This window comes from Streptomyces incarnatus, assembly GCF_001027185.1.
GTDB lineage: Bacteria > Actinomycetota > Actinomycetes > Streptomycetales > Streptomycetaceae > Streptomyces > Streptomyces puniciscabiei.
Genome location: NZ_CP011497.1, coordinates 1,896,790 through 1,954,460, shown reverse-complemented (window position 1 = coordinate 1,954,460; position 57,671 = coordinate 1,896,790). Strand labels below are relative to the sequence as shown.

Genomic DNA, 57,671 nt, shown 5'->3' with positions numbered 1-57,671 from the left:
TCGCCGCCCGCCCGGACACCGTCGTCGTGGAGATGGGCCTGCCGCAGGCCGCCCCGCGCGGCGCCCTGCACATCGCCACCTACGGCGCCGCCCGGGTCTGCGGTGCGGCGGCGGCGGAGGCCGTCGTCGCGGGCTGAGCCACCCGCTCCACCGGCCGCCCGCCGTCCGCGCGGGCGGCCCGCTCAATCCTGTCGTCTTCCCGGATCTCACCTGCGCACGTCGTACAGAGGAACCGCATGCTGACGCCCCACCCCCACCTCCACCGAGCGGCCTCGGCCCGCCCCTATTTCAGCGCCGACGGCGAGACGTACCTCGCCCCGACCCCACTGCGCCACATCGAGAAGTCCCAGCCCCTGAGGGTGCTGTCCGAAGCGGACCTCGCCTTCTGGCAGACCTACGGCTACGTCGTCGTCCGCGAGGCCATCACCCCCGGCGAGGCCAAGCAACTCCTCGACTTCGCCTGGGAGTTCCAGGGCCTCGACCCCGACCGCCCCGACACCTGGTACACGGAACCGCCGTTCCGCTCGGAACTCGACCGGCACCTGTTCATCTACGGCTTCGTCGAGGCCTACCACCACCAGCTCATCTGGGACAGCCGCCAGACGCAGCGCGTGTACGACGCGTTCGTGGACGTCTGGGACTGCCCGGAGCTGTGGGTCACCCTGGACCGGCTGAACCTCAACCCGCCCAACATACGCACCCGTTCGCGCTCCCTGATCGAACCCGCTGACGAGGGCTTCGACATCGAACTGCACTGGGACGTCGACACCACCCTCGCCGTCCTCCCGCAGCGCGTCCAGGGCATCATCGCCCTGAACGACACCCGGCCCGAACTCGGCGGCTTCCAGTGCGCGCCCGAGCTCTTCCGCCGTTTCGAGGAGTGGCGCGTGGCCCAGCCGCCCGGCCGCGACCCGGTCCGGCCCGGCACCGACCGCGCCGAGTTCCCGGTGGTCCGCCCCGACCTCCAGGCCGGCGACCTGCTGATCTTCAACGGGCTGCTGGCGCACGGCGTGGCACCGAACCTCTCCGACAACGGTGTCCGGGCCGTCCAGTACCTGTCGATGATGCCGGCCCTGGAGGAGCACACGGCACTGCGCGACTCCCGTATCGACTCCTGGCGCACCCTGGCCACCCCCGACTGGAACGCCACCCTCCTCGGCGACGCCCGCACGCCGGAGGCCGACCGCTACGGCCCCGCCACGCTCACCCCGCTCGGCAGAAGACTGCTCGGCCTGGACTCCTGGGCCGCGACGGCGGAAGAGGCACAGTGAACCACCGGATCTGCCTCTGCCTGCCCACCAACCGTGCCTGCCCGGCCACCGTCACCGCCCTGCACGACGAGGCCGCCCACGCCGCCCGCCGCCACGGCGCCGACGTCCAGCTGCTGATCCTCGACTCCGCCGCCGACCGCACCCGCGCCGAGCACGCCCGGGTCGTCGCCGGACTCCACCCGGTACCGGGCGTCACGGTCCACCACCTGGACGAGGAGACCCAGCGCGCCTTCCTGCGCCGGACGATCGAGCGGGCCGGGTCGCGGCACCCCCACCGCCTCCTGCACCTGATGCTCCCGCCCGCCGTCTCCTACGGCGCCTGCACCAACCGCGCCTTCCTGCTGGCCACCGCCCTCGGCTGCGACTCGCTGCACCGCAGGGACTCCGACAGCACCTACCAACTCCACGCGGGACAGCCGGTGTTCCCCGTCCACCACGAGCTGCCCTGGCTGGGCGCCCCCGCCGCCGAGGCCACGGCCTCCGTCACCCGCACCGACCTCGCCCCGGCGCAGCTGGCCCGACCGGTGTCACTGGTGGGGGCCTCCTTCATCGGCGCACTCTCGGTCGACATCGGCGAGATACGGCGCCTGGACGAGGGTGTGTACCACGACGTCGTCAGCCTCTGGGCCCCCGGCGACTGGCCCGAGGAACGCAAACGGCACCTGGTCGAGGAGTCCTTCACCGGCGCCGGCACGGCACCCTTCACCGCCGACCGGGCGACCCTCACCGTGGTCGACCCCATGCGCGTCGACATGTGCAACATCGCCTTCGACCGCGCCGTGTACGAACGGATCCCCCTCCCGCCCGCCACCGACACCATCGGCAGCGACTACTTCCTCCTCCACCTGGTCCACGACGCGGGCCTGCCCGGCATCCTCCACAACCGCCACATCGAGAACTTCCACACCCCCGAACGCCGCACCGACACCGGCTTCCCGGCCTACCAGCGGCGGTTCGTCAAGTTCCTGCTCTCGATGCTCCACTTCCACCACGTCTACGACCGCATGGCCGCCGAAGGCGCCGCTCTGCTGGACGAGCGGCATCGCGTCCGGGCCGACCGGGTCGTGGAGTTCCTGCACGAGAGCACGGACCTGGACCGCACGGAGAACGTCTGGCGCCTGGACCGGGTGGACACGGCGTACCGCAAGCTGGGCGGGCGGTACGCGAGATTCGCCGACCAACTCGCAGGCGAGAGGGGCCGGTTACTGGAGGAGGCGGAGTCGGACATCGAAGACTTCGCGTACCTGGTCGAGGCATGGCCGGCACTGATAGAAGCGGCCCGCACATGAGCGCCCCAAAGGGGCGCGGGGCCCTGTCTGATATGCGGCTACCGCCGCGTGGACGCGATCAACCACGGTGGACCCGCACGCGCGCGACGACACTTCCCGGCACATCGGTAGGCGCACTGTCCGAATCCCTCGCCGCAGCCGAATCCGACCGCATCATCTACGACCTCACCGGCATAGAGCACCAATACGACGCCCTGCTCGACGAGTTGCCCGGCACCCACATCCGCTTCGCCCTCAAGGCCTGCCCCGTCGACGAGGTCCTGCACACCCTCGCGGCCCGCGGCGCCGGATTCGACGCGGCGAGCCCGGCCGAGATCACCCAGGCCCTCCGCGCCGGCGCGCAGCCGGACCACATCCACTACGGCAACACCATCAAGTCCGACCGGGACATCGCCGAGGCCCACCGCCTGGGTGTCCGAACCTTCGCCACCGACAGCGTCGAGGACGTCACCGCCATCGCCGCGCACGCGCCCCGCGCCCGGGTGTTCTGCCGCCTGACCACCGGAGGCACCGGCGCCCTGTGGGGCCTGAACCGCAAGTTCGGCTGCGCCCCCGACGACGCCGTCCACGTGCTGGAGACGGCCCGCGAGTCCGGACTCATCCCGGCCGGACTGTCCGTGCACGTCGGCTCCCAGCAGATGACCTGCGAGGCCTGGCAGCAGGCCCTCGACACCCTCGCCGGGACGCTGACGGCGCTGGCCGGGCGGGGGATCGTACCCGACCACGTCAACCTCGGCGGCGGCCTGCCCGCGCTCGGCTACCGGGACCGCCACGGCGATCCCCTCGACCCGCCCCTGGACAAGATCTTCACCGTGCTCCGCGAGGGCATGGACCGGCTGCGCGCGCTCACCTCCGCCCCGCTCGACTTCGTCATGGAGCCGGGCCGCCACCTGGTCGCCGACCACGGCGCCGTCCGCGCCCACGTCTCCCGGCTGACCCGCCGCCGGCAGCCGGACGGGACCGACGCCCACTGGCTCTACCTGAGCTGCGGCAAGTTCAACGGTCTGTACGAGATGGACCAGTTGACGCACCGGATGGTGTTCCCCGGCCACCTCGACGCGGCGGAGCACGTCTCCGCGATCGTCGCGGGCCCCACCTGCGACAGCGACGACGCCTACGGCGGGGGCCGGCACCCGGTGCGCGTGCCGGCGTCCGTCACCTCCGGCGACCCGGTCTGGATCCTCTCCGCCGGCGCCTACGCCACCAGTTACATGACCCAGGGGTTCAACGGCATCCGCCCGCTGCCCTGCGTGTGCGTCCGGGGTCGGGAAGGACACCACTGACATGACCCACCTGATACGCCGGATCACCGAGGCCGACTGGCCCGGGGTCGTGGCCCTGGAAGCGGAGGCGTACGCCGGCACGGGGCTCTCGGAGGGGGAGGCCGCGCTGCGCTCCCGGGCCGCGGCGGGCACCTGCCTCGTCCTGGACCTCGACGGCCGGATCGCGGGCTACGCACTGGCCCTGCCCTACCCGCGATTCCGCTACCCCGACCTGACCCGGCCCGAACAGACCCCCCACTGCTCCGCCAACCTGCACCTGCACGACCTCGTCATCACCGCGCCCCTGCGGCGCAGAGGGCTCGGCAGCCGGATGGCCCGCCACCTGACGGACGTGGCCCGCACCCGCGGGTTCCGGACCATGTCCCTGATCGCGGTCGCCGGCAAGGAACCCTTCTGGCGGGCCAACGGCTACCGCGCCCACCCCGAGGCGCGCCTCCCCGCCGCCTACGGCCCCGGCGCGGTGTACATGTCGGCGCGACTGGCCGCCGTACGGGAGGCGAGCTGATGCCCTCCCCGTCCTTTCCCCGCGCCAAGTGGTCGATCGCGGCGCTGTTCTGCTTCCTGGGCCTCCAGTACGGCACCTGGGTCTCCCGGCTGCCCGCCCTGAAGACCCGGCTGGACCTGGGCGCCGGGGAGGTGGGGCTGCTGCTGATGGTCTGCGGGGCGGGCGCGGCGGCCTCCTTCCCGCTGGTCGCCGTGCTGATGCGGCGCCTCGGCTCGCGGCGGCTGGCCCTGGTCTCCGCGCTGTGCCTGGTGGCCGTACTGGCCGCGCTGTCCGCCGTACCGGACTACCCGCTCGCCCTGCTGGCCGTGTGCGCCGACGGAGTCGCGGTCGGCTGCCTCAACGTCGCCATGAACGCGCAGGGTGCCGCGCTGGAGAAGGTCCACGGCCGCACGGTCATGTCCCAGCTGCATGCCACGTTCAGCGCCGGTCTGCTCGCCGGTGCCCTGCTGACCTCGGGCGTGACCACGCTGACCGGGTCGGTGCCGGCGCACTTCGCCGTGGCCGGGGCCCTGTTGCTGCTCCTGCTCGCGGGCGCCCGTTCCGGGCTGCTGAACCACACGGAACCGGGGGCGCCGGGCGGGCCGCAGCGCAGCCGCCGCCGGGCCCTGCCCTCCTGGACGACCCTGCTGATGGGCTGTGCCATGGCCTTCGGCACGATCACCGAGGGCGCGATGAACGATTGGTCGACGCTCTACCTGAAGGACGTCGTCGGGGCCTCGGCGTCCGTGGCGCCGCTGGGCATCGCGGTCGTCTCGGTGATGATGCTGCTGGCCCGCCTGCGTGCGGACCGCTGGCGCAGCCGCTGGGGCGACGGCCGGGTGGTGCGGGCCGGCAGCGCGGTGGCCGCCACCGGACTGGCCCTCGCCCTGCTCACCGGCGGGCTCGTCCCGGCCCTCCTGGGCTTCGCCTGCGTCGGCCTCGGCGCGGCCGCCGTCACCCCGTGCGTCTATGTCGCGGCCGCCGGCCACGGCTCCGGCGCCCTGGCGCTGGTCGCCGCGATGGGCACCACGGGCCTGCTGGCGGGGCCGGCCCTGATCGGCTTCGTCGCGAGCACCACGAGCCTCACCCTCGGCATGACCACGGTCGCGGCCTCGGCCCTGATCGTCACCCTGACGGCCGTCCGGATCCCCTGGCCCGACCGCTTCCCGACGGCCGCTCCCGGCACGTCCGTTCCGGCGCACGAGCGCGCGTGACGTCCGTCGCCCGGCGGTCGGCCACGGGGACGTCGAGCCGCCGGCAGACCCGGCAGCCGGCCCACGGCGCCCCGGCTCTTCACCGCGGGGAGCCGGGGCGCCGGTGTGTGCTCAGCCGGCGGAGTGGCGGAAGCGGCTCCGGTACTCCGTCGGCGTGGTGTCGAGCCTGCGGCGGAACGCGCGGATCAGGGTGTCGACGGTGTTGAAGCCGGAGGCGGTGGCCACCCGCTCCAGGGTGTCGTCCGTGGTCTCCAGGCGGTTCCGGGCCACTTCTACCCGGGCGGATTCGACGTAGGCGGCCGGCGTCGTGCCCAGCTCCTCCTTGAACATGCGGGTGATGTGGCGTTCGCTGACATGGGCGAACCCGGCCAGGGTGGCGATGGTGTGGCGCGCGGTGATGTTCTCGGTGATGTGGTGGCGGATGTCGTCCATGCGCCGGGTGGCGGAGGCGATCCCGGCCGGCACGCTGAACTGGCTCTGACCGCCGGGGCGTTTGAGGTACATCACCAGCTGCCGGGCGACCGCCGTCGCGGCCTTCTCGCCGTGGTCCTCGGCGACCAGGGCCAGGGACAGATCCAGGCAGGCGGTGATCCCGGCTCCGGTCCACACCCCGCCGTCACGGATGAAGATCGGATCGGCGTCGACCTCGACCGACGGGTGGTCGGCGGCGAGCTGCTGCGCGGTGGACCAGTGGGTGGTGGCCCGTTTCCCGTCCAGCAGGCCGGCCGCGGCGAGGAGATGCGCCCCGACGCAGACCGAGGCGATCCGCCGGGTGCGGCCGGCGAGGGTCCTCACCCAGGCGACCACGCCGGGATCGGCGAGGGCCCGTACCCGGCGTTCGGTGTCGACCTCCACGGAGCCGGGCACGATCAGGGTGTTGATCTGCCTGCGGGCGACGTCCGTGAACGTCAGGTCGGGCAGTACCCGGACACCGGCCGCCGTGGTGACCGGGTCCATGGTCTCGGCGGCCAGGACCACGTGATAGCCGGTCTCGCCGTCCACCTCCCGGTCGAGGAGAGCGAACACCTCGGGCGGTCCCGTGACATCGAGCAGGTCGACGCCCTCGAAGAGCATGATGACGACAAACCGTCTGATACGGCTCACTTCTTCCCCTGCGTGGCATGTCCAGATCTGCAAACTTCGTGTCATTGCCGCGCCATTTGGAGGATCGTAGCGTGATTTCCGGCCACCGCGGACGGCTCGAAACTCTCGTGAACATCCCAAGAAGGGGCAGTTGTGCCTTCGAAAACCCTGCGTGACCTCAGCGGCCTCGACCAGACCCCGGCGTCGCTCGCGGACTCGACGGTCGTCCTGATCGACCTCCAGAACACCTACACCCAGGGCGTGATGGAGCTGGACGGCTGGGAGGGCGCCCTCGACGCCGCCGCGGATCTGCTGGCCAGGGCCCGCGAGGCGGGTGCCAAGATCATCCATGTCCAGCACGACGGCGGCGAGGGCAGCCCGTACGACCTCGACGCCGAAGTGGGCCGGATCCACAAGAAGGTCGCCCCGGCCGACGGCGAGCCGGTCGTCACCAAGCAGGCGCCCAACGCCTTCCACGGCACCGACCTCGGGGACCTGGTGGACGAGGCCGGGAACGAGAACCTGGTCCTGGCCGGCTTCATGACCCACATGTGCGTCGCCTTCACCGCCCAGGGCGCGTTCCTGCGCGGCAACCGGCCGACGGTGGTCGCCGACGCCACCGCCACCCGCTCGCTGAGGACGGACGTCGCCGAGGTGTCCGCCGAGCAGCTGCACCACGGCGCGCTCGCGACGATCGCGGACCTGTACGGCGTCGTCGTTCCGTCCGCCGCGTCCCTCGGCTGACCGGCCGGCGCGGGGACACCGCTGCGGAGAACGACCCACGCCACCCCCCGGCGACCCGTTCTCCGCAGCGCCACGGAACCACTCCGTGGCGCGACAGCACATCGGCCGTACGGCCGGTCGGGGGATCACAGTCATCCGCGCGGATTGGGGAATCCGCGTGTTCTTCCCAGAGGGGACAAAGGAAGTGCCGACCCGTAGAACAGTTCTCGGCGCCACCGCCGCCGCCGCTCTGAACGGTGACTGACGGCCCGGCCTAGATGTCCCGGAAGATCTCGATCTGCGCCCCGATGGTGTTCAGGCGCTCGGCGAGATCCTCGTAACCCCGGTTGATGACGTACACGTTGCGCAGCACCGACGTGCCCTCGGCCGCCATCATGGCCAGCAGGACGACGACGGCGGGGCGCAGGGCCGGCGGGCACATCATCTCGGCGGCGCGCCAGCGGGTGGGGCCCTCGACCAGGACCCGGTGCGGGTCCAGCAACTGCAGGCGTCCGCCCAGGCGGTTGAGGTCGGTGAGGTAGATCGCGCGGTTGTCGTAGACCCAGTCGTGGATGAGGGTCTTGCCCTGCGCGACGGCCGCGATCGCCGCGAAGAACGGGACGTTGTCGATGTTCAGGCCCGGGAAGGGCATGGGGTGGATCTTGTCGATCGGCGCTTCGAGCTTGGAGGGGCGGACGGTGAGGTCCACCAGCCGCGTACGGCCGTTGTCCGCGAAGTACTCGGGGCTGCGGTCGTGGTCGAGGCCCATCTCCTCCAGGACCGCCAGCTCGATCTCCAGGAACTCGATGGGGACGCGCCGCACGGTCAGTTCGGACTCCGTCACCACGGCGGCGGCCAGCAGGCTCATCGCCTCGACCGGGTCCTCGGAGGGGGAGTAGTCCACGTCGACGTCGATGTTCGGCACACCGTGCACGGTCAGCGTGGTGGTCCCGATGCCCTCCACCCGGACGCCGAGGGCCTCCAGGAAGAAGCACAGGTCCTGGACCATGTAGTTGGAGGAGGCGTTGCGGATGACCGTCACGCCGTCGTGCCGGGCGGCGGCCAGCAGCGCGTTCTCGGTCACGGTGTCGCCGCGCTCGGTCAGCACGATCGGCCGGTCGGGGCGGACCGAGCGGTCGACCCGCGCGTGGTACTGGCCCTCGGTGGCCGCGATGTCGAGACCGAACCGGCGCAACGCGATCATGTGCGGCTCGATGGTCCGCGTGCCGAGGTCACAGCCGCCGGCGTACGGCAACTTGAAGTGGTCCATACGGTGCAGCAGCGGGCCGAAGAACATGATGATCGAGCGGGTGCGTACGGCGGCCTCCGCGTCGATCGCCGCCATCTCCAGCTCGGCCGGCGGCACCAGTTCCAGGTCGACGCCGTCGTTGATCCAGCGGGTGCGCACGCCGATGGAGTTGAGCACCTCCAGCAGGCGGTACACCTCCTCGATCCGTGCCACCCGGCGCAGCACCGTGCGCCCCTTGTTGAGCAGCGAGGCGCACAGCAGTGCGACGCACGCGTTCTTGCTCGTCTTCACATCGATGGCACCGGACAGACGGCGACCGCCGACCACGCGCAGATGCATCGGTCCCGCGTACCCCAGCGACACGATCTCACTGTCCAGGGCCTCACCGATGCGGGCGATCATCTCAAGGCTGATGTTCTGGTTCCCGCGCTCGATGCGATTGACCGCGCTCTGACTGGTGCCGAGCGCCTCGGCGAGCTGCGTCTGTGTCCAGCCCCGGTGTTGCCGGGCGTCACGGATGAGCTTGCCGATGCGTACGAGGTAGTCGTCTGCCATGAGGTTGAGGTTATCTCAGATATGAGATGGCGCCCGACCGGGGGGTCCATTCGGGTGACGGCGCGTCAGTCGACCAGCGGCGATACCGGTTTGTCCGGTATGTCGACGACGGACGGGCTCTCCGTCCGATTACCCCCGTTTGGCGCACTGATGACCGGAGAAGGCGGACTTCTCGAAGAGGGGTGGCCGCGCCCGGGGTGGTTCGGGCATGACCATCCAGCGGTCATGTACTAGAGTTATCTCGACATCGAGATATCTGCCAGGCGCACCGCAGCCGCCACCCCACTAAGGGTTACCTAACTTAGCCTTACCTTAGCGGATCGGCCAGACCGGCGTGGCGGCAGGATTGACGGTGGTACGCGCACATCAATGAAGGAGACTGTCGTGTCGGCGAACAGCTTCGACGCCCGCAGCACGCTGCAGGTGGGCGACGAGTCGTACGAGATCTTCCGGCTGGACAAGGTGGAAGGCTCGGCTCGCCTTCCGTACAGCCTGAAGGTGCTGCTGGAGAACCTGCTCCGCACGGAGGACGGCGCGAACATCACCGCCGACCACATCCGCGCCCTCGGCAACTGGGACTCGCAGGCCCAGCCCAGCCAGGAGATCCAGTTCACGCCGGCCCGCGTGATCATGCAGGACTTCACCGGCGTGCCCTGTGTCGTGGACCTCGCGACCATGCGTGAGGCCGTGAAGGAGCTCGGCGGCGACCCGGCGAAGATCAACCCGCTGGCCCCGGCCGAGCTGGTCATCGACCACTCCGTCATCGCCGACAAGTTCGGCACCAACGACGCTTTCAAGCAGAACGTCGAGCTGGAGTACGGCCGCAACAAGGAGCGCTACCAGTTCCTGCGCTGGGGCCAGACCGCCTTCGACGAGTTCAAGGTCGTACCCCCGGGCACCGGCATCGTCCACCAGGTCAACATCGAGCACCTGGCCCGCGTGGTCATGGTCCGCGACGGCAAGGCCTACCCGGACACCCTGGTCGGCACCGACTCGCACACCACGATGGTCAACGGCCTCGGCGTCCTCGGCTGGGGCGTCGGCGGCATCGAGGCCGAGGCCGCCATGCTCGGCCAGCCGGTCTCCATGCTCATCCCGCGCGTCGTCGGCTTCAAGCTCACCGGTGAGCTGCAGCCGGGCACGACCGCCACGGACCTCGTGCTCACCATCACCGAGATGCTGCGCAAGCACGGTGTGGTCGGCAAGTTCGTCGAGTTCTACGGCGAGGGTGTGGCGGCCACGAGCCTCGCCAACCGCGCCACCATCGGCAACATGTCGCCGGAGTTCGGCTCCACCGCCGCGATCTTCCCGATCGACGACGAGACCCTGAACTACCTGCGCCTGACCGGCCGCAGCGACCAGCAGGTCGCCCTGGTCGAGGCCTACGCCAAGCAGCAGGGCCTGTGGCTGGACCCGAAGGCCGAGCCGGACTTCTCCGAGAAGCTCGAGCTGGACCTGTCCACGGTCGTCCCGTCCATCGCCGGCCCGAAGCGCCCGCAGGACCGCATCGTCCTCGCGAACGCCGCCGAGCAGTTCAAGCTGGACGTCCGCAACTACGTGGACGACATCGACGAGGCGGGCAAGGAGTCCTTCCCGGCCTCCGACGCCCCGGCCGTCCACCCCAACGGCTTCCCGTCCAACCCGGTTCCGGTCACCGCCCCCGACGGCACGACCTACGAGCTGGACCACGGTGCGGTGACGGTCGCGGCCATCACCTCCTGCACCAACACCTCCAACCCGTACGTCATGATCGGCGCCGCCCTGGTCGCCAAGAAGGCGGTCGAGAAGGGCCTGACCCGCAAGCCGTGGGTCAAGTCCACCCTCGCCCCGGGCTCGAAGGTCGTCACCGACTACTTCGAGAAGGCCGGCCTCACCCCGTACCTGGACAAGCTGGGCTTCAACCTCGTCGGTTACGGCTGCACCACCTGCATCGGCAACTCCGGCCCGCTGCCGGAGGAGGTCTCCAAGGCCGTCAACGACCACGACCTCGCGGTCACCTCGGTCCTGTCCGGCAACCGGAACTTCGAGGGCCGCATCAACCCCGACGTCAAGATGAACTACCTGGCGTCCCCGCCGCTGGTCGTCGCCTACGCCATCGCGGGCTCCATGAAGGTGGACATCACCCGTGACGCCCTGGGCACCGACCAGGACGGCAACCCGGTCTACCTGAAGGACATCTGGCCGACCGAGGCCGAGGTCAACGACGTCGTCGCGAGCGCCATCGGCGAGGACATGTTCGCCAAGTCCTACCAGGACGTCTTCGCCGGTGACGCCCAGTGGCAGTCGCTCCCGGTCCCGACCGGCAACACCTTCGAGTGGGACGCCGAGTCCACCTACGTCCGCAAGCCCCCGTACTTCGAGGGCATGGGCATGGAGCCGGCCCCGGTCGAGGACATCACCGGCGCCCGCGTGCTCGCCAAGCTCGGCGACTCGGTCACCACCGACCACATCTCCCCGGCCGGTGCGATCAAGGCCGACACCCCGGCCGGCCAGTACCTCACGGAGCACGGCGTCGAGCGCCGCGACTTCAACAGCTACGGCTCCCGCCGCGGCAACCACGAGGTCATGATCCGCGGTACGTTCGCCAACATCCGCCTGCGCAACCAGATCGCGCCGGGCACCGAGGGCGGCTACACGCGTGACTTCACGCAGGAGGGCGGCCCGGTCTCCTTCATCTACGACGCCTCCCGCAACTACATCGAGCAGGGCATCCCGCTGGTCGTCCTGGCCGGCAAGGAGTACGGCTCCGGTTCGTCCCGCGACTGGGCGGCCAAGGGCACCGCGCTGCTCGGTGTGAAGGCCGTCATCGCCGAGTCGTACGAGCGCATCCACCGCTCCAACCTCATCGGCATGGGCGTGCTGCCGCTGCAGTTCCCGGAGGGCGCCTCGGCCGCCTCCCTCGGCCTGACCGGCGAGGAGACCTTCTCCATCTCCGGCGTGACCGAGCTGAACGACGGCACCACGCCTCGCACGGTCAAGGTCACCACCGACACCGGTGTCGAGTTCGACGCGGTCGTCCGCATCGACACGCCCGGTGAGGCCGACTACTACCGCAACGGCGGCATCATGCAGTACGTGCTGCGCAACCTGATCCGCAAGTAAGCGGCAGGACCGGCGGTTCAGGGCCGCATCCCCGTCTGCCGGGGGTGCGGCCCTTCGCCGTCCGTGCCGCGGCCAGGTCACCACCGCGGCCCGGCCGTAACACAGCCTTCCCTCAGCGGATCGGCACCGCATCGCTCGAAGTGGACCGCCCCACCGGACTCGCCCAGCTCGGCGCACCCGAAGCCGGCCCCGGCACCGAGGCCGGCCAGGGGGGCGCCGCCCCCGACCGCATGATCGACCAGGCCGAGGCCGCGCGCGCCGAACGCCGCCGCGGCGAGGAGCGGATGCGCCGTTTCATCGCCGACGCCGGTCATGAACCGCGCACCCCGCTCGCCTCCCTCGCCGGCTGTGCCGAGCCGATGAGCCGGCTCGCACCCGACGCGGTCCGGCACCGGATCACGGCCGGGTCGGCCCGGATGACGGGTCTCGTCGAGGACCTGCTCCTGCTCGCACGGCTGGACGCGGGCCGGTCCCTCCACGGCGCCGAGGTGGACCTCGCGGCGGTGGTCGCGGAGGCGGTGGCGGACCCCCGCACGCGCGGAGCGGACCACGTCCGGCGGCGCCAACTGCAAGTTGAATCAGCGGTGTTGACCGTAGGGGACCACCCGCACCTCAAGCAGGCGGTGACCGCGCCGCTCGTCAACGCCCGTGTGCACACCCCGCCCGGTACGACGGTCACCGTCGCTCTCGAGACCACGGCCGGCCGGCACACCGTCCGCGTCGCGACGACGGCCCGGGTTTCCGCACGACCTGCTCCCCGCGGTCTCCGGCCCCGTCACCCGCGCCGCTCCCTCCCGCACCTGCACGGGCCTCGGCGAGGGCGGCTCGGGACTGGGCCTCGGCGAGGGCGGCCCGGGACTGGGCCTCGCGGCGGTGGTGGCGATCACCGGGGCGCACCGGGGTCGTATCGACGTCCACAGCGCGCCGGGCCGCACCGGTTCCGTATCGGGCTCCCCGTCGCCGAGGCGCTGCCCGGAGAACCGGCCGTGCCCTACGGCAGTGCCTGCTCCGCCCAGATCACCTTGCCCTGAGGGCTGTACCGCACGCCCCAGCGCTCGGTCATCTGCGACACCAGGAACAGCCCACGGCCGCCCTCGTCGGTGGTCGCGGCGTACCGCAGGTGGGGGGAGGTGTTGCTGCCGTCGGCCACCTCGCAGATCAGCGTGCGGTCACGGATCAGCCGCACCCGGATCGGCTCGCCGCCGTAGCGGATGGCGTTGGTGATCAACTCGCTGAGCACGAGTTCCGTGGCGAAGCCCAGCTCGGTGAGGCCCCACTCGTCCAGTTTCGCGGACACGGCCAGGCGCATGTCCGCCACGGCCGCCGGGTCGGGGGGCACGTCCCACACGGCGACCCGGTCGGGGGTCAGGGCCTGGGTGCGCGCGACGAGCAGCGCCACGTCGTCCGTGGGCCGCTCGGGCAGCAGCTCGTCCAGCACCGCCTGGCAGCTCTCGTCCGGTGCCCGTCCGGGATGGCCCGCCAGGGCCTGCCGCAGCAGCTCCATGCCTTCGTCCAGGTCCCGGGCCCGGTCCTCGATGAGACCGTCGGTGTACAGCACGAGCTCGGTGCCCTCGGCCAGCTGGAGCTCCGCCGTCTGGAACGGCATGCCCCCGATGCCGAGCGGGGGCCCGGCCGGTACGTCGGCGAAGGTGGCGCTGCCGTCGGGGTGGACCAGCGCCGGTGCCAGGTGTCCCGCCCGCGCCATGGTGCAGCGGCGCGTCACCGGGTCGTAGATCGCGTACAGACAGGTCGCGCCGGCGATCCCGGCCGCGTCCGCACCGGCCTCGTCCGTGTCGATGCGGCCGACCAGGTCGTCCAGGTGGCCCAGCAGCTCGTCGGGCGGCAGGTCGAGGGCGGCGAAGTTGTGCACCGCGGTGCGCAGCCGTCCCATGGTGGCGGCCGCGTGCAGGCCGTGGCCGACCACGTCGCCGACGACCAGCGCCACCCGGCTCCCCGGCAGCGGGATCACGTCGAACCAGTCCCCGCTGACCCCCGACTGCGCGGGCAGATAGCGGTAACCGACATCCAGGGCGCTCTGCTCGGGCAGCGCCCGCGGCAGCAGACTGCGCTGCAGGGTGACCGCCAGCGCGTGCTCACGGGCGTACCGGCGGGCGTTGTCGATGCTGACCGCGGCGCGCGCCACCAGCTCCTCCGCCAGCGACAGGTCCTCCTCCTCGAAGAGCTCCCGCTTGGCGCGCCAGAAGGTCGCCGTGCCCAGCACCACACCGCGGGCCCGGATCGGGGCGACGATGAGCGACTGGATGCCGTAGTCGAGGAGCTCCCGGGCGCGCCGGGGATCCTGCGCCTGCCAGTCCCGTACGGCGGACAGGTCGGTCACCAGCTCCGAGTGGCCGGTGCCGTAGCCCCGTGCCTGGGGCGTGGACGGCAGGAAGTCGATCAGCCGGTCCTTCTCGTAGAAGGGATGGTCGTCCCGGATGCCGTGGACGGCGATGCGCCGCATGTCGGTCGCGGTGGCGGCCGGCTCCTCGCCGCGCAGCACGGCGTCGGCCAGGTCCACGGTGACGAAGTCGGCGAAGCGCGGCACGGCGATCCGCGCCAGCTCGTCCGCCGTACGGGTCACGTCGAGGCTGCTGCCGATGCCCAGACCGGCGTCGTACAGCAGCTTGAGCCGCTCCCTGGCGACGTCCGCGCGTCCGGACAGTGCCTGGAGCTCGGTGGAGTCCCGGAGGGTCACCACGGTCCCTCCGGGGCATCCGGCCCGGTCCGTGGGCCGCTGGTTGACCGCCAGCAGCCGTTCCCCGGCGAACAGCACCTCATCGGTGGCCTCGCGCCCGGAGACGAGCAGCTCCACGATCTCCGGCTCCAGGCCCGAGAGCGTGGAGACCGGCCGGCCCTCGGCCTCGGCGGGCAGGTCGAGGAGCCGCCTGGCCTCGTCGTTGACCAGCAGCAGCCGCTCGTCGGCACCGACGATGAGCACGCCTTCCCGCACCGAGTGCAGCACCGTGTCGTGGTGCTCGTACATGCGGGTCATCTCGTCCGGGGCCAGGCTGTGGGTCTGCCTCCGCAGCCGCCTGCCCACCAGCGCCGTGCCCCCGGTCGACAGCACGAGCGCCACGGCCCCCGAGGCCAGGATGAGCGGCAGCTGCCGGTGCACCTCGCTGGTGACGTTCTTGACCTTCAGCCCGGCGGAGACGAGAGCGACGACCTTGCCGCGGGTGTCGTCGATCGGAACGGTCGCCTGTTCCTCGTGGCCCAGCGGGCCGTGGACGCTCTCGGTGTACACCTTGCCGGCCAGCGACGGCCCGATCGTGCCCACGAACCGGTGGCCGATCTTGCTCGGAATCGGGTGGGTGTAGCGGATGCCGTGGGTGTCCATGACCACGATGAAGTCGACGCCCGCCGACTTGCGGGCCCTCTCCGTGAGCGGCTGGAGGATCTTGGACGGCTGCGGCGTCTTCAGCGCCTGCAGGATCCCGGGGGAGTGCGCGAAGGTCTGGGCGACGGCTATGGACCGGCGCCTGGCCTCGCTGCCGGTGTCCCGCTGCGACTGCAGGACGAGGGCGAGGACGCCGCAGACGACGAGCACCGCGACCAGCGCCACCTGCAGGACGAAGACCTGCCCGGCGACGCTTCGGGGGCTCTTGCCGATCACGGAGCGCCAGGGGAGACGTCTGCGTCGGTCAGTCATGTCCGACATGCGGCATTTGTAGCACCGGGTTCAGCGGGTGGCTATGGCCTGTCCGCGAGCCGGACACTCATTCCGCCCCGATCGGCGCACATCCTCCCTGGTCGCGAGCGCGGACGGCGGTCCCGGGGCGGGTGAGAAAAATCGGCGCGCGGGCCGCGAACAGCTCTGGGCGGACCCGGTGTTCATGTGCACCGGGTCCGCGAGCCGGGCGGGTGAGGGGGGTGTGGGTACCCGACCGGGTGAGGAGCGGTCTGTGAGGTGGACCACAATGTGCGACAACGTTGTCTTATGGTCTGCACATGACTCTACCGCCCGAACCGACAACGATGTCAACCGACTTCGGATAGCCCGACCGGGTGATCCCCGGCGCGGCCTGGCGGGCGCACGCGACCACGTGTGTTACGGCTGGGGCCCGTTGGCGCCCCTGCGGCTCGTGCGCCTGATGGTGCGCGGTCCGGGCGCGAGGGCGAGGGACCGAGAAATCGGTGGCCCAGGAGGGGTTGGATCCCTGCCGGGCCACCGCCCCACCGCCTGTCCGACCGCGGGACGACGTGGTCAGGCCAGCAGCTCCACCTCCGCCAGGGTCGACTCGCCGTCCAGGACCAGCCGGTACTTCGGGTACGTGCCCGGCGCGGCGATGGTGAACGCCCGGGTCTGGCGGTCCCAGGTGAACGACTCCCCGGAGCGGTGGTCCAGGGTCTGCCAGGTGGTGCCGTCCGTGGAGCCCTGGAGGGTCCAGCCGGTCGGCGCCCGGGTGTGGTCCGTCGAGGAGGTCAGCGTGTACTGGACCGGCCTCACCGCCCCGCCCACCGGCAGATCCACCGAGGTGACCGTGGCGTCCGTCGCCGAGGTGTCGTCGAAGAGCGGGCCGTCCCCCTTCAGGACGTCCGAGCGGGGCGCCGGCACCTTGTCGTCCCGGGTGATGGAGACGGGGGCGGCGTTCTCGCCCGTGCCCCAGGCCGACGGCTCGGCGCCCATGGAGAACTGCAGCACCCCGCCCCTGGACAGCAGCGAGTGGGGCAGCGAAGTCGACGTCCAGCGACGGCCGTTGAACGTCACGCCCTGGACGTACACGTTCCTCGCGCTGTTGCCGGGCGCCTTGATCACCAGGTCGCGGCCGTTCTCCAGGTGCACGGTGACCTTCTTGAACAACGGCGAGCCGATCGCGTACTCGCCGCTGCCCATCACCAGCGGGTAGAAGCCCAGCGCGGAGAACAGGTACCAGCCCGACTGCTCGCCGTTGTCCTCGTCGCCGTGGTAGCCCTGCCCGATCTCGCTGCCGAGGTAGAGCCGGGAGAGGATCTCCCGGACCGCCGCCTGCGTCTTCCAGGGCTCGCCGGCCGCGTCGTACATGTACGCCACGTGGTGCGCGACCTGGTTGGACTGGCCGAGCATGCCCATCCGGACGTCCCGTGCCTCGGTCATCTCGTGTATGACACCGCCGTAGGAGCCGACGTAGTCCGGGGAAGCGGTCTCCGGGGTGGAGAAGAACGCGTCCAGCTTCTCGGCGAGGCCCTGCCGGCCGCCGTAGAGGTTGGCCAGGCCCCGGCTGTCCTGCGGGACGCTGAAGGCGTAACCCCAGCCGTTCGTCTCCGTGTAGTCGTAACCCCAGACGCGCGGGTCGTACGCCGAGGAGTCCACCCGCCAGTCGCCCTTGGCGTCACGGCCCTGGAAGAAACCCCCCGCCTTGGGGTCGAAGAGGTTCACATAGTCCCGGGCGCGGTTGAGGAAGTACTGGGACTCCTCCTTGTAGTGCTTCTCGCCCGTCTTCTCGTACAGGGCCTTGCCCATCCTCGCGATGCCGTAGTCGTTGACGTAGCCCTCCATCGCCCAGGACAGGCCCTCGTCGGTCGCGGTGCTGGTGTAACCGAGGAACGGCGAGGTGCTCATGCCCTTGCGGCCCACGCCCGACATCGGCGGCACCACGGTCGCGTTCTTCAGGGCCGCGTCGTAGGCCGCCTTCGCGTCGAACTTCACGCCCTTCACATAAGCGTCGGCGAACGCCACGTCCGAGGAGGTGCCGGTCATCAGGTCGGCGTACCCCGGCGAGGACCAGCGCGAGGTCCAGCCGCCGTCCTTGTACTGCTGCACGAAGCCGTCGACCATCTCGCCCGCCTGGGACGGGGTGAGGAAGGAGTACGCCGGCCACGTGGTCCGGTAGGTGTCCCAGAAGCCGTTGTTGACGTACACCTTGCCGTCCACGATCTTCGCGCCGGTGTGGGTCGGGGTGTCCTGGCTCGGCATGGGGGAGAAGGGGGAGGCGTACTGGTCCTTGTCACCCACCTTCTCGAAGCCCGAGTTCGGGTACAGGTACAGCCGGTACATGCCGGAGTACAGCGTGGTCAGCTGGTCCGGGGTCGCCCCCTCCACCTCGACCTTGCCGAGCAGGTCGTCCCAGGTGCGCTGCGCCCGCTCCTTCACCGTGTCGAAGGAGGTGCCGTCCGGGATCTCCTGGCGCAGGTTGTCCTTCGCCTGGTCGATGCTGATCAGCGAGGTCGCCAGGCGCAGCGTGACGGTGTGGTCCGCGCCCGCGTCGAAGCGCAGGTAGCCCTTCACCCCGCTCGATCCGCCGTCCGTCACCGGCTTGTCGAACTCGCCGTACACGAAGAGGCGGGTCGCGCCGGTCGACAGCCCCGACTTCACGTCCGAGTAACCGGTGACGACCCCGTGCTCCTGGTCCAGCGTCAGCCCGGCCTGCTCGGTGACGTTGTCGAACAGCACGCTCGCGTCGTCGCCGGGGTAGGTGAAGCGCAGCACGGCCGCGTGGTCGGTCGGGGTCATCTCGGCCTTGAGACCGTTTTCGAAACGGACCCCGTAGTAGTACGGCCGCGCGGTCTCGTTCTCGTGCCGGAACGGCAGCGCGCGCGCCTCGCGCCCGGTGTCCGGGGTGCCGGACGCGGCCGACGGCATCACCTGGAAGGTCTGCCGGTCACCCATCCACGGGCTCGGCTCATGACTCGCGCTGAACGCCTGGATCGTGGGCAGGTTGTCGTCGTTGTTCGCACGTGCGTACTCGTAGAGCCAGCTCAGCGACGACGCGTTGGTCACCGGCGTCCAGAAGTTGAAGCCGTGCGGCAGGGCGGTCGCCGGGAAGTTGTTGCCGCGCGAGAAGCTGCCGCTGGAGTTGGTGCCGCGCGTGGTCAGCGCGTAGTCCGACAGATGCGCCTTCGGTTTCTCCGGCGGAACCGGTTTCAGCGACACGTCGTCGATCCAGCCCCGGAACTTCGCCGGCCCCGCGGGGGAGTCGTACGCCACCAGGATCCGGTCGACCGTCCGGCCGGCCGCCACCGCACCGATCCGCGCGACCACGTTGTTCCACTGGTTGACGTACAGCGCCTTCGACCCGCCCTGCCCGCGCGGCGACAGCGGGAACCCGTGCTGGTCCAGCGCGCCCAGACCGCTCAGATACGTGCCGTCGGTGAAGGCCAGGTCCAGGGAGACGTTGGTGGCGTCGTAGTCCCGGTCGCCGTCGGCCATCTGCGGGAAGATCCGGTACGACAGCTGGGTGTCGCCGCCGACCTTCACGTTCACGTCGAAGACCTTGTTGTACGAGTACGCCCGGCCGCCCGCCGTGTGCCGCCCGGCGTAGCGCAGCGCCCTCTTGCCGGTGAACCCGACCCGTGCCTTGGCCGTCGGCGAGGCGGTCGGGCCCTTGTCGACCAGCGTCAGCATGTCCTGCGGCACCGAGCCGCCCCCGCCGCCGGTGGAGAACTGCACATCGGCGAGCTGCAGGATGCCCGAGGCGCCGTTGTTCTTCGTGACCTCCAGCCGGAAGTGCTGGTACTCGGCGGGCTCGGCCAGGTCGTAGGACTTGGTCTGGAAGCGCTCGGAGAAGGTCTCGCCCGCGCGGCTGTCGACCGTCTTCCAGTCCTTGCCGTCGGTGGAGCCGAGCAGCGCCCAGTCCCTGGGGTCGCGCTCGGCGTAGTCGTTGGCCGAGGTCAGCGCGTACGTCACCAGCTTGACGGGCCTGTCGAGGTCGAACTCCACCCAGCCGGTGGGCTGGAAGGTCAGCCACTTGGTGCCGGGCTCGCCGTCGGCCAGGTTCTCCTTGACCTCGCCCGCGCCCGTGTTCTCGCCGCTCGCCCGGACCTCGGTGACATGGTCGTTCACATTGCCCGGTATGCCGGTGCTGTAGCCGCCGTCGACACCCGAGGCGCGCTTGGTGCCGTCCGGTGCGGTGTCGACGGTATTCAGCCAGTCCGGAGCCGGATCACCCGGCTCGAACGAGGACGCGAACTCCCGGGCGGCGGCCGGGGCCTTGGCGGGCAGGGCCACCGCCGCGCCCTGTGCACCGGCGGCCATGACAAAGGCGGCCGTGAGGACGACCGCCGGACCCCATCTGTGCCGAGTTCTCCGCTGCATCTACGGATTCCCCTCCTGCGACCGCTCTGGACAACGTTGTCAACTTCGGTGCGCAGGAACCAGTAGTGCGTCAAGTGGCCGGTGGTGTCAAGGGTGTTGGGTGTGGCATTCAGGCACTTATGTCGCGAGTTTTTCCGCCAGGGGCTTCACAGGGGCCTCTTATTTCCGCGAGGTCTCAACTCGGAAAAGACCCATGGCGAACCTTGCATTCGATCTTGCTCCGCTGGCGGGAAGTGGACTATACCTGTCGGCGTTTCCCGCACGACCCTGCACTACCCGACCGCGGTGCCGGGGAGGATCCGGTTCACCGCCTGAGTCCTGGAGAGAGCGAGGACTTGAGCATGGGATCCACTGCGCACCACGGTGGCGAAGGTGTCGGCCGCCGCGATCTGATCAAGCGTTCGGCCGCCCTCGGCCTGGTGGCGGCCCCCGCGATGGGCCTGCTGTCCGCCTGCGCGAGCGGCGGCGGCGGCACCAACGCGGACGAGGGCAACACCAAGGGAAAGGCGACCAAGGACAACCCCTTCGGCGCCAAGAGCGGCAGCAAACTCGATGTCGTCGTCTTCAAGGGCGGATACGGCGACGACTACGCCAAGGCGTGGGAGGCCGACTTCAGCAAGAAGCTCGGCATCACCTCGACCCACACCGGCACCCAGGAGATCACCGGCAAGCTGCAGCCGCGCTTCAACGCCGGCAACCCGCCGGACGTCGTGGACGACTCCGGCGCCCAGCAGATCAAGGTCGACGTCCTCTACAAGAACGGTTCGCTGCTCGACCTCTCCGCGGTCCTGGACGCGCCCTCGGTCGACGACCCGGGCAAGAAGGTCCGGGACACCCTGATCCCCGGCACCCTCGACCCGGGCATCCAGGAGGGCAAGGTCGTCGCCCTCAACTACATCTACACGGTGTGGGGCCTGTGGTACTCCGGCAAGCTCTTCAAGCAGAAGGGCTGGACGCCGCCGAAGACCTGGGACGACTTCCTCGCCATCTGCCAGGACGCCAAGAAGCAGGGCATCGGCGGCCTCGCCCACCAGGGCAAGTACCCGTACTACATCAACGTCGCCATCATGGACATGATCGCCAAGAAGGGCGGGATCGACGCCGTCAAGGCGATCGACAACCTCGACCCGAAGGCGTTCGTCGGCTCCGACGCGGCCCAGGCGGGCATCGAGGCGATCTACGAGGTCGTCGAGAAGGGCCTGTTGATGCCCGGCACCAACGGCCTGACCCACACCGAGTCGCAGACCCGGTGGAACCAGTACAAGGCCGCGTTCATCACCTGCGGTTCCTGGCTGGAGAACGAGCAGCTGAAGCAGACGCCGACGGACTTCGACATGAAGTTCCTGCCGATGCCGCTGCTGCCCGGCAGCAAGATGCCGTTCGAGGCGATCCGGGCCGGCTCCGGTGAGCCGTTCATCATCCCGGCGAAGGCGGCCAACCTGCCCGGTGCCCAGGAGTTCATGCGGCGGATGCTGTCCAAGGAGTGGGCGACGCTGTTCGCCAAGGAGGCGAACTCGCTGACGATTCTGCAGGACGGTGTGGATCCGAGTGTGAAGCTGCGGCCCGGTACGCAGTCGACGGTGGAGGCCTCCAAGGCAGCCGGCTCCAACACCTTCCGCTATCTGTACCCCGACTGGTACAGCGAGATGGACACGGCGATCCAGAACGCGTCCAATGAGCTCATGGCGAAGCGTATTCAGCCGAAGGAATGGCTGAAGAGGTGTCAGGCGGCGGTGGACAAGCAGGCCAAGGACCCGGCGTCGAAGAAGAACCGGCACGAGTAGATTCGCCTTGGCGCCGTAGGGGTGCGGTGGTATTGCGCGTGCAGGTCCGCTGTGGCTTGTCGCGCAGTTCCCCGCGCCCCTTCCGGGGCGTTGGTGCTGACCGGAAATTTCAGGGGCAGGTATGCGCAAAGGGCAGTACCGGTTCGTCGCGGGGTTTCTCTTCGTTCCCGTGGTGCTTTATCTGATCTTCGTGATCTGGCCGTACATCCAGACGTTCGGCTATTCACTGACCGACTGGAAGGGGCAGTCGCAGACCTTCGGCTTCGTCGGTCTGGACAACTACAAGGCGCTGTTCCAGGACGATGTGTTCCTGGAGGCGATCTGGCACAACATCCTCTTCCTGATCTTCATCCCGGTGATCACGATCCTGCTCGCCCTGTTCTTCGCCTTCATGCTGAACGCGGGCGGACGCAGCAGGGCCGGCGGGGTGCAGGGCGTCGCGGGGTCGAAGTTCTACAAGATCGTGTACTTCTTCCCGCAGGTGCTGTCGCTGGCCATCCTCGCCGTGCTGTTCAACGCGGTGTACCGCAGTGACGGCGGCGGTCTGCTCAACGGCGCGCTGATCAAGATTGGCCTGGTCGACGCCGGCAACCCGATCGAATGGCTCAACGAGCCGAGCCTGGTGCTCTGGGCGCTGATGGTGGCCGTGATCTGGCAGGGCGTGGGCTTCTATCTGGTGCTGTTCTCGGCCGCCATGCAGTCCATCCCGAGGGACATCTACGAGGCCGCGCTGATCGACGGCGCGAGCCGCAACCAGTCCTTCTTCCGCATCACCCTGCCGCTGCTGTGGGACACCGTGCAGACCGCCTGGGTCTACCTCGGCATCGTCGCCATGGACATGTTCGTGCTGGTGTCCTCCATGACCCAGAGCATGGGCGCGTACGGCGGGGGCCCCGACCATCACAGCGATGTGATGGCGACCGTGATGATGCGCAACTTCCTCTACTACGGCAAGAGCGGCTACGCCTGTGCGATGGGCGTGGTCATGCTGCTGCTCACCCTGGTCCTGTCCGTGGTCACGCTGCGCGCCACCCGCCGTGAGCGCATCGAGTTCTGAGCGGGAGTAACGATGACTGCACTCAAGGAGACCGCCCCCGCTCCGGCCGAGGGGCCCGTGACGAAGGTGCCCGCGCGGCCGGGTGACCGGCGCGGCGAGGGCGTCGTACTGAACGTCTTCTCGCACGGGTTCCTCGCCCTGTGGGCGCTGCTGATCGTGCTGCCGCTGCTGTGGCTGGTGCTCAGCTCCTTCAAGACCGACGCGCAGATCGGCGGCTCCGCCTTCGGCTGGCCGCACGACTGGTCCTTCGGCGTCTTCCGGCGGGCCTGGAACAAGGGCATCGGGGACTACTTCCTGAACACCGTGATCGTCCTGGTGTTCTCCGTGCCGCTGACCATGCTGTTCGGCTCGATGGCGGCGTACGTGCTGGCCCGGTACCGGTTCTGGGGCAACCGGCTGCTGTACTACTTCTTCGTCGCCGGCGCCATGTTCCCGGTGTTCCTGGCCCTCGTCCCGCTGTTCTTCATGGTCAAGCGGCTGGACATGCTGAACACCTACCAGGGCCTGATCCTGGTCTACGTCGCCTACTCGATGCCGTTCACGGTGTTCTTCATGCACGCCTTCTTCCGGACCCTGCCCACGGCGGTCTTCGAGGCGGCGATCCTGGACGGCGCCTCGCACACCCGGACCTTCTTCCAGGTGATGCTGCCGATGGCGAAGCCGGGCCTGATCAGCGTGGGGATCTTCAACACCCTGGGCCAGTGGAACCAGTTCATCCTGCCCACGGTGCTCATGCAGCCGCAGAGCGGCTCCGACCCCGAGCGCTACGTCCTCACCCAGGGTCTGATCCAGCTGCAACAGCAGCAGGGATACGCCTCCGACCTGCCGGTTCTGTTCGCGGGTGTGACCATTGCGATGATCCCGATGCTGGTCGTCTACCTGTCCTTCCAGCGCCAGGTGCAGGCGGGCCTGACCTCGGCCACACTGAAGTAACGGGACGCTCCGCGAGCGTCCGTGCGCACACCGTTCCGGGCTTCCGGGCGGTGTGCGCACGTGTGTCCGGGCACCCGGAAACGGTTCAACCTCTTGACGTAAGACACCCCGAACGGCTCAGCTTAGAGTTCACTAGTTGGACATACGCGGGGCCTCGCCGAAGCGGCCCCGCGCTCAGGAGGTCGTCGTGGAGACTCCAGGGTCGCAGTCGTCGCTGCACCGAGCCAACCTGGAGCGGGTCGTACGGGCCGTGCGCCTTGCCGGATCCCTCACGCAGGCGGAGATCGCGCGGACGACCGGTCTGTCCGCCGCGACCGTCTCCAACATCGTGCGGGAGCTGAAGGACGGCGGAACCGTCGAGGTCACGCCCACGTCGGCGGGCGGGCGGCGGGCCCGCAGCGTCAGCCTGAGCGGGGACGCCGGGATCGTGATCGGTGTCGACTTCGGGCACACCCATCTGCGCGTCGCGATCGGGAACCTCGCCCACCAGGTGCTGGCCGAGGAGGCCGAGCCGCTGGACGTCGACGCGTCCGCGGCCCAGGGCTTCGACCGGGCGGAGGAGCTGGTCAGCCGCCTGATCGCGGCCACGGGCGTGAACCGGTCCAAGGTGGCCGGCGTGGGACTCGGCGTGCCCGGCCCGATCGACGTGGAGTCGGGCACCCTGGGGTCCACCGCGATCCTGCCCGGCTGGGGCGGCACCAAGCCCGCCGAGGAGCTGCGCGAGCGGCTCGGCGTGCCCGTGCACGTGGACAACGACGCCAACCTCGGCGCCCTCGGCGAGCTGGTCTGGGGCAGCGGCAAGGGCGTCCGGGACCTGGCGTACATCAAGGTCGCGAGCGGTGTCGGCGCCGGTCTGGTGATCGACGGGAAGATCTACCGCGGGCCGGGCGGCACGGCCGGAGAAATCGGTCATATTACACTCGACGAATCCGGCCCGGTCTGCCGTTGCGGGAACCGCGGCTGCCTGGAGACGTTCGCGGCCGCGCGCTATGTGCTCCCGCTGCTCCAGCCCAGCCACGGCCCCGACCTCACCATGGAAGGCGTCGTACGGCTGGCCAGGGACGGAGACCCGGGCTGCCGTCGGGTGATCGCCGACGTCGGCCGCCACATCGGCAGTGGAGTGGCCAATCTCTGCAATCTCCTCAACCCGAGCCGGGTGGTCCTCGGCGGTGATCTCGCCGAGGCCGGTGAGCTGGTGCTCGGGCCGATCAGGGAGTCCGTCGGCCGCTACGCCATCCCCAGCGCGGCGCGCCAACTGTCCGTTCTCCCGGGGGCACTTGGCGGTCGCGCCGAGGTGCTCGGAGCGCTCGCCCTCGCCCTCAGCGAGATGGGTGATTCGACACTTTTGGACGGTTCTCTGCCCGTGGCCGCCCCTGCCTTCACTTAGAGAACGGATGGCACCGTTGCCATCTCGTTAAGGATTTACTTCTTGACGTCGCACGTGTGGCCGAGTTGACTTCCAGCCACCTCGGCCGCAACGACGCGGCCTCGTCAGGGAGGTTTCTGAAGTGAACATGCGTATGCGTCGTGCGGCCTTCGCCGTTGCTGCTGGTGCCATGGCCGTCTCGCTCGCCGCCTGCGGCAGCGCCAAGCAGTCCGGTGGCGGCTCCTCCAAGTCGTCCGGCCCCAAGAAGGGCGACGCGATCACGGTCGGTCTGCTCCTGCCGGAGAACCAGACCGCCCGCTACGAGAAGTTCGACAAGCCCTTGATCGAGAAGAAGGTCCAGGAGCTCACGGGCGGCAAGGGCAAGGTCGTCTACGCCAACGCCAAGCAGGACGCCACGCTGCAGAACCAGCAGGTCGACACCATGATCACCAACAAGGTGGACGTGCTGATCGTCGACTCGGTGGACGCCGCGGCCATCAAGAACTCGGTGCAGAAGGCCAAGGACGCCGGCATCCCGGTCGTCGCCTACGACCGCCTGGCGCAGGGCCCGATCGACGCGTACACCTCGTTCGACAACGAGACGGTCGGCAAGACCCAGGGCGAGGCCCTGCTGAAGGCCCTGGGCTCCAAGGCCAAGTCCGGCAAGATCGTCATGATGAACGGTTCCTCCACCGACCCGAACGCCGCGCAGTTCAAGAAGGGCGCCCACGAGGTGCTCGACGGCAAGGTGAACGTCGGCAAGGAGTACGACACCAAGGAGTGGAAGCCGGAGAACGCCAACTCCAACATGGAGGGCGCCATCTCCGCTCTGGGCAAGCAGAACATCATCGGCGTCTACTCCGCCAACGACGGCATGGCCGGCGGTATCATCACCGCCCTCAAGGCCGCCGGCATCTCCAACATCCCGGTCACCGGCCAGGACGCGGAGCTCGCGGGTGTCCAGCGCATCGTCGCCGGTGAGCAGTACATGAGCGTCTACAAGCCGTACGCCCCGGAGGCAGCCGCCGCCGCCGAGATGGCCGTGGACCTCGCCCAGGGCAAGTCGCTCGACTCCGTCGCCAAGGACAAGGTCGACAGCCCGACCACCAAGCAGGTCCCCTCGGTCCTGGTGCCCGTCACCGCGCTGACCAAGGACAACATCAAGGACACCGTCATCAAGGACGGCGTCTACACGGTGGCCGACATCTGCACCGCGCAGTACAAGGCGGCCTGCGACAAGATCGGTCTGAAGTAATCAGCCGCACGCGCCTTTCCAACTAGGGGAATTCACTCTTGAATTTCCCCAGCGGGAGGAAGGCGCCCCCAAGCTCCTCCGGTGCCCCGCACACACAAACAGCCCCGCAAGCTCGGTGCGGGGCGCCGGACGGATCTACCCCCCAAACTTCTGCACAACCTCCCGCCGGGTCAGGCGGCGAAGGAGATGGTTCACGTGTCCGCTACGCCCGTGCTGGCGTTGCGCGGGGTCTCCAAGCGGTTCGGTGCCGTTCAGGCGCTCACCGACGTAGAGCTTGAGGTCCACGCCGGTGAGGTGGTCGCCCTGGTGGGCGACAACGGCGCCGGAAAGTCCACGCTGGTCAAGACGATCGCCGGCGTGCACCCCATCGATGAGGGCGTCATCGAATGGGACGGCAAGGCCGTCCAGGTCAACAAGCCGCACGACGCCCAGAACCTGGGCATCGCGACGGTGTACCAGGACCTCGCGCTGTGCGACAACATCGACGTCGTCGGCAACCTGTTCCTCGGCCGGGAGATCCGCCGCCGCGGTGTGCTGGACGAGGTCGAGATGGAGCGGCGCTCGCGCGAGCTGCTGGACCAGCTCTCCATCCGCATCCCCAGCGTCCGCATCCCGATCGCCTCCCTCTCCGGCGGTCAGCGCCAGGTCGTCGCCATCGCCCGCTCCATGCTCGGCGAGCCCAAGCTGGTCATCCTCGACGAGCCCACCGCGGCCCTCGGCGTCGAGCAGACCGCCCAGGTCCTCGACCTGGTGGAACGGCTGCGGGAGCGCGGTCACGCCGTGATCCTCATCAGCCACAACATGGCCGACGTGAAGGCCGTCGCCGACAAGGTGGCGGTGCTGCGTCTGGGCAGGAACAACGGCGTCTTCGAGGTCAAGTCGACCTCGCAGGAAGAGATCATCTCCGCCATCACCGGCGCCACGGACAACGCCGTGACCCGTCGTGCGGCGCGCAGCAATGGGGAGATCAAGAAGTGAGCATCGACAAGACCTCCACGCCCCCCGAGGACGTGCCCGTGGAGAACCCCGAGGCGGCACGCGGCTCCGACGTCGCCGTCGATCCCCGTCTGCTGGTGCGCGAGCAGGGCCTCGCGGGCTACGTCACCGAGTTCAAGCGCAAGATGAAGGCCGGCGACCTCGGCTCCATCCCGGTCGTCATCGGTCTGGCCGTCATCTGGATCATCTTCCAGAGCCTGAACTCCAACTTCCTGACCGCGGGCAACCTCTCCGACATCTCCGTCGCCATGGTCGGCACGGGCATGATCGCCGTCGGTATCGTGTTCGTCCTGCTGCTCGGCGAGATCGACCTGTCGGTCGGTTCGCTCTCCGGTGTCGCGGGCGCCACCTTCGCGGTGCTCAACGTCACCCACGGCATGAACGAGATCCTGGCCCTGGTGCTGTCGATCCTCACCGGAACGGTCGCGGGCGCGGTGCAGGGCTTCTTCTTCGCGAAGATCGGCGTGCCGGCGTTCGCGGTGACCCTGGCCGGTCTGCTGTTCTGGAACGGCCTCATGCTCAAGATCCTGGGCGACAACGGCACGATCAACCTGAACGACACCGGTGTCGTCGCCAAGCTGACCAGCTACTACTTCTCCGACGTGGCCGCCGCCTACGGCCTCGCCATCGCGGTGACGGTGCTGTTCTTCCTCAGCTCCTACTTCGGCAACAAGCGCCGCGAGGCCGCCGGTGTGCCGTCCCGCCCGCTGAGCGAGACGATCCTGCGTACCGTGCTGCTGGCCATCGTGTCCTTCGCCGCCGCGGTCGTCTTCAACCAGTACAAGGGCCTGCCGCTGGCCGTGGTGGTCTTCGTCGCCGTGCTGTTCATCACGGACTTCGTGCTGCGCCGCACCTCGTACGGCCGCAAGGTCTTCGCGCTCGGCGGCAGCGTCGAGGCGTCCCGCCGTGCCGGTATCAACGTGGACCTGGTCCGGATCTCGGTGTTCGCCATCTCCGGCACGTTCGCGGCGATCGGCGGTCTGTTCATCGCCTCCAAGATCGCGTCCGCCAACCAGGGCGCCGGTGGCGGTGACCTGCTGATGAACGCGATCGCCGCCGCGGTCATCGGTGGTACGTCACTGTTCGGCGGGCGTGGGCGCACCTGGAACGCGCTCCTCGGTGTGCTGGTGATCGTCTCGATCCAGTACGGCCTCGCGCTGCAGGGCATCGCCTCGCCGGTGCAGTACATGATCACCGGTGGTGTGCTGTTGGCCACGGTGGTGATCGACGCGGTCACGCGCAAGACGCAGAAGACGGCGGGGCGTGCGTAACGCCTGGTCTTCGTAGGTCGAACAGCGCCCGGCACCTCGAAACGTGCCGGGCGCTGTCGTGTCGTGCAAAGCATGAACATTAGACTCGGGCGAGCCCGGCGAAAGCTCGATCAGCTCTACTGCAAGGAGGCACGGGTGCCGCTGCTGACCCGCATCACGGGACCGCGCGATCTGGACCGGCTCAGCCTGGAGGAGCTGGACCAGCTGGCGGAGGAGATCCGGGGCTTCCTCGTCCAGGAGGTCTCCAAGACCGGCGGGCACCTGGGCCCCAACCTCGGTGTGGTGGAGCTGACCATCGCCCTGCACCGGGTCTTCGACTCGCCGAAGGACAAGGTGCTCTGGGACACCGGCCACCAGTCCTACGTGCACAAGCTGCTCACCGGCCGGCAGGACTTCTCCCGGCTCAAGATGAAGGGCGGCCTGTCCGGCTACCCCTCGCAGGCGGAGTCCGAGCACGACGTCATCGAGAACAGCCACGCCTCCACCGTGCTCGGCTGGGCCGACGGCATCGCCAAGGCGAACCAGCTGAAGAAGCGCGACAGCCACGTCGTGGCGGTCATCGGCGACGGGGCGCTCACCGGCGGTATGGCCTGGGAGGCGCTGAACAACATCGCCGACGCCAAGGACCGCCCCCTGGTCATCGTCGTCAACGACAACGAGCGGTCGTACGCCCCCACCATCGGCGGCCTCGCCAACCACCTGGCGACGCTGCGCACGACGGACGGCTACGAGCGGTTCCTCGCCCGGACCAAGGAACTCCTGGAGCGCACCCCGGTCGTCGGCAGGCCGCTGTACGAGACGCTGCACGGGGCGAAGAAGGGCTTCAAGGACTTCATCGCGCCCCAGGGCATGTTCGAGGACCTGGGCCTGAAGTACGTCGGCCCGATCGACGGCCACGACATCGAGGCGCTGGAGTCCGCGCTGGCCCGTGCCAAGCGGTTCGGCGGGCCGGTCATCGTGCACTGCCTCACCGAGAAGGGCCGCGGCTACCAGCCCGCCCTGCAGGACGAGGCGGACCGCTTCCACGCCGTCGGCAAGATCCACCCGGACACCGGCCTGCCCATCGCCTCCTCCGGCGCCGACTGGACCTCCGTCTTCGGGGACGAGATGGTCAGGCTGGGCGAGGAGCGGGAGGACGTCGTCGCCATCACGGCGGCCATGCTGCAGCCGGTCGGCCTGGACAGGTTCGCCAAGCGGTTCCCCGAGCGGGTGTACGACGTCGGCATCGCCGAGCAGCACGGCGCCGTCTCCGCGGCGGGCCTCGCGTACGCCGGGCTGCACCCCGTCTTCGCCGTGTACGCCACCTTCCTCAACCGCGCCTTCGACCAGGTCCTCATGGACGTGGCCCTGCACAAGTGCGGGGTGACCTTCGTGCTGGACCGGGCCGGTGTCACCGGAACGGACGGTGCCTCGCACAACGGCATGTGGGACATGTCGATCCTGCAGGTCGTGCCCGGCCTCAGGCTGGCGGCCCCGCGGGACGCCGAGCAGGTGCGGGCCCAGCTGCGGGAGGCCGTCGCGGTGGACGACGCGCCGACCGTGGTGCGCTTCTCCAAGGGCGCCGTCGGACCCGCCGTACCCGCCGTGGGCCGGATCGGCGGCATGGACGTGCTGCGCGAGCCCGGCACCGACCGGCCGGACGTGCTGCTCGTCTCCGTGGGCGCCCTCGCCCCGATGTGCCTGGAGATCGCCGGTCTGCTCGACAAGCAGGGCATCTCCACCACCGTGGTCGACCCGCGCTGGGTCAAGCCCGTCGACGAGGCCATGGCACCGCTCGCCGAGCGGCACCGGGTCGTCGTCACCGTCGAGGACAACAGCCGCGTCGGCGGTGTCGGCTCCGCCGTCGCCCAGGCCCTGCGCGACGCGGGCGTGGACGTGCCGCTGCGCGACTTCGGCATCCCGCCGCGCTTCCTGGACCACGCCTCCCGCGCCGAGGTCCTCGCCGAGATCGGCCTGACCGCCCCGGACATCGCCCGCCAGGTCACCGGTCTCGTCGCCAGGCTGGACGGCCGGTTCGACCGTACGGCCGACGAGGTGGACTCCGTCGAGCCCGCGCGCGACTGACGCGGAACGCGCCTTTCACGGGCCGGTTCCGCCACTCCTTGCGGTGGCGGAACCGGCCCGTTTGCGTGAACCTGCCTGTGCCGGGGCATACGGATCCCGACCCTCTCGATCATGACGGGCCACGGCGAGGTCCCCAAGCGTGGGAGGCAGGCACGTGAGCAGCGCGCTGTTCAGGACGAAGAACGTCGAGCAGTCCATCCAGGACACCGAGGAACCGGAGCATTCGCTCAAGAAATCCCTCTCCGCGCTCGACCTGACCGTCTTCGGCGTCGGTGTCATCATCGGCACCGGCATCTTCGTCCTCACCGGACAGGTCGCCAAGAACAACGCCGGCCCGGCGGTGTCCCTGGCCTTCGTGGTGGCCGGCGTGGTCTGCGCGCTCGCCGCCCTCTGCTACGCCGAGTTCGCGTCCACGGTGCCCGTGGCGGGCTCGGCGTACACGTTCAGTTACGCCTCCCTGGGCGAGCTGCCGGCCTGGATCATCGGCTGGGACCTGGTCCTGGAGTTCGCGCTCGGTACGGCGGTGGTGGCGGTCGGCTGGTCCGGGTACATCCGCTCCCTGATGGACAACATCGGCTGGCATCTGCCGGACTACCTGGCCAGCCGGGACACCGCCTCCGGTTTCGGCTTCGACATCCTCGCCGCCGCCCTGGTGCTGGTGCTCACCTGCATCCTCGTGCTCGGCATGAAGCTGTCGGCCCGGATCACCTCGCTCGTCGTCGCCATCAAGGTGGTCGTCGTCCTCATCGTGATCGTCGCCGGTGCCTTCTTCATCACGTCCGCGAACTACTCGCCGTTCATCCCCAAGGCCCAGCCGGTGCCGGCCGGCGGCAACCTGAAGGCCCCGCTGATCCAGCTGATGTTCGGCTGGGCGCCCGCCAACTTCGGCGTGATGGGCATCTTCACGGCCGCCTCGGTGGTGTTCTTCGCGTTCATCGGCTTCGACATCGTGGCCACGGCCGCCGAGGAGACCCGCAACCCGCAGCGCGACATGCCGCGCGGCATCCTCGGTTCGCTCCTGATCTGCACCGTGCTGTACGTGGCCGTCTCCATCGTCGTCACCGGCATGGAGAAGTACTCCAAGCTGTCCGTGGACGCCCCGCTCGCCGACGCCTTCAAGGCCATCGGGCACCCCTGGTACGCGGGTGTGATCAGCTTCGGCGCCGCCGTCGGCCTGACCACGGTCTGCATGATCCTGCTCCTCGGCCAGACCCGGGTGTTCTTCGCGATGAGCCGCGACGGACTGCTGCCGCGCTTCTTCTCCCGCGTCCACCCGCGCTTCCGCACCCCGCACCGGCCGACCATCCTGCTCGGCGTGATCATCGCCGTCGTCGCCGGTTTCACCAGCCTCAGCCAACTGGCCGAGCTGGTGAACATCGGCACGCTCTTCGCGTTCGTCGTCGTCGCGATCAGCGTGATCATCCTGCGCCGCACCCGCCCGGACCTGCCGCGCGCCTTCCGCACCCCGTGGGTGCCGGTCATCCCCATCCTGTCGGTGTGCGCGTCGCTCTGGCTGATGCTCAACCTGCCGGCCGAGACCTGGCTGCGGTTCGCCATCTGGATGGTGATCGGTTTCGCCGTCTACTTCTTCTACGGCCGCTCCCACAGCCGGCTGGCCCCGGGCGGCCGGACCCCCACCGAAGAGCCCCAGCGACCGCCCACCGGAAACGCTCCGTAACCGTGTTCACCAGGCAGCGCTGAGGTCGTACGCCGGTCCCGACCCGGTGTCGTGCGCGTGCCGGGCCCCGCCCCCGCCCCGCCCGCGCCGGTCTCAGTCCAGTACCGTCCGGGGCCCCGTGACCCGTGCCCCGTGTTCCTGTACCCGGCGGCGCAGTTCCCGGTCGGCCGTGACGACGAGGCACGGGCGGTCGCTGGCCGCCGCGGCGAGGTCCACGATGTGGTCGTCGCCGCTGCCGGGCGCGTCCTCCACGCGCACCCCGGGCACCGAGGCCACGCCCCGGGCCGCCCCCTCCACCACCAGGACCAGCTCCAGCGGCCCGGGCAGGCCGGCCACGCCGGTCCGGGCGAGGGGCGCCAGCCGGTCGCGCAGGCGCTCGGCGGCCCCCCGGCGGTCGCGCCACCAGCCGTCGGGCACCGACCCGACGACGTTCGCACCGTCGACGACGAGCAGGGGGAGAGGCTCGTGCGCGGCGTCCGAGGTGTCGGTCATGTCGGTGGCAACCGCCTTGGTTCTGCGTGCTCCTGGCGGGCTCAGTGTGCCACGGGTTGCGGGGACCCGGTCGGCTCGGGTTTCCCGGCCCACCGGCCCGTGATCGCGGCGATCGCGGCGGCGGCGCGCTCGGCGGGCCGTCCGCCCGCGCGCACCGTGGGGGCGAACTCGACGTGCAGGAACGGCACATGGTCGGCGTCGGCCACCTGGCCCTGCACGTTGGTCAGGCCCTCCAGCGGACAGGACCGAGCCCAGGCCCGGCACACCCGGAAGCCGTGTTCCCGCAGGGCGTCGGCGAGGTCGCGGCCGTCCTGCCGGCCCGCCGACCCGGCACCGGTGGAGGCGACCACGTCGTCATCGGGCGCGGCGGAGGCGGCGAAGCCGTGCAACTGGATCCCGGGCAGCCCGCGGCGGGCCAGTTCGGCGCAGATGGCGTGGAAAACGGTGTCCCGCCGGTGCGCCACGTCCGCGGAATTGCCGACCCCGGCCTTGCGATGTGCTCCCGCGATCACCAGGATCCCGCCGGGCGAGCCGCGCAGCACCCGCACGCCCAGCTGCTCGGTGCCGAGGTCGAAGCCGGGATGCGGGACCTGCACCGACCAGCTCGGGCGGTGGTCCAGATCGAGGTAGACCCGGCCCCAGCCGCGCGGGGCCACGCCGGAGTCGGTGCGGTCGGCCACCTCGGCGTAGCGGCGCCCGGAGGGCCGGTCGAAGACCGTGCGCACGGTGAAGTCCCGTTGTGAGAGCCGCTGTTCCGCCTGTGCGCGGTGACCGTCGAGCCACTGGCCGATGGCCGCGGCGATGTCCTCGCGGTCCGCCTGGCCGGGCGGCAGATAGCCCCGCCCGGGGCCGAAGCGTCCGGTGTAGTCCGCCACCTCGCGCGCGAGGTCGATCTGCGCGGCACCCTTCGGGGCGGGCCGGCCGGGGCCGTCCGCGGTGCCGTCCGCGGTGCCGTCAGGGGTGCGGAGCAGGGCGGTGAGACCGGCCGCGAGACCGGTGATCACCAGCAGGACTGCTGCGAACGTGATGACGCGTGAGCGCTGTGCTCTCATGGTCGTATCACGATATCCCGGTGACCAGGCGCCGTAGCCGGACCCTGCTGTCCCTGCTGACCTCGCTCGCCCTGCTCGCCGCCGCTCTCCGGCTGCGGGCTCCTCTCCGACGGCGCGGGAGCCCAGGGCGGCGGGCGCTCCTTCACCGTCGCGGCCGCCGGGGACATTGAACGTCCGGGACGGCGGCACCGCCGACCGCACCGACGACGGCGTACGGGACTACCACCTGCTGGACGCGCCAGCCTGCTGAACCGCGGCGCGGCCCAGGACGGGCTGAAGCCGCTCACGTCTCTGCCCGGGTAGATGCCGGAAACGCCCCCATGGGCAGGGCATTTGTCCGGCCTTGTCCGCCGGTTGCTCGATGTTGCGCAGATCACGTGGTACTTACTGCAACTTAACGCCTCTCTTGTCTGTCTCAGGTTTCCGGGCGGGCTCTTACTGTCGGCACGCCCGGAACCCGCATGCACGAGAGGACCCATCTGTGGCGTCACCGCCCCCGGCGCGGCAGCACCGAGCCCGCCGTCGAGCCGACATGTCGCTCATCGGAGGCATCCGCCCGCCGATCGCCGTCCTCTCGGCGCTGCTGCTGACGCTGTCCAGCATCACGGCACTGGTCATGGGGCGCGTCGACGGCTCCGGTGTGCCGCGGGCGGTGCTGACGTCCCAGCAGCACTTCGCGGAGGACGGCGCCATCGCGCTGCGCGCCTCCATCGACGAGTCCGTCAAGGACGTCACCCGCTCCGCCGCACTGTTCAGCGCCGGGCAGCCGGTCTCCGGCGACGCCGTCCTCGACAAGCTCGGCAGCACCTACGAGAAGTGGATGGGCACCGCCGTCGTGGAGGTCCGCACCGGCAAGCTGGTCGCGGCCCGCGGTGAGACGGTGCCGCTGACCTCCGTGGACCTGTCCTCGCTCGGCGGCCAGGACGGACTGGCCCCGCGCATGGTCCGGCAGAAGAACGGCGAGGTGCGCCTGCTGTCCTTCGGCCTGCTGACCTGGCCGGGGAAGCCGCAGCTGCTGCTCGTGGCCTCCCGGAACCTGAAGTTCCCCGGCATCAGCCTCGGCCACCTCCGCTCCATCGCCGTGGTCGACTCGGGCGGCACGATCCTCAGCAGCGACGGCATCGCCGAACCCGAGTCCGCGCGCAACAGCACCGTCCGCAACGACCTCACGGCCTCCCGCGCGCAGCTGAAGACCTTCGCCCAGCAGGCCGCCCGCCGCGCACAGCAGGATCCGCGCAGCAGCAAGGAACCCGGCAGCGGCGGCTACCAGGGCGTCAGCGGCAGCCTCCTCGGCGGCAAGCTGCGGGGCGCCCGGTCCGTCGCCGGATACGCCACCCTCGCCGCGGCCGAGCCCGGCGAGACCACCACCGCCGGCGGGCTCGGCCTCTCCGTCGTCGCCATGGTCAAGGTGACCGAGCACTCCGGCGGGACGAAGTCCCCGGTGTTCGGACTGGCGGCGGGCGCCGCCCTGCTGATCGTCGGCGCCCTGGCCGTGGGGGTGCTGCTGGGCACCGTGCAGCGCCCGCTCATCCGGCTGTTCCTGGAGTCGCGCCGGCTCACCCGCGGCGACCTGACCCGCCCCGTCACCGTCCCCGGCTACGGCGAGGCGCACCGCATCGGCGCCGCCCTGGAACGGCTGCGCCGGCAGCTGCTCGGAGAGAGCGCCGAGGCCACCGGTCGGGCCGAACGCCCGCAGGGGCTGCGCAAGGTGGGCACCAGCGCCTTCCTCGCGGTCTGCGCCGTGCTGCTGCTGGCCTGGGCCGCACCGCTGATGCTGCTGGTCAACCGGGCCGACAACACGGCCGACGTACCCCGGCAGCTCGTCAACGACCAGCGCGAACGCACCGACACGCTCAGCGACCGGGTGCGCCGCGCGCTCAACGAGGGCGACGCCGACCTGCAGTCGGTCGCCTCCCTGATCGGCGACAAGACCTCACCCGAGGCCATGGAGACGGTCCTGGAGCGCACCTACAACGAGAACAAGCGCTACCGCTCCCTCTACGTCGTCGACTCCCACGGCGCGATCCAGGTCCGCGAGGGCAAGAAGCCCAAGGTGATCCAGCGCAACCGGGTGTCCGGCAAGCCCCTGCGCCTGCTGGGCCAGGGCGGCAAGGAACCCGTGGTCGTCGCCGCCGCCGAGATACCCGGCCGGAACGGGGCCCAGCTGGTCGGCGAGTTCCGCGTGGAGTTCCTCAACGCCCTGCTGACCCGGCCCGGCCTCGGCGTGGTCCGGCTCGTGGACGAGCGGCACAAGGTCATCGCCGGCAACACCGGCTTCCTCGCCTTCCAGTCGCTGCCCGACCAGCACCTCCAGGACCTGGTCGCGGCCGGCGCCCAGCGGCTCGGCAAGAAACCGCGGCCCAACGGGGTGCTGTACCGGGACAACGGGCTGCGGATCGCCGCCGCCTCGCCGTTCTCCGGCGGCGGCTCGGCCGAGTCCCTCCACTTCAGCGTCGTCAGCTGGCAGCCCGTCGACCGGCTCGCCATCCCCGAGTACGACGCCCAGAACCGCACCATCCTCGCCGGTCTGCTCGGCGCCGCCGCGGCCGTCGCCTGCCTGGGCTGGCTGCACATCGTGGTGGCCCGGCCGCTGCGCACCCTCGCCGACCGGGCCGAGGCGCTGGCCGGGGGCGACCGCAAGAGCGTGCTCTTCCCGCAGCACCACGACGAGGTCGGCGCCGTCACCCGCTCCCTGGAACTCATCCGGCAGCAGCTGCAGGACCAGCGCCGGCAGCAGCCCCGCCGCGCCTCGCCGCCCCGGCCCCCGGCACCGCGGCAGAACCCGCCCCAGCAGTACACCAGGAACTGATCAAGGAACTGATCACCCGTGCTCTTCCTCTACTCCGTGCTGCTGGTCTGCTGCGCGATACTGCTCGCCGCGGGCGTCGTCGAGCAGCGGCGGCACTTCACCAACCTGGACCACATCCCCACCCGCGTCCTGGTCAACGGCATCCGCGGCAAGTCCTCCATCACCCGGCTGTGCGCGGGTGCCCTGCGCGGCGGCGGACTGGTCACCGTCGCCAAGACCACCGGCACCGCGGCCCGGTTCATCCACCCGGACGCCACCGAGGAGCCGGTCTACCGCAAGTTCGGCATCGCCAACGTGGTCGAGCAGATCGGCATCGTGCGGCGCGCCGCCGCGTACCAGCCGGACGCGCTGGTCATCGAGTGCATGGCGGTCATGCCCGCGCTGCAGGAGATCAACCAGTCCAAGCTGATCCGCTCCACCATCGGCGTGCTGTGCAACGTCCGCGAGGACCACCTCGCCGAGATGGGCCCCACCCTGGACGACGTGGCCCGCTCGCTGTCCCGCTCCATGCCCGAGGACGGCATCTGCGTCACCGCCGAGAAGGACCGCTTCCACATCCTCCAGGAGGAGGCGGACGCCCGTAACTGCAAGCTGGTCTACGCCGACCCGGAGACGGTGACCGACGAGGAGCTGCGCGGCTTCAGCTGGTTCACCTTCAAGGAGAACGTGGCCATCGCCCTCGCCGTCGCCGAACTCCTCGGCGTGGACCGGGAGACGGCCCTGCAGGGCATGTACGACGCCCCGCCGGACCCCGGTGTCCTCTCCGTCGAGCGCTATCTGACGCACGAGGGCAAGAAGCTGCGCTTCGCCAACGTCTTCGCCGCCAACGACCCCGAGTCGACGCTGATGAACATCAACCAGCTGCTCGACCTCGGCGCCATCCACCGCCCGCTCAACGTGGTCATCAACTGCCGCCCCGACCGCGTCGAACGCAACGGGCAGATGGGCGAGATCATCCCCGACCTCGACCCCGAGCGCGTGTTCGTCATCGGCCACCCGGCCAAGTCCGCCATCGACGCCATCCCCGCCGAGTTCCGCTCGCGCGCCGTCGACCTCGGCGGCGACAAGCGCGACCCCGAGGAGTTCATGGGTCGGATGCTGGACATGCTCGGCCCGGACTCGTCGATGGTCGCGATCGGCAACATCCACGGCCAGGGCGAGATCCTGCTGGAGCACCTCGCCGAACTCCCGGCGGACGAGAGCGCCGACGAACCGGTGGCCGCCGCGGCCCCGGCCGGCCGGACCGAGCCGGCACCCGCCGCGTTCGACTCCTCCGAGACGATGCAGCTGTACGCGCCCCGCATCGACCCCTACCAGCACTATCCGGAGGCGTACGAGGCACGCTACGCGCCCCAGCAACAGCAACAGCAACAGCAACAGCAACAGCAGCCGTACGGGTACGACACCTGGACCGAACCGCGGCCGGAGCACGGCGGCCCGCCCGTCCCCGCCCTGCCGCAGGCGCCCGACGACAGCGGCCGGGCGGCCGAACCGGCCCCGTCCCACGGGCTGTTCGAGCCCCGCCGCCCACCCCAGCCTTCCGCCGACGACAGCCAGCAGTGGCACAGCCCAGGAGAACAGCGTTGATCCCCTCCGTCCTCACCCCCGAGATCGCCGCGATCGGCATCGGTCTGGGCCTGATGTTCTCGCTCATGTGCTACCTGACGACCAACCTGTCGCCGGGCGGCATGATCACTCCGGGCTGGCTCGCGCTCACGCTCATCGAGGACCTCCAGCGCGCCGCGCTCGTCGTCGGCGTGACCGTGCTGACGTACCTCGCCACGCTGCTCATGCAGAAGTTCGTGATCCTGTACGGCAAGCGGCTCTTCGCGGCCGTCGTGCTCAGCGGTGTGCTGATCCAGGCCACCGTGATCATCGTGCTGCAGATGGAGTTCCCGCTGCTGTACGCCAACCAGACGCTCGGCTTCATCGTCCCGGGCCTGGTCGGCTACCAGCTGGTCCGCCAGCCCAAGGGCGCGACCCTTCTGTCCGTGGGCACGGTCACCCTCGCCACCTATGTGGTGCTGACCGCCGGCATCCTCCTGGGCGCCATGCCGTCCGCCTGATCCGCCCCTACCCGACGCATTCCTGGAGCCCCCACCATGCCGAAGCGCAAAGGCCGCCCCGTCGTCCACACGGTGACGGTCCTGGCGCTGCTCGCGGGCAGCGCCTACTTCACCTACGCACTGCGCCACGACCAGCAGGCGAAGCTTCCGGCCGCCCAGACCATCACCGACAACCTGCACGGCTCGGGCGGGGCGACCGGCAAGCAGACCTGGGAACGGCTGAACAACCCGGCGCGCTCGGTGCTGCGCGACGGCAAGGGCGCGGTCATCGCCACCTTCACGGACGGCGCCCGCACCGCCACCCTCAAGGGCCCGACCCGCACCTTCACCGAGCCCGCCAACACCACCACCAAGGTGGTCACCGACGACTGGGTGCGCCTGATGCCGGAGACCTGGACCAACGGCTCCGAGAAGCAGCAGTGGTTCAAGGACTGGTTCAAGCAGTACTACGGCAGTGAGGAGGACGACGTCTTCGCGTTCGCCTTCCAGTACATCGTGGGCGCGCCGGCCAAGAAGGACGACCAGGGCATCCAGTACGCGGGGCACGCCACCTACGGCCCCCTGAGGTCCGACGGCGTCGACCGCTACGAACAGACCGATTTCTACGACTACCTGGGCATCCCGTACACCTTCCGGGACGGCGTCACCAAGTACCCGCAGCCGGACCGCCTGCGCGCCGTGGACTGCTCCGGCTATCTGCGCCTGGTCTACGGCTACCGGGCCCGCTATCCGCTGATGTCGGACAACGACCACGGCGACGGGCTGCCGCGCACCGCCGACGGCATGGCCCGGGGCAAGGAGGGCGTGGACATCATCAAGATCCAGGGCCCGAGCCCCTGGTACGTGCGGCCGCAGAACATCGACGTCCTGCAGCCCGGCGATCTGCTGTTCTTCAAGATGGACCACCGCACCGGCAACCACATGGACCACTCGGCGATCTACCTCGGCCCGGACACCGAGGGCCACAAGGTCTTCATCTCCAGCCGCAAGGAGCAGAACGGTCCCACGATCGGCGACCAGGGCGGTGTCTCACGCCTCGACGGAAACGGTTTCTACGCCAAGCTGTTCCGCAGCGCGAAGCGGCTCTGACCAGGGGCGGCGAAGGAGTTGGTGCGGTCCGCGGCTAAAGTGAACCGGTGAACGGCGACTGGCTTCTGCGCGGCCGCGACGGCCGGCTCAGTGTCTACCAGCTGTCGGGCGACGCCGTGCTGTGCCGGGCGGAGCGCGAGCCCGGCGGCCCCTGGACCGCCCCGCGCACAGTCGGCGGCGACCAGAGGCTGCACCCCGTCCTCGCGATCGGTCAGGGCGCCGACGGCTATGCCCACCTGGTCTCCTGGCGGCCCACCGGCAAGGGCGAGTCGGGACTCGTCCACACCACCCACTTCCGCCCGCGCCTCGCGGCCCTGGACTGGCATCCGCTCGGCCACCCGCTGAAGAAGGGCGACCGCACGGGCACGCCCGCGGTCGCCGTCGACGCCCAGGGCCGCGCCCATGTCTTCGTGCCCGACGGCCAGGGCGGGGTGCGGCTGCTCGCGCAGAAGGAGAAGGGCGGCTGGGAAGCCTGGCGGGACCTGAAGGGGAGCGGGGTACACGACGATCTGGCGGCGGTCACGGGGGAGTCGGGCCGGGTCGAGCTGTACGCGGCCGCGCCCGACGGGATCCTCCACTGGCGCCAGGAGGAGCCGGGCGCCGAGCCGGTCCTGACCCAGACCCTGCGCACCCCGGTCCGCCCGGGCACCCTCCACGCCCTCGCCACCTCGCCCGGCAGCACGACCCTCTACTACACCGACACCGGCGGCGACCTGTGCGCCTGGCGCCCCGGCGGCAAACCGGCCGTCCTCCTGCCCTCGGCCGGTTCCGGCCCGGTCTCGGCGGTCCGCTGCGACCTCGACGGCCACGACTGCACCCTGCTCGCCCAGCGCGCGGCGAGCGGCCGCGTCGCCTTCGCCGCCTACCCCACCGAAACGGAGTCGGCGGGCGCCTGGTGGACCGAGTCGGGCCCGCCCCTGCCGGTGGACGCCCGGGTCTGCCTGACCACGGACCGGGACGGCCGGGTCGTGGCGGCAACGTTGTCCCCGTCCACCGGCGGGCTCCTGCTGACCCGCCGCAAAGCCGAGCCGGGCCTTGCCCTGGAGGCGTGGCGGCAGGTCTGAGTGCGGCATGATGGCCGGCGTGGACACCGAGACCCTGATCGACACCTGGCGCCGTCTCCTGGCCGGATCCGGCAAACCATGGGTGCTGTTCGAGCACGGCACGTGCGTGGTGCTGGAGGAGGCCGGGGAAGCGACCGCCGACCGGGCCACCGAGATCCTGCGCGCGTACGGCCCCGTGCACGTGGGCGGTCCGGCGGGCGACTTCCGTGTGCTCGAACTGAAGAACGGCGAGGGCTGGCTGGTGACGGGCCATCACCCGGACGTCGTCACCTTCGTCCCGCTGGCGGACTCCGCCGATCCCTCGCACCTGGCCGTCGGCATCCTCGGACGCTCCCGGCGCGACCGGGACGGCACGGAGCTGCACGTCGTCCACGTGGAGCACGACCGCCCGGTGGAAGCCTGAACACGCCGAGGCCTGACCACGCCGGGTCCTGAACACTCCGGCTCCTGAACACGCCGATGCCCGGCACACCCCAATGTGCCGGGCATCGTACGACCGTACGCGGTGCCTTACGCCGGGACGCTCGCCACGCCCTGCGCCAGGAACGTCTTGCCGTTCACCCGCTCGGAGACGCCCTCGCGGTCCAGGTACGGCGTGATGCCGCCCAGGTGGAAGGGCCAGCCGGCGCCGGTGATGAGGCACAGGTCGATGTCCTGGGCCTCGGCGACGACGCCCTCGTCGAGCATGAGCCCGATCTCCTGCGCCACCGCGTCCAGGACACGGGCCCGGACCTGCTCCTCCGTCAGGACCACATCGCCCTGCTTCAGCAGCGCGGCGACCTCCGGGTCCAGCTCCGGCTTGCCGCTGTCGTAGACGTAGAAGCCGCGCTTGCCCGCCTTGACGACGGCCGCGAGGTTCGGGGAGACCGTGAAGCGGTCCGGGAAGGCCCGGTTGAGGGTCTCCGAGACGTGCAGGCCGATCGCCGGGCCGACCAGCTCCAGCAGCACCAGCGGGGACATCGGCAGACCGAGCGGCTCGACGGCCTTCTCGGCGACCTCGACCGGGGTGCCCTCGTCGATGACGTTCTGGATCTCACCCATGAAGCGGGTCAGGATGCGGTTCACGACGAACGCCGGGGCGTCCTTGACCAGCACCGCGGTCTTCTTCAGCTTCTTGGCGACGGCGAACGCGGTCGCGAGCGACGCGTCGTCGGTCTTCTCACCGCGGACGATCTCCAGCAGCGGCAGCACCGCGACCGGGTTGAAGAAGTGGAAGCCGACGACCCGCTCGGGGTGCTTCAGCTTCGACGCCATCTCCGACACCGACAGCGAGGAGGTGTTGGTCGCGAGGATCGCGTGCGCCGGGGCGACCGCCTCGACCTCCGCGAACACCTGCTGCTTGACGCCGATCTCCTCGAACACGGCCTCGATGACGAAGTCCGCGTCGGAGAAGCCCTCCGCCTTGTCCAGGACACCGGTCACCAGCGCCTTGAGGCGGTTGGCCTTGTCCTGGTTGATGCGGCCCTTGCCGAGCAGCTTGTCGATCTCGGCGTGGACGTAGCCCACACCCTTGTCGACGCGCTCCTGGTCGATGTCGGTGAGCACGACCGGCACCTCCAGGCGGCGAAGGAAGAGCAGGGCGAGCTGCGAAGCCATCAGACCGGCGCCGACGACGCCGACCTTGGTGACCGGGCGGGCCAGGTTCTTGTCCGGGGCGCCGGCGGGACGCTTGCCGCGCTTCTGGACGAGGTTGAACGCGTAGATGCCCGCGCGCAGTTCGCCACCCATGATCAGGTCGGCGAGGGCCTGGTCCTCGGCGTCGTAACCCTGCTGCAGGTCGCCGTTCTTGGCGGCCGCGATGATGTCGAGGGCACGGTAGGCGGCCGGGGCCGCACCGTGCACCTTGGAGTCCGCGATGAACCGGCCCTTGGCGACGGCCTGGTCCCAGGCCTCGCCGCGGTCGATCACCGGGCGCTCGACCTGGATGTCGCCCTTAAGGACCTGCGCGGTCCAGATCAGCGACTGCTCCAGGAAGTCCGCGCCCTCGAAGAGCGCGTCGGCGATGCCGAGCTCGAAGACCTGCTTGCCCTTGAGCTGCTTGTTCTGGTTCAGCGAGTTCTCGATGACGACCGAGACGGCCTTGTCGGCGCCGATCAGGTTCGGCAGCAGGGTGCAGCCGCCCCAGCCGGGGACCAGGCCGAGGAAGACCTCGGGGAGCGAGAACGCCGGGATCGCCTTGGAGACGGTCCGGTAGGTGCAGTGCAGACCGACCTCGACGCCGCCGCCCATCGCCGCGCCGTTGTAGTAGGCGAAGGTCGGCACGGCCAGGTTCGCCAGGCGCTTGAAGACGTCGTGGCCGCCCTTGCCGATGGCCAGCGCGTGCTCGCGCTCCTTGAGGATCTCCACGCCCTTGAGGTCGGCGCCGACCGCGAAGATGAACGGCTTGCCGGTGATGCCGACGCCGACGATCTCGCCGTCCGCCGCCTCCTTCTCGACCTGGTCGATGGCGGCGTTCAGGTTCGCCAGCGAGCCGGGGCCGAAGGTGGTCGGCTTGGTGTGGTCGAAGCCGTTGTCCAGCGTGATCAGCGCGAAGCGGCCCGCGCCGGACGGCAGGTCGAAGTGGCGGACGTGCGCGCTGGTGACGACCTCGTCCGGGAACAGTTCGGAGGCCTGCTTCAGAAGCTCGGCGGTGGTGCTCACTTGTCCCCCTCGAAGTGCGGGTTCTCCCAGATGACCGTCGCGCCCATGCCGAAGCCGACGCACATGGTGGTCAGGCCGTAGCGGACGTGCGGCTGCTCCTCGAACTGGCGGGCCAGCTGCGTCATCAGGCGGACGCCGGAGGAGGCCAGCGGGTGACCGAAGGCGATGGCGCCGCCGTACTGGTTGACGCGCTCGTCGTCGTCCGCGATGCCGTAGTGGTCGAGGAAGGCCAGGACCTGGACGGCGAAGGCCTCGTTGATCTCGAACAGGCCGATGTCCGAGATGGACAGCCCCGCCTTGGCGAGCGCCTTCTCGGTCGCCGGGATCGGGCCGTAGCCCATGACCTCCGGCTCCACGCCCGCGAAGGCGTAGGAGACGAGGCGCATCTTGACCGGCAGGCCGTTCTCGCGGGCGAAGTCCTCGGAAGCGATGATCGAGGCGGTCGCGCCGTCGTTCAGACCGGCCGCGTTGCCCGCGGTGACCCGGCCGTGCACGCGGAACGGGGTCTTCAGGCCGGACAGGTTCTCCAGGGTGGTGCCCGGGCGCATCGGCTCGTCGGCGGTGACCAGGCCCCAGCCCGTCTCACCGGCCTCCGCGTTGGTGCGGCGCACCGAGATCGGCACCAGGTCCTGCTGGATCTTGCCGTTGGCGTACGCCTTGGCGGCCTTCTCCTGCGAGCGCACCGCGTACTCGTCGGCGCGCAGCTTGGTGATCTGCGGGTAGCGGTCGTGCAGGTTCTCCGCGGTCATGCCCATGAACAGGGCGGACTCGTCGACCAGCTTCTCGGAGACGAACCGCGGGTTCGGGTCCACGCCCTCGCCCATCGGGTGGCGGCCCATGTGCTCCACGCCACCGGCGATGACGGCGTCGTAGGCGCCGAACGCGATCGAACCGGCGGTGGTCGTCACGGCGGTCAGGGCGCCGGCGCACATGCGGTCGATCGAGTAACCGGGCACGGACTGCGGCAGGCCCGCGAGGATGCCGGCGGTACGGCCCAGGGTCAGACCCTGGTCACCGATCTGCGTGGTCGCGGCGATGGCGACCTCGTCGATCTTCTTCGGGTCCAGACCGGGGTTGCGGCGCAGCAGCTCCCGGATCGCCTTCACGACAAGGTCGTCGGCGCGGGTCTCGTGGTAGATGCCCTTCGGGCCCGCCTTGCCGAACGGGGTGCGGACGCCGTCGACGAAGACGACGTCCCTGACGGTACGAGGCACGATGGCTCTCCTCCTGTGCGGGATGGCACTGCTGCGTTGCGCTGAGCGCGCGCTCAGGCCCCATGCTACTTATGAGTAACGTAGCTGCACAGTCCTGCCCGGGGGAGCGGTGAACGTCACACCGCGGGTGGAGCCGTCGTACCGGATCGGCCTCGCGGCGATCCGGGCTGCCGGAAGGTGCGGGATCTTGGCGTGATCTCGACCTCCCCGGTTCAGTCCCCCTTCGCCGACAGCGCGCTCACCAGCACCGGCGCCACCAGTTCCACCTGCCACGCGCGCGCGCCGTACCCCGCGAGGGCACGCTCCACGGACCCGGTGTCCACCACCTTCGGCGGCTCCCAGCAGATGCGTCGCACGGTGTCCGGGGACACCACGTTCTCCTGGGGCATGTTGAGCCGCTCGGCGAGCGCGGTGACCCCCGCCCGTGCCGCGGACAGCCGTGCCGCGGCGGCGGGATCCTTGTCGGCCCAGGCCCGCGGCGGCGGAGGCCCCGTCACCGGCTGACCCGGCTGCGGCAGCGCGGACTCCGGCAGGGCCTTGGCCCGGTCGACCGCCGCCTGCCACTGCTCCAGCTGCCGCCGCCCCATCCGGTGCCCGAACCCGTTCAGCGCGGCGAGCGCGTGGACGCCGGCCGGAAGAGCGAGCGCCGCCTCCACGATGGCGGCGTCACTGAGGACCTTGCCCGGTGACACGTCCCGCTTCCGCGCGATCCGGTCCCGCGTCTCCCACAGCTCCCGCACGACACCGAGCTGCCGGCGCCTGCGCACCTTGTGCATCCCGGACGTACGACGCCACGGGTCCTTCCTCGGCTCGGCCGGCGGCGCCGCCGCGATCGCGTCGAACTCCTGCAGGGCCCACTCCAGCTTGCCCTGCCGGTCCAGCTCCTTCTCCAGGGCGTCGCGCAGGTCGACGAGGAGTTCCACGTCGAGCGCGGCGTACCGGAGCCACGGCTCGGGGAGCGGCCGGGTCGACCAGTCGACGGCGGAGTGGCCCTTCTCCAGGACGAAGCCGAGCACGTTCTCGACCATGGCGCCGAGGCCGACCCGGGGGAACCCGGCGAGCCGGCCGGCCAGCTCGGTGTCGAACAGCCGGGTCGGCACCATGCCTATTTCGCGCAGGCAGGGCAGGTCCTGGGTGGCGGCGTGCAGTACCCACTCGACGCCGGAGAGCACATCGCCGAGCTTGGACAGGTCGGGGCAGGCCACGGGGTCGATCAGCGCGGTTCCGGCGCCCTCGCGGCGCAGCTGCACGAGGTAGGCGCGCTGGCCGTAGCGGTAGCCGGAGGCGCGCTCGGCGTCGACGGCGACCGGGCCGGAGCCCGCGGCGAAGGCGGCGACCACCTCGGCGAGCCCGCCGACGTCGGCGACGACGGGCGGAATGCCCTCGCGGGGTTCGAGCAGCGGTGTCGGCGCCCCCAGTACAGAAGATCCGGCGTCGTCCGGAGGGGTGCCTCCGGAGCTGCGCCGGGTGCTGTCTGCTGCGGTGTCTTGGGCGTCGGTCACCTGTCAAGGGTATCCGTGTGTCGACGGCGCCCGTCGACGGAACGTTCCGTCGACGGGCGCCGGAGGGTCGTAAACCAGTCAGGCCGGTGAAAGGTGCCGTTCACGTGAGTGAACCGTGGGCTGCTCCGTCCGCTCAGTGGATGATCCCGGTGCGCAGGGCCACGGCCACCATGCCGGCCCGGTCGCCCGTGCCCAGCTTGCGCGCGATGCGGGCGAGGTGGCTCTTGACGGTCAGGGCGGACAGGCCCATGGAGACGCCGATCGCCTTGTTCGACTGACCCTCCGCGACCAGCCGCAGCACCTCGACCTCGCGGCCGGACAGCTCGCGGTAGCCGCCCGGGTGGCTCGGGGCACCCGGGGGGCGGCGGTGCATCCGAGCGGCGCCGAGGGGAGCGGCGCCGGGCCGGGTGGGCAGGCCGAGGTTGGTGCGGGTGCCGGTGACGACGTACCCCTTGACCCCGCCGGCCAGGGCGTTGCGCACCGCGCCGATGTCGTCGGCGGCGGACAGCGCCAGCCCGTTGGGCCAGCCCGCGGCACGGGTCTCGGACAGCAGGGTCAGGCCCGAGCCGTCGGGCAGGTGGACGTCGGCGACGCAGATGTCGCGCGGGTTGCCGATGCGGGGACGAGCCTCCGCGATGGACGAGGCTTCGATGACATCGCGCACTCCGAGCGCCCACAGATGGCGGGTGACGGTGGAACGGACGCGCGGGTCGGCCACGACCACCATGGCGGTCGGCTTGTTCGGGCGGTAGGCGACCAGGCTTGCGGGCTGCTCGAGGAGAACGGACACCAGGCCTCCTGGGTGGGGGGACGGGGCCGGCTTTGGGGAGGAAGCCGGGACGAACCGTGCTTTCAAGGTCACAGTCGTCTTCGGCAGCAAACTCGTCCGCCTTTAGAGAATGATCACGATCTAGTGAGTAACAATCTGTGCAATTCGGACACGCGATCGATCATCCGAAGATCGAATCGGTTCGAGCGGGTGTCATTCGGGGTCGGAAAGTGGCCGTATCGACAAAGAGATGGTCAATAAGGCGCCCATGCGGATGAAACGGCCGGTATGACCGCCTCGGTCACCGTGACTGCGGACCCCTGCGCTGCGGCAGCGTCACCACCGAGGCATCGCCCGGACCGGCCGGCGGCAGCCCCGCGACCTGGGCCAGCAGATCGCACCAGGAGGCCAGGTGGGAGGCCGTGTCCGGCACTCCGCCGAGACCCTCGCGGGGCGTCCACGACGCCCGGATCTCGATCTGTGAGGCCGCCGGCCGCTCGGCCAGCCCACCGAAGTAGTGCGAACTCGCCCGTGTGATCGTCCCGCTCGGCTCGCCGTAGCCGAGCCCGCGCGCCTGCAGCGCCCCGGTCAGCCACGACCAGCACACCTCGGGCAGCAGCGGATCGGTGGCCATCTCCGCCTCCAGCTCCGCGCGCACCAGCGTCACCAGCCGGAAGGTCCCCTGCCAGGCGTCGTGGCCCGCCGGATCGTGCAGCAGCACCAGTCGCCCGTCGGCCAGCTCCTGTTCGCCGTCGACCACCACGGCCTCCAGCGCGTACGCGTACGGAGCGAGCCGCTGCGGGGCCGGCGTGGGCTCCACCTCGACCTGCGGCCGCAGCCGGCTGCTGCGCAGGGCGTCGACCGCGGCCCGGAACGCCGGCGGGCCCGGAGCACCGGAGTGCCGGTCCGCCTCCTCGGTGTCCTTCACGTCGTCCATTCCGTCAGCGCTGTCCGACATTCGTCCGTGAGCCGCAGCCATGCCGGGAAGAGTAAGGGGAAGCGCGGCTTCGTGCAGGGCAAGACACAGCAGGTGGACGCGGGCAGTCGCGCCGTGCGCGGGCGCCCGTGGACCCGCCGCGACCGCGCCGGCACCGGCCCGGCCCCACGGCGACCGTGACTCCGGGCGAGGCCCGATCCCGCGGCATGCGAAACTTGCCCCGTGACCGCCAACACCAGCATGCAGCCGACAGCGACGTACGACAGCGCCTTCCTCAAGGCGTGCAGGCGCGAACCCGTGCCGCACACCCCGGTGTGGTTCATGCGCCAGGCCGGCCGCTCGCTGCCCGAGTACCTCAAGGTGCGCGAGGGCATCCCCATGCTGGAGTCCTGCACGCGGCCCGAGCTGGTCACCGAGATCACGCTGCAGCCGGTGCGCCGGCACCAGGTGGACGCGGCGATCTACTACAGCGACATCGTCGTCCCGCTGAAGGCCATCGGCCTCGGCCTCGACATCAAGCCGGGCGTCGGCCCGGTCGTCGACGACCCCATCCGCACCCGTGCCGACCTGGCCCGGCTGCGCGACCTCACCCCCGAGGACGTCCCCTACGTCACCGAGGCGATCGGCCTGCTCACCAAGGAGCTGGGCGCGACCCCGCTGATCGGTTTCGCCGGCGCGCCTTTCACCCTCGCGAGCTACCTGGTCGAGGGCGGTCCCTCGCGCACGTTCGAGAACGCCAAGGCGATGATGTACGGCGACCCCGAGCTCTGGGCCGAGCTGCTGGACCGCCTCGCCGACATCACGGCCGCCTTCCTGAAGGTGCAGATCGAGGCCGGCGCGAGCGCGGTCCAGCTGTTCGACTCCTGGGTCGGCGCCCTCGCCCCGGCGGACTACCGGCGCTCGGTCATGCCCGCCTCCGCGAAGGTCTTCGAGGCCGTCTCCGGCTACGGCGTCCCGCGCATCCACTTCGGTGTCGGCTCCGGTGAGCTGCTGAAGCTCATGGGCGAGGCCGGCGCGGACGTCGTCGGTGTCGACTGGCGCGTCCCGCTGGACGAGGCGCAGCGCCGCGTCGGCCCCGGCAAGGCGCTCCAGGGCAACCTCGACCCGACGGTCCTGTTCACCGACAAGGACACCGTGGAGACCAAGGCCCGCGAGGTGCTGGACGCGGCCGCCGGGCTTGAGGGCCATGTCTTCAACCTGGGCCACGGCGTCATGCCGAACACCGACCCGGACGCGCTGACCCGGCTCGTGGACTACGTCCACACCGCGACCGCGCGCTGACTCACCACGTGTGACGGGGCCGCGCCCGCCTGCCGAACAGCAGGCCGCGCGGCTCCGGCGGGGGCGGCGTGCCGGGCTTGAGCGGCCAGGCGAACAGCATGCCGGCCAGGAAGCCGACCACGTGCGCCGCGTACGCCACGGTTCCGGCGCCGGTGACCGCGTGCCCGGACGAGTACACCGCCTGCAGCGCGAACCAGAAGCCCAGCACCAGCCAGGCGGGCAGCCGCAGCGGCAGGAAGACCAGGAACGGCACGAGGACCCACACCCGCGCCCTCGGCCACAGCACGATGTAGGCGCCGAGCACCCCCGCGATCGCGCCGGACGCGCCGATCAGCGGGTCGCCCGAGGTGTCGTTGAGCAGCGCGAAACCGTATCCGGCCGCGTAACCGCAGACGACGTAGAAGAGGAGGAAGCGGATGTGGCCCATCCGGTCCTCGACGTTGTTGCCGAAGATCAGCAGGAAGAGCATGTTGCCGAGCAGGTGCAGCCAGCTGCCGTGCAGGAACATCGCCGTGAGGACCGACAGCGGCGGCGACTTGGCGTAGCCCGGCGGCGCCACCACACAGCCCGGCCCGTGCGGGCCCACACCGACGCCGCCCGTCGGGACCAGCCGGGGCAGCTGATGGTGGATCAGCTCTCTGGGGACCGCCGCGTAGCGGTCCATGAAGGCCTGCAGATGGCACAGCTGCGCCAGATCGCTGCCGCCGGCCACGGACCCTGCTATGCCGGGCATGCCGACGAACACCAGGACGTTCGCGGCGATGAGGGCGTACGTCACCCAGGGGGTGCGGCGCACCGGGTTCACGTCATGGACGGGGATGACCACACAGAAGTAGTGCCCGGGATGCGGCGGGCGAACCGGTGAACGGCGCCGGGCGGTTCTGCGTATCTGTTCTCAACCGACGTGAGGACAGGCGATGAGTGAACGAATGACTCCTCCGATGCACGCGCTGCCCGACGGCGAGGCGGAGATCTCTCTGACCGTACGGCTCCCCTGGGAGGACGTCGCACGCCTCGGCCAGGAAGCGGGGCGGCTCGCTTCGCAGATGCAGCGGCCCGTGACGCTGGACGAAGCGGTGAGCTACCGGCTCCGCTCCACCCGCCCGACGGCCACCCACGCGAAACCCGCCGGAGAGCAGCCACCGGCCGCGGTCTCCGCGCTGCCCCGCATCAGCGGAACGGCCTAGGACACGCGTACCTTCGCCGCCGCCTTTCTCGCCGCCACCAGGACCGGGTCCCACACCGGTGAGAAGGGCGGGGCGTAGCCCAGGTCCAGGGCCGTCATCTGTTCCACCGTCATCCGCGCGGTCAGCGCCACCGCCGCGATGTCGACCCGCTTGGCCGCGCCCTCCCGGCCGACGATCTGGACGCCGAGCAGCCGGCCCGTGCGGCGTTCGGCGAGCATCTTGACCGTCATCGGGGAGGCGCCGGGGTAGTAGCCGGCGCGGCTGGTGGACTCGATGGTGACCGTCTCGTACCGCAGGCCCACCCGGTCGGCGTCCTTCTCGCGCAGACCGGTGCGGGCGATCTCCAGGTCGCAGACCTTGCTGACCGCCGTGCCGACCACACCCGGGAACGTGGCGTAACCGCCGCCGGCGTTGGTGCCGATGACCTGGCCGTGCTTGTTGGCGTGGGTGCCGAGCGGGACGTACTGGTCCTGGCCGGAGACCAGGTTCAGCACCTCCACGCAGTCGCCGCCCGCCCAGATGTTCCCGTGGCCGCGCACCCGCATCGCGAGGTCGGTGAGCAGGCCGCCATGGGCGCCGAGGGGGAGGCCCGCGGCCTTCGCGAGAGAGGTCTCGGGGCGGACCCCGATGCCGAGGACCACCACGTCCGCCGGGTACTCGGCGTCCTCGGTGGCCACCGCGCGGGCCCGCCCGTCCTCCCCGGTGAGGATCTTGGTGACCTCGGCGTCGTTGACCATGGTGATGCCGAGGCCCTCCATGGCCCGGTGCACCAGGCGGCCCATGTCCGCGTCGAGCGTCGACATGGGCTCCTTGCCGCGGTTGACGACCGTCACCTCGAAACCGCGGTTGATCAGTGCCTCCGCCATCTCCACGCCGATGTACCCGGCGCCGACGACCACCGCGCGTCGGCCACGCGTGCGTGCCAGCGTGTCCAGCAGGGCCTGGCCGTCGTCCAGGGTCTGCACGCCGTGCACCCCGGGGGCGTCCGCGCCGGGCAGGTCGGGGCGGACCGGGCGGGCGCCGGTCGCGATGACGAGTTTGTCGTACGACGTCCAGGACTCGGCGCCGGAATCGACGTCACGCGCGCGTACCCGCTGCCCGGCCACGTCGATCTCCGTGACCTCGGTGCGCAGCCGCAGATCGATCCCGCGTGCCCGGTGCTCCTCGGGGGCGCGGGCGATCAGGGCGTCGCGTTCGGGGACGTCGCCGCCCACCCAGTACGGGATGCCGCACGCCGAGAAGGAGGTGAAGTGGCCGCGTTCGAAGGCCACGATCTCCAGCTCCCCGGGCCCCTTCAGCCGGCGTGCCTGTGACGCCGCGGACATCCCCGCGGCGTCACCGCCGATCACGACCAGTCGTTCCGTCCCGCCCCGCACCTCACCCATGCTCATGGGAACACGCTACGGGGCGTGGGCATTTCAGTCCCTCTCCGGCCGCTCCCCGGAGGGTCCCGGCGCCGGGTCGGCCGACGGCAGCGGGCCCAGCGCGGTCATCGCGGGCGCGGGCTCCGGCCGGCGCGGCAGCCGCGGCCGTACGATCCGCAGCCACAGCAACGTCAGCAGGGCCGCGCACGCCAGGAACGGCAGGGCGGCGCCGAGCGCGAGGACGATCCAGCGCAGGATGGTCACGAACACGTGCCAGCCGCCCGACAGGGCGTCGGTGACGCCGGGGGAGTGGTCACCGGCCGCCTTCTTCACCGGCGTCTCGGACAGCGACAGCGTGATGGTGGCGAAGCTCGTGCGGTCCTTCAGGGACGCCTGCTGGGCCAGCAGCGACTCCAGGTCGGCCTGACGGGTGCTCAACTCGCCCTCCAGCGCGACCACATCGCTCAGCTTGGTCGCCCGGTCCATCAGCGCCCGGATCCGGTCCACGCTGGCCCGCTGCGACGTGACCCGGCTGTCCACGTCGACGACCTGATCGGTGACGTCCTCGGCCTTGGCGGTGCGGTCGATCAGCCTGCCCGTGCCCTGGAGCCCGGCCAGCACCGTGTCGTAGCGCTCGCTCGGCACCCGCAGCACCACCTGGGTGTGCTCATGGCCGTCGGCGCCCCGGCTCGTGCTCTCCTCGCCGACGTAACCGCCCGCGTCCTCGGCGGTGGTCCGGGCCTGGTCCAGGGCCTTCGGGACGTCCTTCACCTGGAGGGTGAGCGTCGCCGTGCGGATGATCGCGCTCTGGACGAGCCGGGGTGTCTTCGGGGCCGGCTTCGAGTTGCCGGCCGCGCCCGGTCCGGCGGCCGCGTCGGCGCCCTTCGCCGCGCTCTTCGCCGAGGCGCCGCCGCCCGAGTCACCGGCACTGCTGCAGCCGGCGAGGGCGAGGGAGGCGGCGAACAGGAGCCCCGCCAGGGCCCGGAACGAGCGTGCGGGTCGTGCGGAACGTGATGCGCGCATGGGCGGTACCCCCGGGGCCGACAGCATTGACGCTCCTTCGACGCCCGGGGGCGCCGAAACGTTGGAGCCGGGCGGTTCCGAAGCGGTCACGGTCCGGACTCGGCGCGGACACCGGGCCGCCGGCGCGCTGGCCTCGGGCCCCGGCGGACGTGTCAGTGGGGTCTGAGAGAGTGGGGGACATGAACGCAACGGGTACGCGCACCGGGCATGTCGTCGTCATCGGGGCCGGGGTCGCCGGGCTGGCCGCCGCCCACCGGCTGCTCGGGCGCGGCACCCGCGTGACCGTGCTGGAGGCCGCGGACCGGGTCGGCGGCAAGCTGCTGCCCGGCGAGATCGCGGGCGTGCGGGTCGACCTGGGCGCCGAGTCGATGCTCGCCCGCCGCCCCGAGGCCGTGGCCCTCGCCCGCGAGGTGGGCCTGGCCGAGCGCCTCCAGCCGCCGGCCACCGCGACGGCCTCGATCTGGACCCGCGGCGCCCTGCGCCCCATGCCCAAGGGCCATGTGATGGGCGTCCCCGGCACCGCCGCCGCGCTCTCCGGCGTGCTCTCCGACGAGGGCCTCGCCCGTATCGAGCGCGACGCCGAGCTGCCGCGCACCGAGATCGGCGACGACGTGGCCGTGGGGGAGTTCGTGGCCGCGCGCCTCGGCCGCGAGGTCGTCGACCGCCTGGTCGAGCCCCTGCTCGGCGGCGTCTACGCGGGCGACGCCTACCGCATCTCGATGCGCTCGGCCGTCCCCCAGCTCTTCCAGGCCGCCCGCACCCACACCTCCCTCACGGAGGGAGTCCGCGAGATCCAGGCCAGGGCGGCCGCGAACCAGCAGACCGGCCCGGTCTTCATGGGCATCGAGGGCGGCGTCGGCACCCTGCCGCTCGCGGTCGCCGACTCCGTCCGGGCACGCGGCGGCGAGATCCTGACCGGCACTCCGGTCACCGAGCTGCGCCGGGAGGCCTCCGGCGGCTGGCGGATCACCGCCGGGGACCGCGTGCTGAGCGCCGACGCGGTGATCGTCGCCGTACCCGCCCCGGCCGCCGCGCGGCTGCTGCGCGCCGAGTCCCCGGAGGCCGCCGCCGAACTGGCCGCCGTCGAGTACGCCTCGATGGCGCTGGTCACCCTCGCCTACCGCCGCACGGACGCGCAGCTCCCCGAGGGCAGCGGCTTCCTGGTCCCGCCCGTCGACGGCCGCACCGTCAAGGCGTCCACGTTCGCCTCGCACAAGTGGGGCTGGATCGCCCAGGAGGACCCGGACGTGGTCGTGCTGCGCACCTCCGTGGGCCGCCACGGCGAGACGGAGATCCTCCAGCGGGACGACGCCGGCCTGGTCGAGGTCTCCCGGCGCGACCTGCGGGAGGCCACCGGGCTGGACGCCGTACCCCTGCGGACCCGGGTCACCCGCTGGACCGACGGCCTCCCGCAGTACCCGGTCGGGCACCACGCGCGCGTGGCCCGCATCCGCGAGCACGTCGCCAAGCTGCCGGGCCTCGCGGTGTGCGGCGCGCCGTACGACGGCGTCGGCATCCCGGCGTGCATCGCGAGCGCGTACGCGGCCGTCGACCAGCTCGGCGGCGACCTGACCGCAGTCCGGGAGCTCACGGCCAACCCGGTGCAGAGCCTCCACGGCGGAGCGGGAGAATAGGGACCATGAGTGACGACGCCCCCACCACCGAGTCCGGCAGGATCCCGAACAAGGGCAAGCTGGCCAAGGACCTCAACGAGGTCATCCGCTACACCCTCTGGTCGGTCTTCAAGCTCAAGGACGTGCTGCCGGAGGACCGCGCGGGTTACGCCGACGAGGTCCAGGAGCTGTTCGACCAGCTCGCCGCCAAGGACGTGACGATCCGCGGCACCTACGACGTCTCCGGCCTGCGCGCCGACGCCGACCTGATGATCTGGTGGCACGCCGAGACCAGCGACCAGCTGCAGGAGGCGTACAACCTCTTCCGCCGCACGAGGCTCGGCCGCGCGCTGGAGCCGGTCTGGTCGAACATGGCGCTGCACCGCCCGGCCGAGTTCAACCGCTCGCACATCCCGGCCTTCCTCGCCGACGAGACGCCCCGCAACTACGTCAGCGTCTACCCGTTCGTGCGCTCCTACGACTGGTACCTGCTGCCCGACGAGGACCGCCGCCGCATGCTCGCCGACCACGGCAAGATGGCCCGCGGCTACCCGGACGTGCGCGCCAACACGGTCGCCTCCTTCTCGCTCGGCGACTACGAGTGGATCCTGGCCTTCGAGGCCGACGAGCTCCACCGCATCGTCGACCTCATGCGCCACCTCCGCGGCTCCGAGGCCCGCAGGCACGTCCGCGAGGAAGTCCCGTTCTTCACGGGCCGCCGCAAGGACATCGCAGAACTGGTGGCAGGCCTGGCCTGAAGGCGCCCCGTAAGGGGCGCGGGGAACGGCGCGCCCAGCCACAACGGGCCCGCAGCCGCCGGACGGTGTTGTGTGGCACCCCAGTAGGCCCCTAGCGCCGGCCACTCCTCAGAGAGCCTCGCTTGGTCTCTTTCGTCGGCCCAACCGCCGGAGGCAACCGGTGCGGCGCGCACGAAGCGCGCCGCCCGGACACCCGGCCCTCCAGCAGATACGCCTCGAGGTGGCCGTTGACACACGCGTTCGGCCCGCCCCCGATCCCGTGCGTCCCCGCGTCCCGCTCGGTCACCAGGGCCGAGCCCGCCAGCCGCCGGTTCATCTCCAGCGCGCCCGGGTACGGCGTCGCCGCGTCCCGCTCGGCCGCCAGGATCAGCACCGTCGGCAGTTCGCCCTGCCCCGTCCGCACGTCCAGGGGCTGCTGCCGGGGCGCCGGCCAGTACGCGCAGGGCAGGTTCATCCACGCGTTGTCCCAGGTCTCGAACGGCGCCACCCGGGCGAGCCGGGTGTTGTCCCGGTCCCAGACCTTCCAGTCCGTCGGCCAGGGCGCGTCGTTGCACTCCACGGCCGTGTAGACCGCGTTGAGGTTCTCGTCCTCCGCGGCCTCCGCCGCGCCCGGCACGGCCACCCGGAGCAGCTGCTTCGCGTCGCCGTGCAGATAGGCCGACAGCGCCGCGGCCCGGCTCGGCCAGTAGGTGTCGTTGTACCCGGCCTGCAGGAACGCGCTCTGCAGCTGGCCCGGACCGACCTTCCCGCCGGCCGCCTTCCCGGCCAGCCGCTCACGGGCGGTGTCGTAGCTGCGCTGCACCTTCTCGGGGGTGTCCCCGAGCTGGTACACGTCGTCGTGGCGGGCGATCCAGTCCCGGAAGTCCGCCCAGCGCTCCTCGAACGCCACCGACTGGTCGAGGTTGTTCCGGTACCAGATCTTCTCCGGGGCGGGGTTCACCGCCGAGTCCAGCACCATGCGCCGTACGTGCGAGGGGAACATCGCCGCGTACACCGCGCCGAAGTAGGTGCCGTACGACGCCCCCATGAACGTCAGCCTGTCCTCGCCCAGCGCGGCCCGCAGCACATCCAGGTCCCGGGCGTTGTTCAGCGAGGTGTAGAAGCGCAGCTTGCTCCCGGAGCGCCGGGCGCAGCCGCGGGCGTACGCCTTCGCCTGGGCGATGCGCTGCCGCTTGTACGCCTCCGACGGGTGCGCCGGCGACGCGGTGGGCCCCTTGACGAAGCGCTGCGGGTCCTCGCAGGACAGCGGCGCGGAGCGGCCCACGCCACGCGGGGAGTAGCCGACCAGGTCGTAGGCGGAGGCGATCCGCTGCCACTGCGGGAGCGCGCCGAGCAGCGGGAACGACATGCTCGAGGCGCCGGGGCCGCCCGGGTTGTAGACGAGGGCGCCCTGCCGGGGGACCTTCCGCTTGCTGTTGCGGGGGTCCTTCTGCGTCGCCGTCATCCGGCTGACGGTCAGCTCGATCTGCGGGCCGTCCGGGTGGGCGTAGTCGAGGGGGACGGTCACCGTGCCGCACCGCAGAGCGTTCGGCGCCTTCGGCACGTCGGCGGTCGCACAGGCGCCGAAGCCGATGCCCGCCGCGCGGGCCCGGGCCACGGCCACCTCGGTGCCGCGCAGCTCGGCCGCGCCGGGGACGGCGGGCGCCCCGGCCGCACCGCCCGCCGGGGCGACGGCCAGAGTGGCCAGGAGCAAGGATCCGGCGGCCGAGTACAGGGCGGCAGCTCTCATCGCGTATCCCTTCGGTGCGGCGGCGAGGACACGGCGGCCACGCCCCGGCGACAACAAAAGGGATATTTCGTTTGGCAGTCGGGGAAGGCAAGCACCATCCGGCCGGTGTCGGCGCCAATGCCCCCTATGCGCCCCTCGACGCCCCCGCCGGGGACATCGCGGGCGCCCTCACTCCCGCCAGGGCTGGTCGCGGTGGGTGAAGGCGGCGCGCAGCTGCGGCTCGCCGATCGCGCGGATCCCGCGTACGGCGACCGAGGTCAGGAACGACCGCTCGTCACCGGCGGGCCTGCGCACCAGCGCGCCCAGCAGCCGCTGCCCGGCCGGGGAGGCCCAGCGCGAGTACGGATGCGCCTCGAACCGGGCGATGGCCAGGCAGCTCAGCGACAGGGTGAGGGGCAGCGCGAACCACAGCCC

At 70.8% G+C, this 57,671-nt stretch carries 42 protein-coding genes and 2 pseudogenes (1 of these 44 running past the window's edge); 28 read left to right on the top strand and 16 right to left on the bottom strand.

From position 1 onward, the window contains the following. The 6 genes and pseudogenes from ABB07_RS40650 to ABB07_RS08610 form a co-directional block, all read left to right on the top strand. Positions 1-137 (top strand): annotated as a pseudogene (locus ABB07_RS40650) (glycoside hydrolase family 3 protein) (its annotated part extends 290 nt beyond the left edge of the window); the annotation flags it as partial. Between the two features lie 99 nt (positions 138-236). After that, complete coding sequence (locus ABB07_RS08630; protein WP_208898168.1) at positions 237-1,271, top strand: phytanoyl-CoA dioxygenase family protein; 1,035 nt, start codon at positions 237-239, stop codon at positions 1,269-1,271. Then, the gene (locus tag ABB07_RS08625) at positions 1,268-2,560 is read left to right on the top strand and encodes a DUF6271 family protein (RefSeq protein WP_208898167.1); all 1,293 of its coding nucleotides are present in this window, start codon (positions 1,268-1,270) and stop codon (positions 2,558-2,560) included. The genes ABB07_RS08630 and ABB07_RS08625 overlap by 4 nt, the downstream gene beginning before the upstream one ends. After that, entirely contained in the window at positions 2,557-3,843 is a 1,287-nt protein-coding gene (locus ABB07_RS08620; RefSeq protein WP_244189275.1) for a type III PLP-dependent enzyme, read from the top strand. Before ABB07_RS08625 ends, ABB07_RS08620 begins: the two co-directional genes overlap by 4 nt. A gap of 1 nt (position 3,844) precedes the next feature. Continuing rightward, positions 3,845-4,348 (top strand): GNAT family N-acetyltransferase, encoded by a 504-nt coding sequence (locus ABB07_RS08615; protein ID WP_208898166.1) that lies wholly within the window; start codon positions 3,845-3,847, stop codon positions 4,346-4,348. Then, on the top strand, positions 4,348-5,541 hold the full coding sequence (locus ABB07_RS08610) for an MFS transporter (RefSeq protein ID WP_208898165.1): 1,194 nt from the start codon (positions 4,348-4,350) through the stop codon (positions 5,539-5,541). The genes ABB07_RS08615 and ABB07_RS08610 overlap by 1 nt, the downstream gene beginning before the upstream one ends. 111 nt (positions 5,542-5,652) lie before the next feature. Here ABB07_RS08610 and ABB07_RS08605 read toward each other — a convergent pair whose 3' ends face one another. Then, positions 5,653-6,645, bottom strand: a complete 993-nt coding sequence (locus ABB07_RS08605; protein ID WP_208898164.1) for a GlxA family transcriptional regulator — start codon at positions 6,643-6,645, stop codon at positions 5,653-5,655. A gap of 132 nt (positions 6,646-6,777) precedes the next feature. Between ABB07_RS08605 and ABB07_RS08600 the strand changes: the two genes are divergently transcribed. Further along, complete coding sequence (locus ABB07_RS08600; RefSeq protein WP_208898163.1) at positions 6,778-7,368, top strand: cysteine hydrolase family protein; 591 nt, start codon at positions 6,778-6,780, stop codon at positions 7,366-7,368. Between the two features lie 253 nt (positions 7,369-7,621). Here ABB07_RS08600 and ABB07_RS08595 read toward each other — a convergent pair whose 3' ends face one another. After that, positions 7,622-9,151, bottom strand: a complete 1,530-nt coding sequence (locus ABB07_RS08595; protein ID WP_208898162.1) for a helix-turn-helix domain-containing protein — start codon at positions 9,149-9,151, stop codon at positions 7,622-7,624. 384 nt (positions 9,152-9,535) lie between these two features. On the opposite strand from ABB07_RS08595, the gene acnA reads away from it, so the two are divergent. Continuing rightward, positions 9,536-12,253, top strand: a complete 2,718-nt coding sequence (gene acnA, locus ABB07_RS08590) for an aconitate hydratase AcnA (protein ID WP_279617384.1) — start codon at positions 9,536-9,538, stop codon at positions 12,251-12,253. 140 nt (positions 12,254-12,393) lie between these two features. Further along, a complete protein-coding gene (locus ABB07_RS08585; protein WP_208898160.1) occupies positions 12,394-13,284 on the top strand; it encodes a sensor histidine kinase in 891 nt (296 codons plus the stop codon). On the opposite strand, the gene ABB07_RS08580 is transcribed toward ABB07_RS08585, so the two are convergent. Both ABB07_RS08580 and ABB07_RS08575 read right to left on the bottom strand, forming a co-directional pair. After that, positions 13,245-15,911 carry a SpoIIE family protein phosphatase gene (locus ABB07_RS08580; RefSeq protein WP_208898159.1) on the bottom strand — a complete coding sequence of 889 codons (2,667 nt, stop codon included), beginning with the start codon at positions 15,909-15,911 and terminating at the stop codon, positions 13,245-13,247. The genes ABB07_RS08585 and ABB07_RS08580 overlap by 40 nt on opposite strands. Before the next feature lie 546 nt (positions 15,912-16,457). Then, positions 16,458-20,264, bottom strand: coding sequence for a GH92 family glycosyl hydrolase (locus ABB07_RS08575; RefSeq protein WP_244189274.1), 3,807 nt, complete (start codon positions 20,262-20,264; stop codon positions 16,458-16,460). Positions 20,265-20,605: 341 nt separating this feature from the next. On the opposite strand from ABB07_RS08575, the gene ngcE reads away from it, so the two are divergent. From ngcE to ABB07_RS08530, 9 genes are all read left to right on the top strand, one after another. After that, positions 20,606-22,048, top strand: a complete 1,443-nt coding sequence (ngcE, locus tag ABB07_RS08570) for an N-acetylglucosamine/diacetylchitobiose ABC transporter substrate-binding protein (RefSeq protein WP_208898158.1) — start codon at positions 20,606-20,608, stop codon at positions 22,046-22,048. A 121-nt stretch (positions 22,049-22,169) separates the two neighbouring features. Next, positions 22,170-23,105, top strand: coding sequence for a carbohydrate ABC transporter permease (locus ABB07_RS08565; RefSeq protein ID WP_208898157.1), 936 nt, complete (start codon positions 22,170-22,172; stop codon positions 23,103-23,105). Positions 23,106-23,117: 12 nt separating this feature from the next. Next, the gene (locus tag ABB07_RS08560) at positions 23,118-24,038 is read left to right on the top strand and encodes a carbohydrate ABC transporter permease (RefSeq protein ID WP_208898156.1); all 921 of its coding nucleotides are present in this window, start codon (positions 23,118-23,120) and stop codon (positions 24,036-24,038) included. A gap of 187 nt (positions 24,039-24,225) precedes the next feature. Continuing rightward, a complete protein-coding gene (locus ABB07_RS08555; RefSeq protein ID WP_208898155.1) occupies positions 24,226-25,425 on the top strand; it encodes an ROK family transcriptional regulator in 1,200 nt (399 codons plus the stop codon). Between the two features lie 133 nt (positions 25,426-25,558). Beyond that, entirely contained in the window at positions 25,559-26,659 is a 1,101-nt protein-coding gene (locus tag ABB07_RS08550; protein WP_208903341.1) for a sugar ABC transporter substrate-binding protein, read from the top strand. 186 nt (positions 26,660-26,845) lie between these two features. After that, a complete protein-coding gene (locus tag ABB07_RS08545; protein WP_208898154.1) occupies positions 26,846-27,637 on the top strand; it encodes an ATP-binding cassette domain-containing protein in 792 nt (263 codons plus the stop codon). Then, entirely contained in the window at positions 27,634-28,926 is a 1,293-nt protein-coding gene (locus tag ABB07_RS08540; RefSeq protein WP_208898153.1) for a sugar ABC transporter permease, read from the top strand. Before ABB07_RS08545 ends, ABB07_RS08540 begins: the two co-directional genes overlap by 4 nt. A gap of 135 nt (positions 28,927-29,061) precedes the next feature. Continuing rightward, on the top strand, positions 29,062-30,990 hold the full coding sequence (dxs, locus tag ABB07_RS08535; RefSeq protein ID WP_208903340.1) for a 1-deoxy-D-xylulose-5-phosphate synthase: 1,929 nt from the start codon (positions 29,062-29,064) through the stop codon (positions 30,988-30,990). A 154-nt stretch (positions 30,991-31,144) separates the two neighbouring features. Continuing rightward, a complete protein-coding gene (locus ABB07_RS08530; RefSeq protein WP_208898152.1) occupies positions 31,145-32,668 on the top strand; it encodes an amino acid permease in 1,524 nt (507 codons plus the stop codon). Between the two features lie 93 nt (positions 32,669-32,761). On the opposite strand, the gene ABB07_RS08525 is transcribed toward ABB07_RS08530, so the two are convergent. Then, positions 32,762-33,160 carry a PIN domain-containing protein gene (locus ABB07_RS08525; RefSeq protein ID WP_208898151.1) on the bottom strand — a complete coding sequence of 133 codons (399 nt, stop codon included), beginning with the start codon at positions 33,158-33,160 and terminating at the stop codon, positions 32,762-32,764. A gap of 41 nt (positions 33,161-33,201) precedes the next feature. Beyond that, entirely contained in the window at positions 33,202-34,212 is a 1,011-nt protein-coding gene (locus tag ABB07_RS08520; RefSeq protein ID WP_244189273.1) for a hypothetical protein, read from the bottom strand. 532 nt (positions 34,213-34,744) lie between these two features. On the opposite strand from ABB07_RS08520, the gene ABB07_RS08515 reads away from it, so the two are divergent. The 6 genes from ABB07_RS08515 to ABB07_RS08490 are packed head-to-tail and all read left to right on the top strand — an operon-like array spanning position 34,745 to position 41,643. Then, a complete protein-coding gene (locus ABB07_RS08515) occupies positions 34,745-37,021 on the top strand; it encodes a HAMP domain-containing protein (RefSeq protein WP_208898150.1) in 2,277 nt (758 codons plus the stop codon). 18 nt (positions 37,022-37,039) lie between these two features. After that, the gene (gene pgsB, locus ABB07_RS08510) at positions 37,040-38,608 is read left to right on the top strand and encodes a poly-gamma-glutamate synthase PgsB (RefSeq protein WP_208898149.1); all 1,569 of its coding nucleotides are present in this window, start codon (positions 37,040-37,042) and stop codon (positions 38,606-38,608) included. Then, positions 38,605-39,087: a poly-gamma-glutamate biosynthesis protein PgsC/CapC gene (locus tag ABB07_RS08505; RefSeq protein WP_055706323.1), complete on the top strand. Its 483-nt coding sequence runs from the start codon at positions 38,605-38,607 to the stop codon at positions 39,085-39,087. The genes pgsB and ABB07_RS08505 overlap by 4 nt, the downstream gene beginning before the upstream one ends. Positions 39,088-39,123: 36 nt before the next feature. Then, the gene (locus tag ABB07_RS08500; protein WP_208898148.1) at positions 39,124-40,176 is read left to right on the top strand and encodes an NlpC/P60 family protein; all 1,053 of its coding nucleotides are present in this window, start codon (positions 39,124-39,126) and stop codon (positions 40,174-40,176) included. A gap of 47 nt (positions 40,177-40,223) precedes the next feature. Next, positions 40,224-41,240: a DUF8189 domain-containing protein gene (locus tag ABB07_RS08495; RefSeq protein WP_208898147.1), complete on the top strand. Its 1,017-nt coding sequence runs from the start codon at positions 40,224-40,226 to the stop codon at positions 41,238-41,240. 10 nt (positions 41,241-41,250) lie between these two features. After that, a complete protein-coding gene (locus ABB07_RS08490; protein ID WP_208903338.1) occupies positions 41,251-41,643 on the top strand; it encodes a hypothetical protein in 393 nt (130 codons plus the stop codon). A 107-nt stretch (positions 41,644-41,750) separates the two neighbouring features. Here ABB07_RS08490 and ABB07_RS08485 read toward each other — a convergent pair whose 3' ends face one another. The 5 genes from ABB07_RS08485 to ABB07_RS08465 form a co-directional block, all read right to left on the bottom strand. Continuing rightward, positions 41,751-43,880, bottom strand: coding sequence for a 3-hydroxyacyl-CoA dehydrogenase NAD-binding domain-containing protein (locus ABB07_RS08485; protein WP_208898146.1), 2,130 nt, complete (start codon positions 43,878-43,880; stop codon positions 41,751-41,753). Beyond that, positions 43,877-45,094: a thiolase family protein gene (locus tag ABB07_RS08480; RefSeq protein WP_055706319.1), complete on the bottom strand. Its 1,218-nt coding sequence runs from the start codon at positions 45,092-45,094 to the stop codon at positions 43,877-43,879. The genes ABB07_RS08485 and ABB07_RS08480 overlap by 4 nt, the downstream gene beginning before the upstream one ends. Before the next feature lie 212 nt (positions 45,095-45,306). After that, positions 45,307-46,596 (bottom strand): ribonuclease D, encoded by a 1,290-nt coding sequence (locus ABB07_RS08475; protein ID WP_208898145.1) that lies wholly within the window; start codon positions 46,594-46,596, stop codon positions 45,307-45,309. Positions 46,597-46,729: 133 nt separating this feature from the next. Then, positions 46,730-47,386, bottom strand: a complete 657-nt coding sequence (locus tag ABB07_RS08470) for a response regulator transcription factor (RefSeq protein WP_055709811.1) — start codon at positions 47,384-47,386, stop codon at positions 46,730-46,732. Positions 47,387-47,666: 280 nt separating this feature from the next. Beyond that, on the bottom strand, positions 47,667-48,344 hold the full coding sequence (locus ABB07_RS08465) for a DUF3000 domain-containing protein (protein ID WP_208898144.1): 678 nt from the start codon (positions 48,342-48,344) through the stop codon (positions 47,667-47,669). Between the two features lie 198 nt (positions 48,345-48,542). Here ABB07_RS08465 and hemE point away from each other — a divergent pair, with 198 nt between their 5' ends. Then, positions 48,543-49,583: a uroporphyrinogen decarboxylase gene (gene hemE, locus ABB07_RS08460; RefSeq protein WP_244189742.1), complete on the top strand. Its 1,041-nt coding sequence runs from the start codon at positions 48,543-48,545 to the stop codon at positions 49,581-49,583. 1 nt (position 49,584) lies between these two features. Here the strand turns inward: hemE and ABB07_RS08455 are convergent, their stop codons facing one another. Next, complete coding sequence (locus ABB07_RS08455; RefSeq protein ID WP_208898142.1) at positions 49,585-50,409, bottom strand: rhomboid family intramembrane serine protease; 825 nt, start codon at positions 50,407-50,409, stop codon at positions 49,585-49,587. Between the two features lie 91 nt (positions 50,410-50,500). Here ABB07_RS08455 and ABB07_RS08450 point away from each other — a divergent pair, with 91 nt between their 5' ends. Beyond that, positions 50,501-50,770 carry a hypothetical protein gene (locus ABB07_RS08450; protein ID WP_079049084.1) on the top strand — a complete coding sequence of 90 codons (270 nt, stop codon included), beginning with the start codon at positions 50,501-50,503 and terminating at the stop codon, positions 50,768-50,770. Here ABB07_RS08450 and ABB07_RS08445 read toward each other — a convergent pair. Together ABB07_RS08445 and ABB07_RS08440 are read right to left on the bottom strand one after the other, a co-directional pair. Next, positions 50,767-52,161 (bottom strand): FAD-dependent oxidoreductase, encoded by a 1,395-nt coding sequence (locus ABB07_RS08445; RefSeq protein ID WP_208898141.1) that lies wholly within the window; start codon positions 52,159-52,161, stop codon positions 50,767-50,769. The genes ABB07_RS08450 and ABB07_RS08445 overlap by 4 nt on opposite strands. 27 nt (positions 52,162-52,188) lie before the next feature. Then, entirely contained in the window at positions 52,189-53,157 is a 969-nt protein-coding gene (locus tag ABB07_RS08440) for a DUF4349 domain-containing protein (RefSeq protein WP_208898140.1), read from the bottom strand. A gap of 179 nt (positions 53,158-53,336) precedes the next feature. On the opposite strand from ABB07_RS08440, the gene hemG reads away from it, so the two are divergent. Then, positions 53,337-54,791 (top strand): protoporphyrinogen oxidase, encoded by a 1,455-nt coding sequence (gene hemG / locus ABB07_RS08435; RefSeq protein WP_208898139.1) that lies wholly within the window; start codon positions 53,337-53,339, stop codon positions 54,789-54,791. Between the two features lie 5 nt (positions 54,792-54,796). Beyond that, positions 54,797-55,528, top strand: a complete 732-nt coding sequence (hemQ, locus tag ABB07_RS08430; RefSeq protein ID WP_208898138.1) for a hydrogen peroxide-dependent heme synthase — start codon at positions 54,797-54,799, stop codon at positions 55,526-55,528. A gap of 91 nt (positions 55,529-55,619) precedes the next feature. Here the strand turns inward: hemQ and ABB07_RS08425 are convergent, their stop codons facing one another. Both ABB07_RS08425 and ABB07_RS40645 read right to left on the bottom strand, forming a co-directional pair. Next, positions 55,620-57,257 carry an alpha/beta hydrolase gene (locus ABB07_RS08425; RefSeq protein ID WP_208898137.1) on the bottom strand — a complete coding sequence of 546 codons (1,638 nt, stop codon included), beginning with the start codon at positions 57,255-57,257 and terminating at the stop codon, positions 55,620-55,622. 168 nt (positions 57,258-57,425) lie between these two features. Continuing rightward, positions 57,426-57,671 (bottom strand): annotated as a pseudogene (locus ABB07_RS40645) (TIGR04222 domain-containing membrane protein); the annotation flags it as partial.

Bases quoted from the DNA above. Each gene is read 5' to 3' on its own strand.
- ABB07_RS08450 (WP_079049084.1), top strand. From the start codon at position 50,501: ATGAGTGAACGAATGACTCCTCCGATGCACGCGCTGCCCGACGGCGAG.
- ABB07_RS08575 (WP_244189274.1), bottom strand. From the start codon at position 20,264: ATGCAGCGGAGAACTCGGCACAGATGGGGTCCGGCGGTCGTCCTCACG.
- ABB07_RS08620 (WP_244189275.1), top strand. From the start codon at position 2,557: ATGAGCGCCCCAAAGGGGCGCGGGGCCCTGTCTGATATGCGGCTACCG.
- ABB07_RS08445 (WP_208898141.1), bottom strand. From the start codon at position 52,161: ATGAGCATGGGTGAGGTGCGGGGCGGGACGGAACGACTGGTCGTGATC.
- ngcE (WP_208898158.1), top strand. From the start codon at position 20,606: ATGGGATCCACTGCGCACCACGGTGGCGAAGGTGTCGGCCGCCGCGAT.
- ABB07_RS08525 (WP_208898151.1), bottom strand. From the start codon at position 33,160: ATGACCGACACCTCGGACGCCGCGCACGAGCCTCTCCCCCTGCTCGTC.
- ABB07_RS08595 (WP_208898162.1), bottom strand. From the start codon at position 9,151: ATGGCAGACGACTACCTCGTACGCATCGGCAAGCTCATCCGTGACGCC.
- ABB07_RS08465 (WP_208898144.1), bottom strand. From the start codon at position 48,344: ATGGCTGCGGCTCACGGACGAATGTCGGACAGCGCTGACGGAATGGAC.
- ABB07_RS08425 (WP_208898137.1), bottom strand. From the start codon at position 57,257: ATGAGAGCTGCCGCCCTGTACTCGGCCGCCGGATCCTTGCTCCTGGCC.
- ABB07_RS08580 (WP_208898159.1), bottom strand. From the start codon at position 15,911: ATGTCGGACATGACTGACCGACGCAGACGTCTCCCCTGGCGCTCCGTG.
- ABB07_RS08550 (WP_208903341.1), top strand. From the start codon at position 25,559: ATGCGTCGTGCGGCCTTCGCCGTTGCTGCTGGTGCCATGGCCGTCTCG.
- ABB07_RS08520 (WP_244189273.1), bottom strand. From the start codon at position 34,212: ATGAGAGCACAGCGCTCACGCGTCATCACGTTCGCAGCAGTCCTGCTG.
- ABB07_RS08565 (WP_208898157.1), top strand. From the start codon at position 22,170: ATGCGCAAAGGGCAGTACCGGTTCGTCGCGGGGTTTCTCTTCGTTCCC.
- hemE (WP_244189742.1), top strand. From the start codon at position 48,543: ATGCAGCCGACAGCGACGTACGACAGCGCCTTCCTCAAGGCGTGCAGG.
- ABB07_RS08610 (WP_208898165.1), top strand. From the start codon at position 4,348: ATGCCCTCCCCGTCCTTTCCCCGCGCCAAGTGGTCGATCGCGGCGCTG.
- ABB07_RS08560 (WP_208898156.1), top strand. From the start codon at position 23,118: ATGACTGCACTCAAGGAGACCGCCCCCGCTCCGGCCGAGGGGCCCGTG.
- ABB07_RS08615 (WP_208898166.1), top strand. From the start codon at position 3,845: ATGACCCACCTGATACGCCGGATCACCGAGGCCGACTGGCCCGGGGTC.
- ABB07_RS08515 (WP_208898150.1), top strand. From the start codon at position 34,745: ATGTCGCTCATCGGAGGCATCCGCCCGCCGATCGCCGTCCTCTCGGCG.
- ABB07_RS08440 (WP_208898140.1), bottom strand. From the start codon at position 53,157: ATGCGCGCATCACGTTCCGCACGACCCGCACGCTCGTTCCGGGCCCTG.
- ABB07_RS08490 (WP_208903338.1), top strand. From the start codon at position 41,251: ATGGCCGGCGTGGACACCGAGACCCTGATCGACACCTGGCGCCGTCTC.
- ABB07_RS08545 (WP_208898154.1), top strand. From the start codon at position 26,846: ATGGTTCACGTGTCCGCTACGCCCGTGCTGGCGTTGCGCGGGGTCTCC.
- hemG (WP_208898139.1), top strand. From the start codon at position 53,337: ATGAACGCAACGGGTACGCGCACCGGGCATGTCGTCGTCATCGGGGCC.
- ABB07_RS08500 (WP_208898148.1), top strand. From the start codon at position 39,124: ATGCCGAAGCGCAAAGGCCGCCCCGTCGTCCACACGGTGACGGTCCTG.
- ABB07_RS08630 (WP_208898168.1), top strand. From the start codon at position 237: ATGCTGACGCCCCACCCCCACCTCCACCGAGCGGCCTCGGCCCGCCCC.
- hemQ (WP_208898138.1), top strand. From the start codon at position 54,797: ATGAGTGACGACGCCCCCACCACCGAGTCCGGCAGGATCCCGAACAAG.